We start from the raw sequence: 57671 nt of genomic DNA, 5'->3' as shown, positions 1-57671 counted from the left end.
GCGGTTCGCGGCGGTCGATCGGGTGCTCACCGACCTGGCCGATCACGAGCGGCAGGTCACGCCGGAGCTGGCCTGGGCGTGGCGCACGGTGGTGCGCAGCGGCCCGCCGATCGGGGCGCTGGCCGGGGAGATCGGCTGGAGTAGGCAGCACCTGACCAGGCGATTCACCGGAGAGTTCGGGCTCGGGCCGAAGCTGGCCGGTCGGATCGCCCGGTTCGAGCGGGCGCGGCGGATGATCGAGCGGGTGCCGTCGCACATTTCGCTGGCGCAGGTCGCGGCGGCCTGCGGGTACTACGACCAGGCCCACCTGAATCGGGACTTCGCGGAGCTGGCCGGGTGCGCGCCGACGCTGTGGCGCACCGAGGAGATTCCATCCGTCCAAGACGGGACCACCCCCCTGGCGTGAAGGTGGAGCCATGAGTGAAAACACTGTCGGCCTCTGGCCCTGCCTCTCCTTCCGCGACGCGGAGAAGACCGTCGATTTCCTGGTGCGCGCCTTCGGATTCCGGAAGGTCGCCGAATACACCAGGGAGAACGATCCCTCGATCGTCGAGCACGGCGAACTCCGCTGGCCCGCGGGCGGCGGCATCATGTACGGCACCGCGAACAAGTCGGACGATCCGTTCTGCTCCCGCGCGACCGGCAACGACAACATCTACCTGGTGACCGACGAGCCGGACGCGCTGTTCGAGCGCGCCACCGCGGCAGGCGCCGAGCTGGTGCGCGGGCTGCGCGACGAGGACTACGGCTCGCGCGGGTTCAGCGTCCGCGACCCCGAGGGGAATCTCTGGAGTTTCGGAACCTACCGCGGGGAATGACGCGCGGAGGAACAATATGGAACAAGGCCGGGCCGGTGCTCTCCGATCGGATACGTTGGCTGCTGTTTCGGCAATGGAGCTGGGCGTCGACGGGAGTGTGAGCAGATGGCGACGATCGAATATCTGCGGACGGATCCGGATCTGCCACCGGTCGGTGTGGTGGACAGACGTCCGATCACGCCGGTCAAGAAGGGGATATTCGGCGCCATCGCGGTGCTCGGCGCCGTCGCCTGGGCGATTCTGGCGGTGGTCCGCGGCGAATCGGTGAACGCGGTGTGGATCGTGATCGCGGCGGTCTGCACCTACGTCATCGCGTACCGGTTCTACTCGACGCTGATCCAGCGCAGGATCACCAAGCCGCGCGACGACCTCGCCACCCCGGCCGAGATCCTGGACAACGGCAAGGATTTCGTGCCGATGGACCGGCGGGTGCTGTACGGGCACCACTTCGCCGCCATCGCGGGGGCCGGGCCGCTGGTCGGCCCGGTGCTCGCGGCGCAGATGGGGTACCTGCCCGGCACGATCTGGATCGTGGTCGGCGTGGTGCTGGCCGGCGCGGTGCAGGACTACCTGGTGCTGTGGATCTCGCTGAAGCGCCGCGGGCGGTCGCTGGGGCAGATGGCCCGCGACGAGCTGGGGCTGGTGGGCGGCGTCGCCGCCATCGTCGGCGTGCTGGTGATCATGATGATCCTGCTCGCGGTGCTCGCGCTGGTGGTGGTGAACGCGCTGGCGGAGAGCCCGTGGGGGATCTTCTCCATCGGCATGACCATTCCGATCGCGCTCTTCATGGGGGTCTACCTGCGCTACCTGCGGCCGGGGAAGGTCGGCGAGGTCTCGATCATCGGCTTCGTGCTGCTCATCCTCGCCATCGTCTCGGGCGGCTGGGTCGCCGAGACGAGCTGGGGCGCGGACTGGTTCACGCTCTCCCCGGTGACCATCGCCTGGCTGCTGATCGGCTACGGCTTCGTCGCCTCGGTGCTGCCGGTGTGGCTGCTGCTCGCCCCGCGCGACTACCTCTCCACCTTCATGAAGATCGGCACCATCGGGCTGCTGGCGATCGGCATCCTGGTGACGCTGCCGGTGCTGAAGGCGCCCGCGGTCTCGCAGTTCGCGATCAGCGGCAACGGCCCGGCCTTCGCGGGCAGCCTTTTCCCGTTCCTGTTCATCACGATCGCCTGCGGCGCGCTCTCCGGATTCCACGCGCTGATCGCCTCCGGCACCACGCCGAAGCTGCTGGAGAAGGAGTCGCACGCCCGGATGATCGGGTACGGCGGCATGCTGATGGAGTCGTTCGTCGCGGTGATGGCGCTCATCACCGCCTGCATCATCGACCAGCACCTGTACTTCGCGATGAACGCGCCGGTCGGGCTCACCGGCGGCACCCCGGAGACCGCCGCCGCCTACACCAACTCGCTCGGCCTCTCCGGGCCGCCGACCACGCCGGAGGCGTTCAGCCAGGCGGCGGCCGACGTCGGCGAGGAGAGCATCATCTCGCGCACCGGCGGCGCGCCGACGCTGGCGATCGGCATCTCCGAGGTGTTCTCCCAGTTCCTCGGCGGCGCGGGCATGAAGTCGTTCTGGTACCACTTCGCGATCATGTTCGAGGCGCTCTTCATCCTCACCACGATCGACGCGGGCACCAGGGTGGCGCGGTTCATGCTCTCCGATTCGCTGGGCAACTTCGGCGGGCCCGCGCGCAAGTTCAAGGATCCGTCGTGGCGGGTCGGGGCCTGGTTCTGCTCGGCCGCGGTGGTGCTTGCCTGGGGTTCGATCCTGCTCATGGGCGTCACCGACCCGCTCGGCGGCATCAACGCGCTCTTCCCGCTCTTCGGCATCGCGAACCAGTTGCTGGCGGCGATCGCGCTCACCGTCGTGCTCACCATCCTGATCAAGAAGGGCATGGTGAAGTGGGCCTGGATCGCGGCGGTGCCGCTGGTCTGGGATCTCGTGGTGACCATGACGGCGTCCTGGCAGAAGATCTTCTCCGCCGACCCCAAGCTCGGCTACTGGAAGCAGCACAGCATCTGCCAGCAGGCGCAGGAGGCGGGCACGCTGTGTTTGACCGCCAAGACGCCGGAGAGCGTGGACGCCGTCGTGCGCAACACCTTCATCCAGGGCACGCTCTCGATCGTCTTCGCGGTGCTGGTGATCATCGTGGCGGTGGTCGGCGCGCTCGTCTGCCTGCGGGCGCTGCGCTCCGGCGGGGCGGAGACCACCGAATCGCCGGAGGAGCCGTCGAAGCTCTTCGCGCCGAGCGGGTTCTTCCCGACGGCGGAGGAGAAGGAGGTGCAGCGGCAGTGGGACGAACTGGCGGAGAAGCAGGCGCGGACGCCGGAGCCGGCGAGTTGACCGGGCGGGACGGCCGGACCGCGCTCCCGGCCGTCCTGCGCCGGGCGTTCGGCGGGGTGCTCTGGTGGTTCGACGGGGTGCTCGGGGGGCAGGATTACCAGCGGTACGTGGCTCACCTGCGCCGGGTGCACCCGGATCGGCCGGTGCCGTCGGAGCGGGAGTACTGGCGGGAGCGGCACGCGGAAGCGGAGCGGAATCCCGGCGCGCGCTGTTGCTGAGCGCAGACTGACCTGCGGCCGGATCCGCCGGTCGGCGCCGAGTGGCCGCGTGCGGGCTCGACCGCGCTGCGGCGGCGGGTGGCCCGCGTGGCCGGTGAAATGCACGCCGCACGGCCGTGTCCGATTTCCGCTGGCCCGCGGCGGACGGCGCTGCCAGAGTGGAGGGCGTGAACGACACGGCTCTCGACTTCGAACGCTGCTACCGGGCGGTCTCCACCCGGGACGCCCGCTTCGACGGGCAGTTCTTCACCGCGGTGCGAACCACCGGCATCTACTGCAGGCCGTCGTGCCCGGCGATCACCCCGAAGCGGGCCAATGTCTCCTTCCTCCCGACGGCCGCGGCCGCGCAGCAGGCCGGGTACCGGGCCTGCAGGCGCTGCCTGCCGGACGCCGCACCCGGCTCGCCGCACTGGAACACCAGGGCCGACCTGGCCGCGCGGGCCATGCGGCTGATCGGGGACGGCGTGCTGGAGCGCGGCGGGGTCCAGGGGCTGGCGGCCGGGCTCGGCTACTCGCCGCGGCAGCTGACCCGGGTGCTCACCGCCGAACTCGGCGCCGGCCCGCTGGCGCTGGCAAGGGCGCATCGCGCGCACACCGCGCGGCTGCTGATCCAGACCACGGCCATGCCGATCTCGGACGTGGCGTTCGCGGCGGGGTTCGCGAGCATCCGGCAGTTCAACGACACCGTGCGCGAGGTGTTCGGGGTGAGCCCGACGGTGCTGCGCACCGAGGCGCGCAGGCGCGGCGCCGAACCGGACACCGCGGCCGGAACGCTGACCCTGCGGCTGCCCTTCCGGCCCCCGCTGGACCGGGCCTGGCTCGGCTGGTTCCTCGCCGCGCACACCGTGCCCGGACTGGAGGGCTGGGCGGACGGCGTCTACACCAGGGCGCTGCGCACCCCGCACGGCCACGCGCTGGTCCGGCTGACGCTGCTCGACGACCACGTGCGCGCCGAACTCGCACTGCGCGACATGCGCGACCTGGCGCCCACCGTGGCCCGGGTGCGGCACCTGCTCGATCTCGACGCCGACCCGGTCGGCATCGACGAGGCGCTCACCGCGGTGCGGCCCGGGCTCACCCCCGGCATCCGGGTGCCGGGGAGCGCCGACGGCGCCGAGCTGCTGCTGCGCACCATGATCGGGCAGCAGATCTCGGTCGCCGCCGCGGCCACGCACACCGCGCGGCTGGTGGCGGCGCTCGGCGAGCGGGTCGAGGGGGCGGTGCTCTTCCCCCAGCCCGCGGTGGTGGCGGAGCGCGGGGCCGAGGTGCTCACCGGGCCGGGGCGCCGGGTGGCGGCGGTGCTCGGGGCGGCGGCGGCCGTAGCCAGCGGCGCGCTGGTGCTGCACGCCGGGCGCACCGCCGCCGAGCTGCGGCGCGACCTGCTCGCGCTGCCCGGCGTCGGGCCGTGGACCGCCGACTACGTCACCATGCGGCTGCTCGCCGACCCGGACATCCTGCTCGGCACCGACCTGATCGTGCGGCGCGGCGCGGAGCTGCTCGGCATCGACCTGGCCGAGACGGCGGCGTGGTCGCCGTGGCGGTCGTACCTCTCCATGCATCTGTGGCGGGTGGCGCTCGGCGATCGAGTCGCCGCCTGCTCCGACTCGAAAGCGAAGGTTCAGTGATGAATTCGACTGCCGACTACGCCGTGGTCCGGACGCCGATCGGGCCGTTCACCGCGCTCGTCGACGCGGACGGGGCGGTGCTGGCCAGTGGGTGGACCGGCGATGCGGAGGGGTTGCGCGGGTTGATCCACCCGGCACTGCGGCCCGCCGCGCTGCGCGAACGGGATTCGCTCGGCGCGGTGAGCGAGGCGATCGTCGCGTTCCACGACGGGGAGGTCGGGGTGATCGACGCGGTGCCGGTGCGGCAGCTGTCGGGACCGTTCCTGCTGCATGCCTGGGACGTGCTGCGGACGGTGCCCGCCGGGGAGCCGATCACGTACACCGAGTTCGCCGGGGCCGCGGGGCGTCCGGCGGCCACTCGGGCGGCCGCCAATGCCTGCGCGCGGAATGCGGCGGCGCTCTTCGTTCCGTGCCATCGGATCCTGCGGATCGGCGGGGCGCTCGGCGGGTTCCGGTGGGGGCTGGAGGCGAAGCGGTGGCTGCTCGCGCACGAGGCGCGGGCGGTCGCCAGGTCCGGCGCCCCCGAGCTGGCGGAGGCCGCGCGCCGATAGCCGGTTGCCCTGTCGCCCGTCGGTGCTCCGCGCCCGGGGCACCCGCCTCAGGCGACGGTGGCGCGGAGGGAGGAGCCCTCGCGGCCGCGGACGACGTGCAGGCGGCTGGGAATGCGCTGGCGCATCTCGTCGACGTGGCTGACGATGCCGACCACCCGCCCGCCCGCGCGCAGTTCGTCGAGGACGCCCATGACGGCGTCGAGGGTGTCGGCGTCGAGGCCGCCGAAGCCCTCGTCGATGAAGAGGGTGTCCAGGACGATGCCGCCGGATTCGGCGGCGACGGTGTCGGCGAGGCCGAGCGCGAGGGAGAGCGAGGCCATGAAGGTCTCGCCGCCGGAGAGCGTCTTGGCGGGGCGGACGCGGCCGGTGTAGTCGTCGCGGATGTCGAGGCCGAGGCCGCTGAGCCGGTTGCGGGCGTTCGCCCGGTCCGAATGCACGAGTTCGTAGCGGCCGCCGGACATCCGGCGCAGCCGCGCCGAAGCCGCTGCCGCGACCTCCTCCAGCCGGGCCGCGAGCACATACGACCGCAACGACATCTGCCTGTTGTTCTGGCCGCGCCCGGCTACCAGCTTGGCCAGCCCTTCCAGCTCCTCGAATCGGGCCTGCTGCGGTGCGAATCGCTCGAGCTCGGACCACAGCTGCCCGCTGAGCTGTTCCAGCTTCGCCACCCGCCGCTGCGCGTCGGAGTGGTCGGCGACGGCCTGATCGCGCAGCTCCTGCGCTTCGGCCAGCCCGCTCTCCAGCTCGGTGAGATCCGCGGGCTCGGCGGCGAGCGCGGCGCCGACCTCCGGCTCGTCGAGGACGGTCTGCGCGCGATGCCGCGCGAGCTCGGCCTCCTCCAGCGCCGTCGCGGTCTCCTGCTGCCACCGCGCGGGCCTGGCGGCCGGACCGACCTGTGCCGTGATCGCCGCCCGTCGGCGCTCGGCCGCGTGCAGCCGTTCCGCTGTGGAATTCGAATCCGGTTCGACGGCAGGGCCATTCAGGACAAAGCCCGCATCGTTCGCCAGACGCTCGGCACGGGCCAGCGTCGAGTCGGCCAGCTGCACCGCGGCGGCCACCTGCGCACGGGCGCTGCGCAACTCCTCGGTGTGCTGCACCAGGGCGCGCAGCCGGGTGCGGCGGCGCGCGAGCGACCCGTCCGCCCCGGCTGCGGCACGCACCCGCGCGGTGACCTGCTCGAGCTGGCTCCTGGCCGCGTCCTGCTCGGCGACGGTGGCGCCGAGCTCGGTCTCGCAGCGGCGCAGCCGGTCCTGCAACCGCTCCGACTCGGTGCGCAGCCGGGCCAGCTCACCCGCGGCCTGCTCCCTGCCGTTCGCGAGATCCCGCGCGTCCGCCAATTCGAGCGCGGCCGCGCGCCTGCGCGCCTCCAGCTCTACCCGGTCGGCGTCGCCACCGTGCGCGGCGAGCGTGCTCACCGTCCGCTCCAGCTCGTTGACCAGCGCGTGCGCACTGTCGCTCACCCGCTCCGCGGCCTGCTCCCGTTCGGCAGCGGCGGCCTCAGCGGCCTTCGAGACCTGCTCGGCACCGGCGACCGCGGGCCGCGGGTGCTCGGCCGAACCGCACACCTGGCAGGGCTCGCCATCGCGCAGCCCGGTGGCCAGCTCGGCGGCCATTCCGGCCAGGCGCCGCTCCCGCAGGTGCAGGACGGCGGCACGGGCGTCGTTGTGCGCGGCCTTGGCATCCACCGAAGCCGTCTGGGCGGCGACGAGCTCACCGCGGCACTCGACCAGGCGGATCGCCGCCGCCACCGCGGTGTCGCACCGCTCGGCGGCATCGGTCAGTCCGGGCAGCGCGACCGCGGCGCCCTCGGCTTCGCGCAGCCGCGCCTCGGCCGCCTCCAGCCGGCCGGGCAGGCTCTCCCTGAGACCGGCGAGTTCATCCCGCTCCCGATGCAGGGCGCGCTCGGCGGAGGCCAGTTTCTCCAGCCTGCCGGTGAGTCCGGTCACGGCATCGGCATCGGCGGCGCGCTCGTCGAGTCTGCCGAGCCCACCGAGCCAGGCGTGCAACGCGGGCTCGAGATCGGCCGTCTCGGGAACCGACCCGGCATCGACGGGCACCAGCTCGATGCCATCGATGTCGGCGGCGCCCGGATCGCCGACGGCCGCGCCGAGCCGGGCGGTGATCACGTCGCGGTCGGCCACCCGGGTACCGGCGGTCTCCAGCGCGTCCCGCGCCTCGTGTACCGCCGCCACGACCGGGTCGGCCCGGTACGCCGCCTCCAGCTCGGCGCGCAGGGCGGCCCTGCGCGCCGAATCCGCCGCATGATCGTCCAGCTGCGTGTGCGCGCCTGCGGCGCGCTCGCGCAGGGTGCGCGCCCGTTGCTCCCGGTCCAGCGCACGTCGCGCGGTCTCGTAGGCGGCGCGGCGCGCGGTGGCCCGGTCGCCCGTGCTGCCGACCTCGGCGCGGGTGGCGGCGAGCAGGTCCTGTGCCCAGACCTCGGCTTCGCTCAGCGGCGCCTCGTCCCGCGGCTGCCCGGTGACACCGGCGATCTGATCCATCAGCCCGACGACCTGCTGCCGCTGCGCCGCCAGCGCCTCCCCCGCCTCCCGCCGCCGCTCGGCCAGCCACTGTTCGGCCGCACCGAAACGCTCGGTGTCGAAGAGCTTCTCCAGCAGCTTCTCCCGCTCTTCGTTGTCGGCGCGCAGGAAGCGGGCGAAATCGCCCTGCGGCAGCAGCACCACCTGGAAGAACTGATCGGCGCTCATACCGAGCAGCCGGATCACCTCGTCGCCGATCTCCTGGATGCGGGAGAGGTGCTGCCGCTCACCGTCGAGCCAGGTCAGCGTTGCTTTGGCGGACACGGCGGTCTTCCGGCCCGGCCGGTGGAACTCCGGGCTGCGGGTGATCCGGAGACGCTGCCCGCCCAGCGTCGCCTCCAGCACCACCTTGGGCGCGACGTCCTCCGGGGCGTGGTCGGAGTGCAGCCGCTTTCCCTCGGAGCGCGCGCCGGGCACCTTGCCGTACAGCGCGAAGGCGATGGCATCCAGGACCGTGGTCTTGCCCGCGCCGGTCCGGCCGTGCAGGAGGAAGAGGCCGTCGGCGCCGAGCACGTCGAAGTCGATGACGGTCGGCTGCGCGAACGGGCCGAACGCGAGGATCTCCAGGCGGTGCAGCCTCACTCGAAGAACCCGCTCTCGATCGCGGCGTCCGGCTCGGCAACGGCCGCCGCCAGCGCCTGTTCCAGCAGCCCGACCTCGCGCTGCGACGGCTCGTCGCGCACGTCCGCGACGAAGCCGCTCGCGATCTGCACATCCGACCTGCCGCGCACCCGCTCACGGTAGCGGAACTCCGGATCTCCCTCCGGCCGTTGCCAATCCACGTGCACCGCGTAGGGGAATCGGCTCTGCAGCCTGCGCAGCGGATCCATGGGCCGAACCGGATCGGTCAGCTCCGCGGTGATGTAGTCGTCGACGGCGCGATCGAACACCGGGTCGGTCAGCAGCTCGTCCAGCGTGCCGGAGAGCAGCCGCAGGCCGCGGATCTCCGGCAGCTCGTGCCCGCGGACCGCCGCCAGCCCCGTTTCATCGAGGTCGACGATCCAGACGGCCTTCCGATGCGACCGCTCGCCGAACGAGTACGGCAGCAGCGACCCCGAGTAGCGCACGGACTCCGACAGGGTCTGCGGCGAGTGCAGGTGGCCGAGCGCCACATAGTCCATGCCGTCGAAGGCGGACGCCGAGACCTCCTCCACCCCGCCGACGGCGATCGAGCGCTCGGAGCCGGTGGCCTCGCCGCCGGTCACGAAGGCGTGCGCGAGCACCACCGAGCGCGGGGTGCCGCGGGCGGCCAGGTCGGCCCTGATCCTGGCCATGGCGGCGTCGAGCACCTCGGCGTGCGAACGGGCCTGCGGCACGTCGAGTTCGGCGCGGGTGATCTCCGGCTCCAGGTAGGGGATGCCGTAGCAGGCGACGGTGCCGTGCTCGTCCGCGAGGAGGACCGGGCGGTCGCAGGCGGCGACGGTGGTGCAGAGGTGCAGCCCGCCCGCCGCGGCGAAACCGGCGCCCGCGCCGAGCCGGGCCGGGGAGTCGTGATTGCCCGAGGTCGCCACGATGCGGGCGCCCGCTTCGCGGATCGCCTCGAAGCCGCGGTTGCAGACGGCGATGGCATCGGCGCTGGGGATCGCGCGGTCGTAGACGTCGCCGGCGAGCAGCACGACATCGACCGAATCGGCCGCGACGAGCTCGGCGACGGCGGTGAGCGAACGGGCCTGATCGGCAAGCAGATCGACGCCGTGGAAGGTGCGCCCGATGTGCCAGTCGGAGGTGTGCAGCAGCCGCATGCCGCGAAACCTAGGCCAACCCACCGACACAGTTCAAACTTCCACGCGGTGACCGGGGCCTCCGCGCCAACCGACCCGCCGTTCCGTCCCACCGGCCGACGGCGGGTTAGTGTGCATTCCGTGGCTGCTTCTCAACGTGTGCGACCCCGCGTGCCCGCATCGCAGCGCTCGGTCCTGCCCGCGGTCCGTGGCGTCTCGGCACCGGTGGCGGTGCTGATCGCGGTTGCCTGCACGATCGCGGGATTTCTGGTCGATGCCGCCGGTGGCGGCAGTGAACTGACCCTGGCCTTCTCCGGGGCGTACGTGCTCGGCTGCCTGCTCGCGGTGCTCGCGGTGCGGTACCGGGGGCTCTTCACGACGATGGTGCTTCCGCCGCTGCTGCTCTTCGCCTCGGTGCCGCTGGCGTACCAGTTCCTCACCGCGGGCGGCTCGACCTCGATCAAGGACATTCTGCTCAACCTGGCGATTCCGCTGGTGAACCGGTTTCCGGCCATGCTGCTCGCCACCGTGCTCGCGCTCGCCGTCGGCGGACTCCGGATCTGGCAGCGGCGGCGCGAGGAGGCGAGTGCGCGGGCCGGGGAGGGGCGGCGGGGTACCAGCTGGGGGCGCGGGACGTCGCTGCGCGATACCGCGGAGCGCGGGAAGCGGTCGCGGAGCGAGCCCGAGGACGACGTCCACGATATGAAGACCGAGTTGCTGCCCGGGCCGTCCCGGCGGCAGCCGCCCCCGCCCGCGGAGGCGGCACCGCCGCGGAAACCCCGTGGCTCCGGCCGTGGGCGCACCGCGACGCGCGAGGACGAGGTCCCGCGCCGCCGCGAGGGTGCGGCGCCGGGGCGGCCGACGGTGCGCTACCGCGACCGCGACGACGACCGGCGCAAGCCCAAGCGTTAGCGGCGGGCGGGGCGCAGCTCGCGGGGCAGCGCGAAGACCAGCGTCTCGTTCGCGGTGGTGACCGGCTGGACGTCGGCGAAGCCGTGCTCGGCGAGCAGCTGGATCACCCCGTCGACCAGGATCTCCGGCACCGAGGCGCCGGAGGTGATGCCGACCGTGCGGACCCCGTCCAGCCAGGCCGTGTCCACCTCGCGGGCGTAGTCGACCAGGTAGGCGGCCCGCGCGCCGGCGTTCAGCGCGACCTCGACCAGCCGGACCGAGTTGGACGAGTTGCGCGAGCCGACCACGATCACCAGGTCGCACTCCGGCGCCATCGCCTTGACCGCGGTCTGCCGGTTGGAGGTGGCGTAGCAGATGTCGTCGCTCGGCGGATCCTGCAGCAGCGGGAACTTCGCGCGCAGCAGCCGGACCGTCTCCATGGTCTCGTCCACGCTGAGCGTGGTCTGCGAGAGCCAGATGACCTTGTTCTCGTCGCGCACGGTCACGCCGTCGACCCCGCCTGGTCCGTCGACGAGCTGGACGTGGTCGGGCGCCTCACCGGCGGTGCCCTCCACCTCCTCGTGCCCCTCGTGGCCGATCAGCAGGATGTCGAAGTCGTCGCGGGCGAAGCGCTTGGCCTCCTGGTGCACCTTGGTGACCAGCGGGCAGGTGGCGTCGATGGTGCGCAGGCTGCGTTCGGCCGCCGAGGCGTGCACCGCGGGCGAGACGCCGTGCGCGGAGAAGACCAGCAGGGCGCCCTCCGGCACCTCGTCGGTCTCGTCGACGAAGATCACGCCGCGCTCCCGCAGCGTCTCCACGACGTGCCGGTTGTGCACGATCTCCTTGCGGACGTAGAGCGGCGCACCGTGCTTCTCCAGCGCCTTCTCCACGGTCTCGACGGCGCGGTCGACGCCGGCGCAGTAACCGCGCGGTTCGGCCAGCAGCACCCGCTTCGCGTCGGCGGCGCCGGAGGAACCGGCGGAGCGCGCGATTCCGACGTTCAGGGAAATAGCCGAGGACATGTCCCACAGAATACGGACTCGGGCCGGGTGCCGCCCGCGGCGGTCGCGCACGGAAGAATCACACGCCGTGACACCCGTCCTTTGCATCACACATCGTTTCGGGCAGGCTGGGACCATGTTCCGACCACCGTTCCTGGCCAGGGTCGCGGCCGGCGCCGCCGTGTACGCCCTCGAAGAGAGCCGCAGGTTGCCGAGCGCGGCAATTCATTTCCCGATCACGGCGGTGAGCCAGCTGTTGCAGACGTCGATGCACGTGCAGCAGTTCGTCACCAGTTTGGCGCTGAAAGGCGACGCGGTCTTCGAACGCCTCGGCGGCAATCCGGTGGAACAACCGGAATGGGCGACCTTCGACGAGGACGTCGACGAATACCGCGACGATTTCGCGCCGGGCGGCATCGCCGACCCCAGGGTCAGCCGTTTCGACCGCTACACCGGCGACGACATCGGCAGCGGCAACGGCCATCTCGCGACGGCGCCGAGCTACAGCGCGCCGGAGATCGCGGCCGAGCCGGTCCCGGACGACGCGATCGCCTCGGTGACCGATATCACCCCGGAGCAGCCGCTGGCGACCGGCTCCGCGCCGCAGCCGCTCGACGAGCCGGAGCCGAGCGCGCCCGAGCCGAGCGGCCCTGAGCTGCCCGAGGTCGCCGCCAAGTACGACTACCCCGGCATGACGCTGGCCCAGCTGCGCGCCCGGCTGCGCATGCTCTCGGTGGACGACCTCTCCGCGCTGCTCGCCTACGAGGAGCAGACCCTGGCCCGCGCGCCCTTCCTGACCATGCTCACCAACCGGATCGCCACCGTGCGGGCGCAGTGACCTCCGGCCCCGCGAACTCCGCGGAGCAGCCGTGGCCGGTGCGCACCGTCTCGATGAAGGTCGCGCAGTGGATCGACAAGCTGGGCAGCGTCTGGGTCGAGGGGCAGATCACCCAGATCTCGCTGCGGCCGGGGACGCGGACCGCGTTCCTTGTGCTGCGTGACCCGTCGGCGGACATGTCGCTCGCGGTGACCTGCGATCCGGAGCTGGTGCGCTCGGCGCCGGTGCCGCTGCGCGAGGGCACGCGGGTGGTCGTCTACGGGAAGCTGCAGTTCTATCCGGCACGCGGCAGTCTGTCGCTGCGGGTGCTCGAGATCCGCGCGGTCGGCGTCGGCGAGCTGCTGGCCCGGATCGAGCGGCTGCGCGCGCTGCTGGACGCGGAGGGGCTCTTCGACCAGCGGCTCAAGCGGCCGCTGCCCTTCCTGCCCGGCACCGTCGGGCTGATCACCGGGCGCGGCGGCGCGGCCGAGCACGACGTGCTGACCGTCGCCAGGAATCGCTGGCCCGCGGTGCGGTTCGAGATCCGCAACACCGCGGTGCAGGGCGCGGCGGCGGTGCCGCAGATCCTGAAGGCGCTGGCCGAGCTGGATGCCGACCCCGCGGTCGAGGTGATCGTGCTCGCGCGCGGCGGTGGCAGCGTCGAGGACCTGCTCCCCTTCTCCGACGAGGCGCTGTGCCGGGCCATCGTCGCGGCGACGACGCCGGTGGTGAGCGCGATCGGGCACGAGCCGGACAGCCCGCTCAGCGACTTCGTCGCCGACCTGCGCGCCGCCACCCCGACCGATGCCGCCAAGCGGATCGTGCCGGACGCCGCCGCCGAGCTCGCCGGGGTGCGTGAGCTGCGCGAGCGCGCCGCAGGGGCGCTGCGCGGCTGGGTGCGCCGCGAGGAGCGGGCGCTGGCGCAGCTGCGTTCGCGGCCGGTGCTCGCCGACCCGCTGCGCGAGGTCGAGCGGCGCGCCGAGGAGGTCGAGCGGCTGCGCTCCGCCGCGCGGCGGAGCGCGGAGCATCGGGTGAGTGGCGAGCGGACGACGCTGCGGCACCTGCGGGAGAAGCTGGTCGCGGTGGGTCCGGCTGCCACGATGGCGCGCGGCTACGCTGTCGTGCAGCGCGTCAACGGCCGGGAGCGGCACGTGGTGCGCGCCGTCGACGAGGCGCCCGCGGGCAGCCAGCTGCGCATCCGGGTGGCGGACGGCGCGATCAGCGCGGCCGCGCTGGGAACCGAGCGGACAGGAGGGGCGTGAGCGTGCCGGACGAGACCGAAGAGATCGCCGCATTCGGCTACGAGCGGGCCCGCGACGAGCTCGCCACCGTGGTGAAGATGCTCGAGCAGGGCGGGCTCGACCTGGACGAATCGCTCACGCTCTGGGAGCGCGGGGAGGCCCTGGCGAATCGCTGCGAGGAGCACCTCGCCGGTGCCCGCGAGCGCGTCGAGAACGCGCTTGCCCGCACGGACCTGGAGCACGAGGAGTAGAGCCGCGCAGCGGTCCCGCTCGAGCAGGGCGCGGCAGCTCATCGACGCCCGAGGAGCATGCCGCGCGCCTACCGCGTCAGCGGGACGGCGGCGTCAGCGGCTGCGCCGCGGTGATCGCGCCCGCGAGGGTGCGGAAGGCGGCCTCGTTGCCCGCGCCGGTGACGAGCACCCGGACCGCGCCGAGGTCGGCGACCCAGGCGTTCTCCTCGGTCGGCTCGCTGTAGACCACCCACTTCGTCCCGTCGACGTCGACCGTCCCGGTCGGGTAGCGGGAACCGAGCACGAAGCGGGCCAGCTGCTCCTCGGCGGCGCTGCTCTGCGAGAACCGCAGGTAGGTGCCCTCCCCGGTGATGTAGCCGACGGAGCTGATCGGCCCGCCGCCCGCGCCGGTGATGGTCTCCCTGCTGCCCGAGTTCGGCGTCCAGTCGGCCGGGAGCTCGGGGTTGCGGATGGGGAACGGCAGGGTGCGGGCGTCCGAGCCGAGCGCCGCGTCGACGTCGAAATGCGGGATCCGCCCCTGGGTGGGCCCGGTCGCGGAGAAGCTGCACTGGCTGGCCAGCCCGGCGAAGACCACGGCGATCAGCACCAGCGGGATCAGCGAGAAGAACAGATCCTTGTAGTCGTTCATGATGCGTGGCTTCTGGTTCGGCACGCCTCCAGTATCCCCACCTGCGGCGCAGCTCGCGCACAGGGGTGTACGGCCGTACCGGTCGTAGTGAGACAATCGCGGTGGATTTCCCGAACCAAGGAGGCACCCCGCGATGACGGCAACTTCGCCCGCACCGAGCCGCCGTGAGGCACCCGACCGCAACCTCGCGCTGGAGCTGGTCCGCGTCACCGAGGCCGGTGCCATGGCCGCAGGCCGCTGGGTCGGCCGCGGGGACAAGGAGGGCGGCGACGGCGCGGCCGTGGACGCCATGCGCCAGCTGGTCAGCTCGGTGTCGATGCGCGGCATCGTGGTGATCGGCGAGGGCGAGAAGGACGAGGCGCCCATGCTCTACAACGGCGAGGCGGTCGGCGACGGCACCGGGCCGGACGTGGACTTCGCGGTCGACCCGATCGACGGAACCACGCTGATGTCGAAGGGCTCCCCCGGCGCCATCTCGGTGCTCGCGGTGGCCGAGCGCGGCGCCATGTTCGATCCGTCCGCGGTGTTCTACATGCACAAGATCGCGGTGGGCCCGGAGGCAGCGGGCGTGGTCGACATCTCGGTGCCGATCTCGGAGAACATCCGCCGGGTGGCCAAGTCGAAGGGGCTGCAGAAGTCCGACCTCACCGTCTGCATCCTGGACCGCCCCCGGCACTCGGACCTGATCGAGCAGGTCCGCGACGCGGGCGCCCGGATCCGGCTGATCTCCGACGGCGACGTGGCCGGCGCCATCGCCGCGGCCCGCCCGGACTCCGGCACCGACATCCTGGTCGGCATCGGCGGCACCCCGGAGGGCATCATCGCGGCCGCCGCCATGCGCTGTATGGGCGGCGAGATCCAGGCCAAGCTGGCGCCGAAGGACGACGAGGAGAAGCAGAAGGCGGTCGACGCGGGCCACGACCTGGACCGCGTGCTCGGCACCGAGGATCTGGTCTCCGGCGAGAACGTCTTCTTCTGCGCCACCGGCGTCACCGACGGCGACCTGCTGCGCGGCGTCCGCTACTTCGGCGGCGGCGCCTCGACGCACTCCATCGTGATGCGCTCGAAGTCGGGCACGGTGCGCATGATCGACGCCTACCACCGGCTGACCAAGCTGCGCGAGTACTCCTCGGTCGATTTCGACGGCGACGAGAACGCCAACCCGCCGCAGTTCTGAGCACCGCGGCCCCGGCCGGATAATTCCGCGCCGGGGCTGTGCGATTCCTCTCGACCGTGGCTCCCCCATCCCACCGGGGCGCCGCCTAGGGTCGCAGGTATGACCGAGGACACGCAGTATCGGATCGAACACGACACCATGGGCGAGGTTCGCGTGCCCGTGGACGCGCTCTGGCGGGCGCAGACCCAGCGCGCGGTGGAGAACTTCCCGATCTCCGGCCGCGGCCTGGAGCGGGCGCAGATCCGGGCGCTCGGGCTGCTCAAGGCGGCCTGCGCCACGGTGAACAAGGAGCTCGGGCTGCTCGACCCGGCCAAGGCGGACGCCATCGTGGCCGCCGCAGGCGAGATCGCGGACGGCAACCACGACGACCAGTTCCCGATCGACGTGTTCCAGACCGGCTCCGGCACCAGCTCGAACATGAACGCCAACGAGGTGATCGCCTCGATCGCGGCGAACGCGGGCGTCACGGTGCACCCGAACGACGACGTGAACATGTCGCAGTCCTCCAACGACACCTTCCCGACCGCGGTGCACCTGGCCGCCACCGAGGCGATCGTCACCCAGCTGGTGCCCGCGCTCGACCACCTGCGGCTGGCGCTGCAGGACAAGTCGACCGAGTGGCGCACGGTCGTGAAGTCGGGCCGCACGCACCTGATGGACGCGGTCCCGGTGACGCTCGGGCAGGAGTTCGGCGGCTACACCAGGCAGATCGCGGCCGGGATCGACCGGGTGCTCGGCACGCTGCCCCGGCTCGGCGAGCTGCCGATCGGCGGCACCGCCGTCGGCACCGGGCTGAACGCGCCCGCCGACTTCGGCGCGCGGGTCGTCGCCGAGCTGCGCCGCAGCACCGGTCTGGAGGCGCTGCGCGAGGCCGAGGACCACTTCGAGGCGCAGGCGGCGCGGGACGGGCTGGTCGAGGCGTCGGGTGCGCTGCGCACCGTGGCGGTGAGCCTCACCAAGATCGCGAACGACATCCGCTGGATGGGGTCGGGGCCGCTCACCGGGCTCGGCGAGCTGCAGCTGCCCGACCTGCAGCCGGGCAGCTCGATCATGCCGGGCAAGGTCAACCCGGTGCTGCCGGAGGCGGTTACCCAGGTGGCGGCGCAGGTGATCGGCAACGACGCGACGGTGGCGTTCTCCGGGGCGAGCGGCGCCTTCGAGCTGAACGTCTACATCCCGGTGATGGCGCGGAACCTGCTGGAGTCGATCCGGTTGCTGGCGAATGTCTCGCGGCTCTTCGCGGATCGCTGTGTGCACGGGCTGGTCGCCAATACCGAGCGGCTGCGCACGCTGGCCGAGTCCTCGCCCTCCATCGTGACGCCGCTGAACTCGGCGATCGGGTACGAGGAGGCGGCGGCGGTCGCCAAGGAGGCGCTCAAGGAGGGCAAGACGATCCGGCAGACGGTGATCGACCGGGACCTCATCGGCGACAAACTCAGCATCGAGGAGCTGGACCGTCGGCTGGACGTGCTGTCGATGGCGCGGGTGGACCAGAACCGGTAGCCGTTTCGACCCGTCGGCCGTGCTTCCGGCACCGCGCGAGACCAACGCCCGCGGTGCTGGAATGGCCGGGATTCGCGGGCCGCAGGCCGGGCCGCCCGGGTGGACGGCCCGGCCTGCGGTCTTCGGTCGCTACTTCTGCTGCTTCGTCTCCTGTGCCTTGCGACGCATCTCCGCGTCGAGGGCCTCGCGGCGCTCCTCATCGCGTTTGCGCTGGAGCTTCTGCTGCTCTTCCGCATACCGAACCTCGCTGACCTGCGGGGTGAGCGGCGGCTGATCGATGGGCATCGTTCCTCCTCGACAGTGATGACACTTGTTCGATCAGGGACAGGAACCAGTGTCCGTGGCGGTGGTGAGTGCGCCGAGACCGGTGGCGGGCAGTGGCCGGTGAGCGGCAGGCGGAGCATCCCTGCCTGCACCCACACACGCGCTGGAGGTTCCGCCGGTTCGACACAACTATCTGACCGTAAATGGTCGAACGGCGGTTTCGCTGTCGTGCGATTAGTGGACTCGAGGGTCAGTAGGTAGGCGGTGACGGCCCGAGTCGGCGATCCTCATATGCGTCGCCAACTGCGAGCCGTTGCCGCTCGACCGCCCAGGTCCGGTCGCAAACGATCGGGGCGCCGCATCCAGGCCCGGATATACCGTGGCCGACGACCCGATTCGGGGGTCGCCGCCGCGAGCGATAGCCGGAAGCGCTCCCAGGAGGCGGCCGGGACGGTATCGCAACGTCGTTTTATGTGCGGCCGGTCCTACCGAATTCCGAGTCAGCGCCCCGGCGACAATCAGCCCTTCAGGTGGGCCAGCTCGGCGCGGGCCTTCTCGCCCGCCTCGCCGAGGTCGGTGCGGGTGAAGACCTTCCACCGGTCGAGCAGCGGGGCGAAGACCAGCCTGCCCTCGTCGGCGGCGCGGTAGATCCCGGCCTCGGCCAGCACGTCGTCGCTGTTGCGGCCGTCCGGCAGCGCGACGCTCGGCACCCGGAAGTCGGCGACCCGGTCGGCGACGGCGCGCAGCGTCTGGTCCGGCGCCAGGTCGAAGGCGGCGGAGACCAGTTCGGCGAAGAACTCGGACTGCAGCTCGTCGTCGCGGGCGATGCGCTCGGCGATAGCGGTGACGATCGGGTTCTCGTCGAGCGCGGCGGTGTTGCGGTGCCTGATGGCGGAGGCGGCCTCCTCGAAGGCGCCGTTGGCCAGCACGTCGAGCAGGTGCAGCGGGGCACGCCGGAATCCCGTTGTCATGTGGTCCATGCGCAGCCGCTCCAGCTGCACCGGGTCCACCGAGCGGGTGATCATCAGGTAGTTGCGGATGACGATCTCGTGCCGGTTCTCCTCCGCGGTCCAGCGGCCGACCCAGCGCCACCACGGCCCGCTGCGCAGCGATTTGCCCAGCTCCCGGTGGTACGAGGGGAGGTTGTCGGCGATCAGCACGCTCACCGTGAGCGCCAGCTTGGCCGTCTCGCCGAGCGTGGTCTGGCTCGGATCCCAGTCCTCGCCGCCGAGGAAACCGAAGTTGCGGCCGTCGGACCACGGGACGTAGTCGTGCGGCTGCCAGCCGTCGGCGATCTGGATGTGGCGATGCAGGTTCAGCTCTACCTCGTCGGTGAGCGAATCCAGCAACTCGCGGTCGGTCAACACAGTGTGCACCCGGACAAGGTAGCGGGTCGGCGGCCGGTACGGGGATGCCCGGTCGAGAAACTGGGCAGTACCCCAGCGGATCGACGCTCCGGCGAGGGGTGGTCACCAACCGGCGGCCCCCGGAAGGGGACCGCCGGTCGGCTCAGCGGCTCAGGAGTTCGGCCCGTACTCCTCCAGCATCTCGGTGACCAGCGCCGCGATCGGCGAGCGCTCGCTGCGGGTCAGCGTGATGTGCGCGAAGAGCGGGTGCCCCTTCAGCTTCTCGATCACCGCCGCGACGCCGTCGTGCCTGCCGACCCGCAGGTTGTCGCGCTGCGCCACATCGTGCGTGAGCACCACCCTGGAACCGCTGCCGAGCCTGCTGAGCACCGTGAGCAGGACGTTGCGCTCCAGCGACTGCGCCTCGTCCACGATCACGAAGGAGTCGTGCAGCGAGCGGCCGCGGATGTGCGTGAGCGGGAGGACCTCCAGCATGCCCCGGCTCAGCACCTCCTCCAGCACCTCCCGGCTGGCCAGCCCGTCGAGGGTGTCGAAGACGGCCTGCGCCCACGGCCCCATCTTCTCGCTCTCGCTGCCAGGCAGGTAGCCGAGCTCCTGGCCGCCCACCGCGTACAGCGGCCGGAACACCACCACCTTGCGCTGCGTGCGCCGCTCCATCACGGCCTCCAGCCCGGCGGTCAGCGCGAGCGCCGACTTGCCCGTGCCCGCGCGGCCGCCGAGCGAGACGATGCCCACACTCTCGTCCAGCAGCAGATCCAGCGCGATGCGCTGCTCCGCGGAGCGGCCGTGCAGCCCGAACGCCTCGCGCTCGCGCACCACCTGCACCCGCTTGTCCGGCGTGACCCGGCCCAGCGCGCTGGAGTTCGGCCCGAGCAGCCGGATGCCGGTGTGGCAGGGCAACTCCCGCGCCTCCTCCAGGTCGACCGAGCCCTCCGCGTACAGCGCGTCCACCCGGTCGCCGGAGACGTCCAGCTCGACCATCCCGGACCAGCCCGAGGTCACCACGTCCTGGGCGTGGTACTCCTCCGCCGCCAGCCCCACCGCGGAGGCCTTGACCCGCAGCGGGATGTCCTTGGACACGAGCACCACCCGCGCCCCCTCGGCCGCGAGGTTCAGCGCGCAGGCGAGGATGCGGGCGTCGTTGGTGTCGGTGCGGAAGCCGACGGGGAGCAACGCGGGGTCGGTGTGGTTCAGTTCCACCTGGAGGGTTCCGCCCTCGGTGCCGATCGGCAGCCGCTCGTCCAGCCTGCCGTGCTGCAGCCGGAGATCGTCCAGGTTGCGCAGCGCCTCGCGGGCGAACCAACCCAGCTCGTGGTGGTGCCGCTTGGACTCCAGCTCACCGATCACCACCAGCGGGAGGACCGCGTGGTGCTCGCCGAACCGGGTGAAGGCCCAGGGATCGGAGAGCAGGACGGAGGTGTCGATGACGAAGGTCTTGCAGCCGTCCACGGCTTCCCCTCGCGGGGAATCTGCTTTTGCCGGCGATACGGACGACGCGGGAGCGGAAACGGAGCGTGCAGCAGTCACGGTGGGCTCCTAAAGTGTTCGCACGGCACCCGCACGAACGATCGCGCTGGACCGGTCCGTCCTGATGAAGGCCGACTTGCGTCAACCGTCACGAGGGCCGGGTGCCGGCCCCCTCGTACTGATTGCCTCAGTCACGGTCAGGACCTCCCGTACGAACCACAACGACGCGGTCCGCACCAACGAAGTTACCGCCGACCCCCGACACCGCGCTGCATGTAGCGCGGGACTGGCGGTGAATATGTCGTTAACGAGCAGGCAGCGGCATTCCGGTCAGGCTGCGGTTAAAGTCGCGGACATGGCCGTACCAGAGGATCTCGCCGCACTGTCGTCCAAGGAGCTGCACGACCGGGCCGTCAAACTCGCGGTGCGCCGCGCCGACGTGAAGTACCTGTGGCAACTGCTGAAGCGCATCCCGGCGGCCGAGGCCGCGGCGGGCAAGGTCGGCGAGAGCGAGGCCGACATCACGTACGTGCTTCCGCTGATCGACGACTACCTGCACGCCGGGGAGGGCGAGGTCGCCGAGCAGTTGCGGCCCTTCTACCTGGAGTACCTCGCCGAGCACTCCGGGTAGCGGGTCAGCGGCGGGAGAACACCGCGCGGAAGACGCCGCCGACGGTGCCGCGCAGGAAGTTCTCCCAGCTGAAGTGGTCGTCCCAGAGCACGATCTTCCCCTCGCGGAGCACGAAGGTGCCCATCACCCAGAACCGGATGGCGACCGGGCCGAAGCGAAGCACGTCGGTCCGGTCGGTGAGCACCACCGCGCCGTCCGCGGCGATGTGGTGTACCTCGACCGCGAAGCCGAGGGCCGGGCGCTCCAGCCCGCGCAGCACGCCCGCGACCCGGCGCGCGCCGCGCACATCGGGCAGCGTGGTGTTCTTCCACACCACGTCGGGGTGCAGCAGCTCGACGGCGGCGTCGGTGTCGCCGCGCTCCATCGCCTCCAGGAAGGCGCGGACGGTGCGCACCGACTGCGTGCCGGGGCTGCTGCCGTTCAGCGACTGCGGCACCGAGCCGCCGTTGCGGGTGGTCTCCAGGTTGTCGGCCATGTACCGACGATAGGCCGAACCCCGCGACGGCGACAGCCCTAGCCGAGCAGGCCCCACTCCTCGAGGCCGGAGTACAGCGGGAAGTCCTGGGCGAGTTTGCGCACCCTGGCCCGCAGCGGCTCGAGTTCGCCGCCCGCGAGCGCGCCGGCGATGATGTCGGCGACCTCGGTGAACTCGGTGTCGCCGAAACCGCGGGTGGCCAGCGCGGCGGTGCCGATCCGCAGCCCGGAGGTGACCATCGGCGGGCGCGGGTCGAACGGGACGGCGTTGCGGTTCACCGTGATCCCGATCTCGTGCAGCAGGTCCTCGCCCTGCTGGCCGTCGAGCTCGGAGCTGCGCAGGTCGACCAGGACCAGGTGCACGTCGGTGCCGCCGGTGAGCACGCTGATGCCCTTGCCCGCCACGTCGGCGCCGGTCAGCCGCTCGGCGAGCAGCGCGGCGCCGGAGAGCGTGCGCTCCTGGCGCTCCTTGAACTCCGCGGTGCCCGCGATCTTGAAGGCCACCGCCTTCGCCGCGACCGCGTGCATGAGCGGTCCGCCCTGCTGGCCCGGGAAGACCGCGCTGTTCAGCTTCTTGGCCCACTCCTGCTTGGCCAGGATGATCCCGGAGCGCGGGCCGCCGAGGGTCTTGTGCACGGTCGAGGAGACGACGTCGGCGTGCGGCACCGGCGACGGGTGCAGACCGGCGGCGACCAGCCCGGCGAAGTGCGCCATGTCCACCCACAGGTAGGCGCCGACCTCGTCCGCGATCGAGCGGAAGGCGGCGAAATCCTGCTGCCTGGGGTAGGCCGACCAGCCCGCGACGATCACCTTCGGCCTGGACTCCAGCGCGATGGTGCGCACCTCGTCCATGTCGATCCGGTGGTCTTCCTTGCTCACCCCGTAGGAGTGCACGTCGTAGAGCTTGCCGGAGAAGTTCAGCCGCATGCCGTGCGTGAGGTGCCCGCCGTGCGCCAGGTCGAGGCCGAGCAGCTTGTCGCCCGGCTCGAGCAGCGCGTGCAGCACCGCGGCATTGGCCTGCGCGCCGGAGTGCGGCTGCACATTGGCGAAATCGGCGCCGAACAGTGCCTTGGCCCGCTCGCGGGCGAGGTTCTCGATCACGTCGACGTGCTCGCAGCCGCCGTAGTAGCGGCGGCCCGGGTAGCCCTCCGCGTACTTGTTGGTGAGCACGCTGCCCTGCGCCTGCAGGACCGCGCGCGGCACGAAGTTCTCCGAGGCGATCATCTCGAGGGTGTCGCGCTCGCGGGCGAGTTCGCCCGCCACCGCTGCCGCGACCTCGGGGTCGAGCTCTGCGAGGGACTGGGTATTCACCGAAGCGGTCGTCTGCGTCACCCCGCCGATTCTATGGACCCGCCGCGCGCCGCCCGGCGGCGGGTCTGCCGGGGTCAGGCGGGTGCGAACTCGCGGCGCAGGGCGCCGGGGGTGAGCGGTTCGTCGAGGAGGCGGCGGAAGCGGTCGGCCCGCGCGGCGGGGTCGGCGGCCTCGTCCAGCCAGCCGCCGAGCAGCCGGTAGCCCTCGACGTAGGTGCTGATGTAGGCGCGCCAGAGCGGCGAGGAGAGGAAGCGCAGCGACTGCCGCGCCCGCTCCGGGGTGGTGAGCGCCCAGCGCTCCAGGAACCCGGCCACCTCGTCGGCGTCCCGGTGCCGGTCGTGCAGCAGCAGCGCGGCGTCCTGCCGCACCCCGAGCAGCCCGGCCGATGCCTGCGACAGCTGCTCGGCGCGCTCGCCGTCGAAGCGCAGCCCGAGGTCGGCGTAGATCTCCTGCGCCCACGCGCCCCAGCCGGGGCCGACGATGGCCTGCAGCGCCAGGTCGGCGAGGCCCTCGGCCATCAGGCACTGCGGCGTGTTGACCAGGAAGAGCGTCTGCTCGTCCTGCCCGGCGGCGACCAGCCCGGCCTCCTTGCGGCAGTGCTCGGTGTGGTGCCCCGGGTAGGACTCGTGCGCGATCAGGTGCGGCAGGTTCGCCATCTGCTGGCGCAGGTCGGAATTGATCGCGACGGTGGAGTGATAACCGCCGTTGTAGTAGTTGAAGCCGGACCACGGCTTGTCGCCGACCACCTCGTAGGTGACGTGCTCGCTGTCCGGCAGCGGGAAGCGCTCGCGCACCCGCTCGCGCAGCGCGCCGGAGAAGGCCGCCACGCAGTCGCGCAGCCGCTCCGGCGGGATCTCGTCGGCCTTCCGGTGCGCGGTGATCCGCTCGAGCAGCGGGCCGTCGCCGGGCAGCACCCCGTCCAGCTGCCGGTGCGCCTCGCGGTAGAGCGCCTCGTCGCCGGGAGAGATCTCGACGTCGAAGTAGGCGCGCACCTCGTCCACGAAGCCGATCTCGGCGCCGGCGAACTTGCGCCCGGAGCACTCCAGCGCGCGCAGGTGCACGTCGACGAATTCGGCCCGCTCCGGCGGCAGTCCGGCGCCGGGCAGTTCGGCGCGCAGCGCGGCGGCCCTGCGGGCCAGCGCGGCGGGCTCCGGCGCGGGCGCGTTCCGGACCGCCAGGCGCAGCTCCGGGTCACCGGTGAAGGCATCGACGAAGCCCTCTTCGAGGCGGTCGAAGGCGAGGCCGAGCCGCAGGTACTCGGTGACGAGTGGATGCGCTTCCATTCGGCCGAGACTAGCGCGAAACGCACCGCGATGGCGGTGTCGATCGCGACCCCGCGTGCGGTGCGCCCGCGGCGCGGAGCACAATTCGGCTGTGCGGCGACGGTGGCGGGCGACGTCACCGCGCCGGCGCGCGACGGAGCGTGTTTGCACGGAGGAGGCATCGGGTAAGTGGCACGAATGGGCGAGCCGAGTCCGTATGTGGAATTCGACCGGAAGCAATGGCGAAAACTCCGCAAATCGACTCCGCTGGTACTGACCGAGGAAGAACTGTTCGGGCTGCGCGGGCTCGGTGAACAGATCGATCTGGAAGAAGTGGCCGAGGTCTATCTGCCGCTCGCCCGGCTGATCCACCTCCAGGTGGCGGCCAGGCAAAGGCTTTTCGCGGCGACCGCGACCTTCCTCGGCGAAACGCACCCGGACAGCCAGGTGCCGTTCGTCATCGGGGTGGCGGGCAGCGTCGCGGTCGGCAAGTCGACCACCGCGCGCGTGCTGCAGGCGCTGCTGGCGCGCTGGGACCACCACCCGCGGGTCGACCTGGTCACCACCGACGGGTTCCTCTACCCCACCGCCGAACTGATCCGGCGGAGCATCATGCACCGCAAGGGCTTCCCGGAGAGCTACGACCGCCGCAAGCTGCTGCGCTTCGTCACCGAGGTGAAGTCGGGCGCGGCCGAGGTCTGCGCGCCGGTGTACTCGCACGTCTCCTACGACATCGTGCCGGACGAGAAGCACTGCGTGCACCAGCCGGACATCCTGATCGTCGAGGGGCTGAACGTGCTGCAGACCGGGCCCCGGCTCATGGTCTCCGACCTGTTCGACTTCTCCATCTACGTGGACGCGCGGATCGAGGACATCGAGAATTGGTATGTGCAGCGGTTTCTCACGCTGCGCGACGGCGCCTTCGCGGATCCGCGTGCGCATTTCCACCATTACTCGGCGCTCACCGACGATCAGGCGGTGGTCGCGGCGCGCGACATCTGGAACTCGACCAATCGGCCGAATCTGGTGGAGAACATCCTGCCGACCCGCCCGCGCGCCACCCTGGTGCTGCGCAAGGACGCGGATCACACGATCAATAGGCTGCGTTTGCGTAAATTGTGAGATATCCGACAGGTCAGATGCCGAAACGGCGGTGCCGCGCGGCGAAATCGCGCAGCGCGCGCAGGAAATCGACGCGGCGGAATTCCGGCCAGTACGCCTCGGTGAACCAGATCTCCGAGTAGGCGCTCTGCCAGAGCAGGAATCCGGAGAGCCGCTGCTCGCCGGAGGTGCGGATCACCAGGTCCGGATCGGGCTGGCCGGAGGTGTATAGGTGCTGGCCGATGGCGGGGACGGTGATCGACTGCACCAGGTCCTCGCCGGTCTCGCCCGCGGCGATCTCCTGGCGCACCAGTGAGCGCACCGCGTCGGTGATCTCCTGCCTGCCGCCGTACCCGACCGCGACGTTGACGTGCACGCCCGGCTTGCCGATGGTGCGCTCGGCGGCGGTGTTCAACCGCTTGGCGATCAGCTCGGGAAAGCCGTCGAGCGAGCCGATCAGCCGGACGCTCCAGTCCTGCTCCGGGTCGGCGAGCTCCTCGACCACGTCGGTGATGACCTCGAAGAGCGTCTCCAGCTCCTCCGGGTCGCGCCGCAGGTTCTCGGTGGAGAGCAGGTAGACGGTGACCATCTCGATGCCCTCGTCGGCACACCAGCCGACCAGCTCGGCGATCTTCAGCGCGCCGACGCGGTGCCCGTGCCTGACGTCGGTGAAGCCGTTCTCCCGCGCCCAGCGCCGGTTGCCATCGCACATGACCGCGACGTGCCGGGGGTGCTCCTTGCCCGCGAGCTGCTTCGACAGCCGGGACTCGTAGAGGCGATAGGGCAGCCCCCGCACCTGACTTCCAAGCTCCACCCGGGTCACCCTACGCCTCGAGACCATGAACACAGCATCCGATGATTGCGCGCCGGTAGGGTGACTGCCACCATTAACCTACGGTTCCGTAGGTTACCGAAGAGTTCAGTAGGAGGCATCCCGTGTCCGAAACCGTCGGCGCCGCCGCGTCGCCCGCCGAGGAGCTGGCCGAGGCGATCGGCAAGCCGCGGCTGCGCGGCTGGATCCACACCTGGGCCGTCGGTGTCGCCGCCATCGCGGTGATCGCGCTGGTCGGGGTCGCGACCACGGTCTCGGTGACGGCCGTGCTGTCGACCCTGGTCTACGGCATCACGGTGTGCGCGCTGTTCGGGGTGAGCGCGGTGTACCACCGGGTCACCTGGCGCACGCCGCAGACGCGGATCCGGATGAAGCGCGCGGACCACTCCATGATCTTCGTCTTCATCGCGGGCAGCTACACCCCGTTCGCGCTGCTCGGGCTGCCCGGCTCGACCGGTCGGACGCTGCTCGCCGTGGTCTGGGCGGGCGCGCTGGCCGGGGTCGCGCTCAAGCTGCTCTGGCCGACGGCGCCGCGCTGGGTCGGGGTGCCGCTCTACCTGCTGCTCGGCTGGGCGGTGGTGCCTGTGGCCGGGCAGCTGCACGCCGAGGTCGGGCTTGCTCCGCTCATCCTGCTGGTCATCGGCGGCCTCATCTACAGCGCGGGCGCCGTCCTCTACGCCACCAAATGGCCGAATCCGTGGCCCGAGGTCTTCGGCCACCACGAGTTCTTCCACGCCGCCACCGTGCTGGCCGCGCTCGCCCACTACGCCGCGATCTGGCTGGTCCTGCTGCGCTGACCCGGTAGGTTTCACCCCGTGATCGCTCGCCTCATGCTGTGGGCGCTGCAGGCCCGCTGGGGGCTCGCCGTCGTCGTGATCGCGGCCAACCTCAGCGGCCTCGGCGTGATCGTCACCGCGCTGTGGCTGAACGGCTTCCTCGGCAGGCTCGGCCCGGACTGGCGGGCGGCGGTGCTGCTGGTGGCGATCTACCCGACCATCGGCTTCCTGGCCGGGGTCGTGCTCGCGGTCCGCGACCGGCGCAGGCATTTCGGCTGGCTGGACGAGCTGCGCAAACCGACCCCGGACGAGGCGCGCGACCTGCTCGGGCTGCCGATCTCGATCACCCTGCGCGCGCTCGCGCTGTGGATACCGGGCGTGGCGATCGCGGCGGTGCTCTTCTCGCTCTTCGCCGACAGCACCAACCCGGCGGTCACCGCCGCGATCTTCACGCTCGGCGCCTTCGAATCGTCGGCGCTGACCTTCCTGATCGTGGACCGGCTGATCCGGCCCGCCATCCCGGTGGTGGCGGCGGTGCTCGGCGCGACCATGCACTGGAGTTCGTCGGTGCTGGCGCGGGTGCTCGTCACCTGGGCGGTCGCGGGAGCCATGCCGATGCTGCTGCTCATCACGGTGCTCGCCGACCCGGTCGCGGGGGCACCGGACCGGGTGCGCACCGCCCTCTACCTCGCCATCGTCGGCTTCGCGGTCGGCGCGCTCGCGACCGCCTTCCTGGCGCGGGCGGTGGCCTCGCCGGTGCGCACGCTGCGGCTCGCGCTGGACCGGATCACCCGCGGCGAGCTGGACGTCCGGGTGCCGGTCGGCAGCGTCGGCGAGATCGGCAGGCTGGAGCACTCGGTGAACGAGCTCGCGGCCAGCCTGCGCGACCGGCAGCGGCTGCGGGACGTGTTCGGGCGGCACGTCGGCGCCGAGGTCGCGGAGCGGGCGCTGGTAGCGCGCGGCGTCGACCTGACCGGGGACGTCCGGGTGGTCTCCGCGCTGTTCGTCGACGTCACCGGGTCGGTGGCGCTCTCCACCGGGCTGCCGCCGCAGGAGTTCGTCGCCAAGCTGAACCGGCTGCTCGGCACCGTGATCACCGCGACCGAGGAGAACGGCGGGCTGGTCAATAAGTTCGAGGGGGACGCGGCGCTCTGCATCTTCGGGGCGCCGATCGCGCTGCCCGACAACGCGACGCCCGCGCTGCGCGCCGCCCGGCGGATCCGGGACGAGGTGCGGGCCGCCGGGGAGCTGGATATCGGGATCGGGGTGGCGCGGGGGCTGGTCTTCGCCGGGGACGTCGGAGCCGATACGCGGCTGGAGTTCACCGTGATCGGGGATGCGGTGAATCGGGCGTCGCGGCTCACCAGCGAGGCGAAGCGGGTGCCGCGCCGGGTGCTGGTGAGTGCGGATGTGCTCGAGGCGGCGGCGGCCGGGGAGCGGACGCACTGGGTGCACCACGCGGATATTCAGCTGCGCGGCATGGCCGAGCCGACGCCGTGCTGGACGGATACGGAGCCGTGACTCGTCAGCGGCGGGCGAGTGCCGCCGTCAGGTCGATGACGCCGGTGACGGGGAGGTCGCAGACGGTGCCGCGGCAGACGTAGGCGGCGGGTTCGGCGCCGACCGGCGGGCGGTCCGCGAGCAGCGGAGCCGAGTCCCGTTCGCCCGCGACGATCACCGTGCCGCCTGGCGCGGAGGCGCGCGCGGCGGCGAGCAGCTCGGCGGCGTCACCGCCGGGCGGGACGGCGATCGCGATCTGCAGCGGCCCGTGGAACGCCGCCTCCGCCACCGTCAGCCACTGCCCCGCCGAGCGCGGCGCCCGCGCCAGCACCACCGCGCCGCGCGCCAGCGTGCGATCCGCCAGCTCCCGGTACCGCACCGCGTTCTCCGGCTCGGCCAGCGCGGCGGCGGTGAGCAGCGCCTCGGCCAGCGACGACGCCCCCGCCGGGGTCGCCCCGTCGACCGGGTCGCGGGGCCGCGCGACCAGCGTCTCGGCATCGTCGGCGGTGTCGAACCAGCTACCCGGCTCGTCCGGGTCGGCGAAGTGCGCGATCGCGGCGTCCAGGAGCTGCTCGGCCCGCGCCCGCCACTCCGGCTCGCCGGTCACCTGGTGCAGCGCCAGCAACCCGGTGACCAGCCAGGCGTAATCCTCCAGCACCCCGGGCGAGGCTCCGGCGGCCCCGCCGAGCGAGGCCCGCAGCACCCTGCCGTCCACCACGTGCACCCGCAGCAGGAACTCGGCGCAGCGCCGCGCCGCCGCCACCCACGCCGGAACATCCAGCGCCGCACCGGCTTCGGCGAGCGCGGTGATCGCGATGCCGTTCCACGCGGTGACCACCTTGTCGTCGCGCGCCGGCTGTGGGCGGCGGTCCCTCGCGTCGCGCAGCACCACCCGCGCTCGGTCGAGCCGCTCCGGGTCGTCCGGCTCGGCGAGCCGGGTGAGCACCGAGGTGCCGTGCTCGAAGGTGCCCGCCGTGGTCACGCCCAATTGGGCCGCGGCCCATGCTCCTTCGATGGGGCCGAGCTCGGCGACGAGTTCGGCGGGGGTCCAGACGTAGGTGGCGCCCTCGACGCCGGGCTCGCCGGGGCGCACCGGGGTGTCGGCGTCCAGCGCGGAGGCGAGCCCGCCGTGCTCGGTGCCGAGATCGTCCAGCAAGAAGGCGGCGGTCTCCGCCGTCACCCGCGCGGCGAGCGACTGCCCGCCGCTGCCCGGCTCGGCCGGGAGCTCCCGGCGCGCCAGGTGCGCGTAGGCGCGCAGCAGCTGCGCGTTGTCGTAGAGCATCTTCTCGAAGTGCGGCACCAGCCAGCGCTCGTCCACCGAGTACCGGGCGAAGCCGCCGCGCAGCTGGTCGTAGATGCCGCCGCGCGCCATGGCGGCGGCGGTCCGCTCGACCAGCGCGTAGGTCTCCGGGTCGCCGGTGCGCTCCCAGCTCCGCAGCAACCCGGCGAGCAGCGCCGACGGCGGGAACTTCGGCGCGCCGCCGAACCCGCCGAACGCCGTGTCCTCGTCCTTCCCGACCGCGCTCACCACATGATCGAGCAGGTCGGCGCCGATCGCGCCGCCCGCGTCCGGCAGCCCGGTCGCCTGCGCCCGCAGCGCCTCGGTGACCTGCGCCGCCGCCTGCTCCACCTCGTCGCGCCGGTTCCGCCAGGTGTCGGTGATGGCGGTGAGCACCTGCGTGAACGACGGCGAACCGCCGCGCGGCACCCGCGGGTAGTAGGTGCCGCAGTAGAACGGCGACCCGTCCGGGGCCAGGAAGCAGGTCATCGGCCAGCCGCCGTGCCCGGTCATGGCGACGGTCGCGTTCATGTACACGGCGTCCAGATCCGGCCGCTCCTCGCGATCCACCTTCACGCACACGAACTCCGCGTTCATCTGCGCCGCCGTCGCCTCGTCCTCGAACGACTCGTGCGCCATCACGTGGCACCAGTGGCAGGAGGCGTAGCCGATCGAGAGCAGGATCGGCACGTCCCGCTCCCGCGCCTCCGCCAGCGCCGCGCTGCTCCACTCCCGCCAGTGCACGGGGTTGTCGGCGTGCTGGCGCAGGTATGGCGAGGTCGCGGTTCCGAGCCGGTTCATACGTTCAGCGTTCCACAGAAGTCCGGCTGCACACGTCCGTCACGGTGCCAGGCGCCACAGTGCCTCCATCGGCACCGCCCGGAGCTTCGGGCCGTAGGGCAGGGTCTGCTTGCCGGTGTACAGCACGTAGCCCGCGACGAACCGCTCCCCCACGACCGCCGCCAGATTCCGCAGTCCGACAAGGTCCTCCGACCGCACCGTCGCGCCCGCTTTCACCTCGATCCCGACGATCCGGCCGTCAGGTGTCTCCAACACCACATCGACCTCGACCTTGTCCTTCGTGCGGTAGTGGAACATCCGGACCCGCTCGTCCGACCAGGTGAGCTGCCGCGCGATCTCCATCGCGACGAAGTTCTCCAGCATCGGCCCGGCGGCGCCACCCGGCTCGTCCAGGCGGGCCACGCTCTGGCCGAGCAGGTGGCTCGCGATTCCACTGTCGACGAACGCCAGCTTCGCGGTGCCGACGGCACGATGCGTCGAACCCGACGACCAGGCCGGGATGCTCTTGATCAGGAAGACCGACTGCAAGAGTTCGAGGTACCGCGTCAGCGTGGTCCGGGGAATTCCGGATTGTCCCGCCAGGGTCGTCGGCACCAGCAGACCGCCCGCTCGCGAGGCGAGCAGGCTCAGGAGTTTCAGCATCTCCCCGTGCCGCTCGATACTCGCCAATTGGAGGACATCGCGTTCGATCAGGGTCTGCAGATACGACTCGAAGAACGCCGACCGCCGCCGTGGCGTGCGTCGATGTGCCTCCGGGAAGCCGCCGACCACGACTCGCTCCAGGTAGTCCCTGCGCCGGAGCGTTGTCGAGTGATCGAGGGCAGGGCCGTGTTCGAAGGCGGCGTCGACGAAGCGATCCGGCCCGCCGTCCACCTCGCCCTGCGAGAACGGCCACAGCTCGATCACCTCCATCCGGCCGGGCAGCGCGTCGGGCAGAGTGCGCAGGGCGAGGATGCGCGACGAACCGGTCAGCAGAAATCGGCCCGGCGTCGGATCCAGGTCGACGGTCAATTTGATGGGGCGGAGCAGTTCGGGAGCGAGCTGGATCTCGTCGATGATCATCAGCCCGGCTTCCCGATCGACGAAACCGGCGGGGTCGTCCTGCGCGGCGCGCAAGGTGGCGGGGTCGTCCAGCAGGCGGAATACCACGTCGGCGCTCGCGCCCCCGACCAGCCGGGTGACCGTGCTCTTCCCGGTTTGACGAGCACCGTTGACCAGGACAACCCGGGTATCGGTCAGAGCCTCGGCAATCAGTGACTCGGCTCGCCGGGAAAGCAGATCTCGCACGTTCACTGCTGCAGTATGGCATCGTTCGCTCAGCAACTGTGGACATATGGACGCTGCATGAGTGGACATATAGACGCTACTTCAGTGGGCGTATGGACGCAGCATCAGTGGGCACATGGACGGTTGTTGGCCGGACATTCGTCCTCACCCGATCCGGACGACGCGGGCCCAGGGGGGTGGGTGGTCGGGGACGTGGTCGGAGTGTTCGGAGTAGCTCGGGGGCCGGCCGGGGAAGAGGCCGACGACGGTGCGGCAGGGTGGGCGGGTGCTGGGCCAGGGGGTGTATCCGTCGGTGAGGACGACGATGACGTCGGGACGGAGGCGGAGGGCTCGGGTGAAGCCGGTGCGCAGGTCGGTGCCGCCGCCGCCGATGAGCGGGATGGCGGTGGCGCGGCAGAGGGGGGCGGCGATGTGGGCGGCGGCGTCGCAGGAGAGGACGGTGACGAGGTCGCGGCGGCCGCCCGCGGCGCGGGCGATGGCGGCGGTTTCGAGGAGGGCGCTGCCGAGGTCGGCGTCGGAGACCGAGCCGGAGGTGTCGATGACGACGGCGACGCGGGGCGGGGTGCGGCGCAGGCTGGGCAGGACCAGGCCGGGGAGTGCGGCGGAGCGGCGGGCGGGGCGGCCGTAGGTGTAGTCGTCGCCCGCGCCGGCGGCGGAGGCGGCGGCGCGGATGGCGGCGCCGAGCAGGTCGCGCCACGGCTGCGGCGGGTGCAGCGCCTCCTCGGCCCAGCGGCGCCAGCCGCGCGAGGCGGTGCCGGGGCGGCCCGCGATGCTCTGCGCGACGCGGAAGCGGGCGGCTTCGCGCTCCTGTTCGCCGAGTGCGTCGGCGCCGTCGGGGCCGAGTTCCCAGTCGCGGTCGAGGCCGTCGGCGCCGCTGCCGCAGTCCAGCCAGGCCATGGCCTCGGTGAGCCTGCCGAGACGGAACTGACGCAGGTAGTCCTCCATCAGTTGGCCGCTGTCCAGCCCGAGCAGCGCGGGGAGCACGGCGCCCGATGGCTCGACCAGGCCGTCGCCGAAGGCGTCGTCGTTGATCTCGGCGTCGGCGGCGATGTTCATCCGGAGCCGCTCGGCCGGGCCGGAGAGGTCGTGCACGCGGGCGAAGCGGTCGCTGCGGCCGTGGTGGTCGCGGACCAGGTGCGAGACCTCGTGCACCAGCACCGAGGCCAGCTCGGGGATGGGGGTGCGCTCGACGAAGGCGGGCGAGACGTAGCAGCGCCAGTACCGGTCGACGCCCATGGTCGGCACCCGGCGCGACTCGACGAGGTGCAGTGCGTACAGCACGGTGGCGAGGTAGGGCCGCGCCGCGGCGGCGAGCAGCCGGGCGGAGTAGAGCTTCGCGTCGATCACCGGCCCACCTCCGCCCCCTGCGCGACCGCGACCAGCCCGGCCAGCCGCTCGATGGCCGCCGGCACCACCCAGTCGTCCCGGCGCAGGGTGGCCAGGGTGGTGGCGGGGACGACGACCAGGTCCGGCGGCCCGGTCTCGACGGCGCGCACGAGCAGCGTCCACGCCGCGTCCCAGCGCGCCCGCTCCGGCCGCTTGCGGACGGCGGCGACGACGCCGTCGAGCGCGGCCTGGCGCAGGTCGCCGCGCTCCGGGAGCGCGGCGGCGGCGGGGTCGGCGAGCAGCGTTTCGGGGTCGGGCAGGTCCATGCGGTCCATGCTGCTGAGCAGCTCGAAGCCCGGGCCGTCGCCGACGGCGCCGCGGACGAGCAGGGAGAGCACCTCCCGGCCGACGCCCGACGCGGTGGCGAAGGCGACCAGCCGCACCGTCATCTCCCAGCTGCGCGGCGACGGCCAGGCGCCGCCGCGCTGGGTCTCCCCGCTCGGCAGCCGGTGCACGAGCAGGGGCCGGGCGGCGAGCAGCTCGCACACCGCGCGGCGGGCGAAAGCGACGGCCTCCGCGAACTTTTCGGGGTCGAGCACGGGCAGCGTCGCCCGCGGCCAGGTGCCGCCGAGGCCGCGCACGACCACGTCGTGGTCGTGGGTCCAGTACAGGTGCACGAAGCGGTTGGCCAGCGGCGGGCTGAGTTCCCAGCCGTCGGCGGCGGAGGCGCGCGGGTTGGCGGCGGCGACGATGCGGACACCGTCCGGCAACCGGAGCGCGCCGATCCGGCGCTCCAGCACCAGCCGGAGCAGGGCGGCCTGCACGGCGGGCGGCGCGGTCGAGAGCTCGTCGAGGAAGAGCAGGCCGCGGCCGGCGCGGACCAGCTGGACGGCCCAGTCCGGCGGCGCCATCGGGACGCCGTCGGTGGCGGGGTCGGCGCCGATCACCGGCAGCCCGGAGAAGTCGGACGGCTCGTGCACGCTGGCGATCACCGTGGTCAGCGGGAGGTCGAGGGTCTCGGCGAGCTGGGTGAGGGCGGCGGTCTTGCCGATGCCGGGCTCGCCCCAGAGCAGGACCGGGAGGTCGGCGGCGACGGCGAGGGTGAGGGCGTCGAGCTGGGTGTCGGGGCGGGGTTCGGTGGTGGTGGCGTTGAGCAGGGTCAGGAGGTCGCGGGCAGCGTTCAGCTGGGACATTTCAGGCATGGGGGCATCACCGTGGGGAGAGTAGGGAGGGGGTCAGCGCTGGGTGGCGTGCCGCGGGTGGGCGCGGGTGGCCCGGCGCGGCGTGCGCCGGGGTGGCGGGCCGGCCGGGGTGAGCCCGGCGCGGTAGAGGCCGTGGGTGATTCGCCGCTCGGCGGCGGTCTCCAGTTCGTCGCGGAGCGGGCCGTCGCGCAGCAGGGTGCCGGGGCCGAGCAGCCCGTCGACGACGGCGAGCGCACCGCGAATATCGCCGTGGCGCAGGCGTTCACCGATGCCGGCGATGGCGTCCGGGTTGCGGTGTGCGCGGTCGATCACGCGCAGGCAGGGCAGGGGGGTTCCGGAGAGGGCGACCAGGAGTTCCTCGCGGCGGAGTTCGGCCGGGGTGTGGTCGATGGCGGTCAGTACCCCGTCGACCAGGCCGAGCCGGTGTTGCTCGCCGCGACACTCGACGAGCAGTTGTTCCGGAGGGTTCGGCTCGGAAGCCGGTGTGTGTCCCGGGGCGAGCGCCGCGGCGACGAGCGGGTGCAGGCGACCGGGGGTGATGGCGCCGGCGCGGAGTAGCTCGAGGTCGGGGAGTGTCCAGGTAGCGGCGTTCGGGAGGACCGGGAGCGCGGCGAGTTCACCCGATCCTCCCGGTCGGTGACGCGACGGTGCTCGGTGGACGTGCGATGTCGCCGAGCAGCGGTGCGGCACTTCCGGGCAGAGGTGCGACGTCCACGCGCAGGGGTGCACGATCGCGCGACGTCGAGCGCCGAACCGTACCAGCACGGGTCCGGGCGGACGCCCCTCCGCGCGCAGCAGGAGCGCCGCCTCCACAGGCCATCGGGCGACCACGCACCACGGCGGAAGGCGCGATTCCCCGGCGCCGCCGAGTATCTCGATCCCGGAAGGCTCGAAGTCCGCCGGCGCCACGAGATCGCCGGATGCTCCCGCCCGGCCACGGCATCCGGCTTCCGCGAGATCGCCGGGTGCCGCGTCCGTTGCCCCGCAGCGCAATCCGAGTTCACCGACCCGGCGCACATCCCACAGATGCCGGTGCAGATCGAGCCGGAACCGCCGGTCGGGCCGCGGGTGCGGATGCGCCCCGGCCGCGCCCCCGTCCCACAGCGCGAGACTCACCCGCTGCCCGGCATCGGCCCAGGCGGGCGCGGTGCGCACCACGAGATGCACCGGCCCGTACCGGGCCAACGTCATGGTCAGCCCCGGCCGCAGCAGCCCGTCCGGGGCAATCCGGGGTAGGTGCCAGCGCAGCAGATCGGGCGCCAGACAGCGGAGATCGGCGCGCACCGGCGGGGGCAACGCTCGCGGATCGAGGTCGAGATCGAATCCGGCGGCGGCACACGCCCCGGCCCAGTCGCCGACGAGCCGCCGGGCGGTACAGGTTTCGATCATCGCCGCCGGTACCGCGAATTCGCGGACGCGCAGCCAGAGGGAGATCCGGGCTTCGTTCATCAGCACACCCCGTGTGCGAACGAAACCCCCGTTCCGTACTCGGAAGAGGTAGTCATCGTCTCGACGATAGCACCCACGGCGAGGCGCCGACGGTGGCCCTGCGGTCCGGCAGCGCCAGCGTTACCCCGGCGAGCACCAGCGCGACCAGGGCGATGGCGGTGAGCATGACCATGCTGCCGCCGAGCGTGTGCGCGCGGAAGAAGAGCGCGGCGAGCACGGCGAGCCCGACCGAGTTGCCGATCTGCTCGACGGTCGGCAGCAGCCCGGAGGCCTCGCCCATGTCGCGATCGTCGAGCCCGGCCAGCATGATCGGCTGCAGCGGGATCCCGAACACCCCGACGCCGAATCCGGCGAGGAAGACCGGGCCGGTGACGAGCAGCAGGTTCACCGTGCCGTCGGTGATGTACAGGTAGCAGACGCCGACCACGACCCAGAACCCGAACGAGGCGATCCCGGCGGCCAGCGTGCGGATACCGAAGCGGCGCACCAGGATCGGCGAGACGATGGCGCCCGCGCCCGCGCCGATGGCGAACGGCGTCATGGCGATGCCGGTGCGCAGCGCGGAGAAGTCGAGCACCTCCTGCAGCAGGATGGAGACGGTGAAGACGAAGGCGGTGAAGAGCCCGAAGAACACCGTCACCAGCACCGAGCCGACGGCGAAGCCGCGGTCGCCGAAGAGGTCGAGCCGGACCAGCGCGATCCCGCCGCGCCGCCGGGTGGCGCGCTCGTAGGCGACGAAGCCCGCCCCGAGCGCCAGCGCCGCCACGATGCCGCAGGCGTGCACGATCCGCCACCCGGCCTGCTGGCTGTCCGCCAGCGCGAAGAGCAGCAGGAACAGCGCGGCGGTTGCGAGCACCGAGCCGCGCAGGTCGAGCGGGGGCCGCTCCGGCGCCGGGCCGATCTTCAGGTATTTGAGCGCGAGCCCGATGGCGATGATGCCGAGCGGCAGGTTCATCAGGAAGATGACGGGCCAGCCGAGCCCGAACGGGTCGACGGTGATCAGCACCCCGCCGAGGATCGGGCCGAGCATGCCCGCGAACCCGGCGACCGCGCCGTAGACGGCGAAGGCGTAGGGCTGGTGATCGCGGCGGAAGGTCGCGGTGATCACCGCGATGGTCTGCGCCGCCATCCCGGCCCCGGCCACGCCCTGCACGATTCGGGCGAGCACGAGTTCCAGTGCGCTGCCGGAGATTCCGCACCACACCGAGGCCGCGGTGAAGGTCGCCGCCGACCAGAGGAACATCCGGCGGCGGCCGGTGATCGCGCCGAGCCTGGCCGCGGTGAGCAGCGCGCAGGCGAAGGCCAGCGAATACCCCGCCACCACCCACAGCTGCTGCGCGCGCGAGGCGCCGAGTTCGGTGGTGATCACCGGGAGCGCGGTGTTGACGATGGTGACGTCGATCATCTGCATGAAGACCGAGAGCAGGCAGGCGCTGAACGCCCCGATCGCGACGGTCGCTTCCTGCCGGGTCACCGCGGCGCCTTCTCGAATATCGTTCGCTGCAGATTCTTCGGCATTCCTACTCCCGGACCATATTCGACGTTATTCACGGCCGGCCGCCACCGGTATTCGCGAACTTTTGTGATCGCTACCAATTGCGACGCGCGGCGGTTCGATACGTTTCCCAATTCCCCACCACGACCCATCGCCGAAGATGCGCATGACCGCGGGGACGAGCAGCACCCGCAGAATTGCGGCGTCGATGAAGAGCGCGGTCACCATGCCGACCGCGATGTACTGCATCATCACCAGGTCGGAGAGGGCGAAGGCGCCGCAGACGACGAGCAGGATGAGCGCGGCGGCGGTGATTATCCAGCCGGTGCGGGCGATGCCGTCGCGCACCGCCTCGGTGGTGGAGGCGCCCTCGGCCCGCGCCTCGACGATCCGGGCCAGCAGGAACACCTGGTAGTCGGTGGAGAGGCCGTAGATCACCGAGACGATCAGCACCAGGACCAGCGCCATGATCGGCTGCGGCGTGAAGCCGAGCACCCCCGCGCCGTTGCCGTCGACGAAGATCCAGGTCAGCACGCCGAGCGTGGAGCCGAGGCCGAGCAGGTTCAGGAACCCGGCCTGCAGCGGAAGCACGATCGAGCCGAAGGCGACCATCATGAGCACCGTGGTGATCAGGAAGACCAGCACCACCATGAGCGGCAGCCGGTCGAGCAGCGCGGCCACGCTGTCCCGCTCGCTCGCGGGCTGCCCGCCGACCAGCACGATGGTGCCCGGCGGGGTGGGCATGGAGCGCAGGTAGTCGATGGTGACGTCGGCCTCGTGAGCATCGCTGACCACGGTGTTCGTCGTGAAGACGCCGAGGTCGGACTGTGCCTGCAGCGCGGCCGGGAACGGCGCCTCCAGCCCGGGCGCGCCGTTCGCGCGCTCCACCACCTCGCCGATCACCGAGGTGTCGAAGGTGATCACCACCAGGTCGACCGGGTTGATCTGGCGCAGCGGGAAGAGCTCGTCGAAGTGCTGCTGGGCGGTGCGGGTCGGGTGTTCGGGGGGAAGGAAGCGCTCGGAGATGCCGCCGAAAGCGACGTCTCGCACCGGGGCGATGAGGATCAGCAGCAGCGCCACCACCGGCACCGCGACCAACCAAGGCCGACGCATCACCCGGCCCGCGATCCGGCCCCACGGATTGTTCCGCTGCTCGATATCGGCCCGGCGTGAGTGGAAGCGATTGAAGCCGAGCCGGTCCACCCGGTGCCCGAGGATCGCGAGCATGGCGGGCAGCACGGTCACCGAGACCGCGGCGGCCAGCGCGACCGTGATCATGGCGCCGAGCGCGAAGGAGCGCAGGAAACCGTGCGGGAACAGCAGGATCGCGCCGGAGGCGACCACCACGATGGTGGCGGAGAAGGCCACCGTGCGGCCCGCCGTCGCCACCGAGCGGGCGACGGCGTCCGGCGCCGAGCGGCCCGCGGCCAGCTCCTCGCGGAACCGGCTCACGATGAAGAGCCCGTAGTCGATGGCGAGGCCGAGCCCGATCATCGACACCACCGGCGAGACGAACGAGTTCACCTCCATGACGTGCGTCAGCAGCCGGACGACGCCCCACGCCCCGAGCACGGTGAGCCCGCCGACGATGAGCGGCAGCGCCGCGGCGACCACCCCGCCGAACAGGAAGAACAGCAGCACCGCCACCGCGGGGATGGCGACGAGTTCCATCCGCCGCTGGTCGTGCGCCATGGTGTCGTTGAGCGCGAGCGCGACCGGCTGCGCGCCTGCCACCTCCAGCTCCACCCCCGGCAGCACGAACTCGTCCGCGATCTGCCGGTAGTTGTTCAGCACCTCGGTGTCGTCGCGGCCGCGCACCGCGACCGAGGCGAAGGCGTGCTCGCCGTCCGGCGTGCCGAAGACGTCGGGGACCGCGAGCCCGGTGCTCGTCTCCCAGTAGCTGCCGTTGATCTTCTCGATCCGGTCCGGGAAGCGCTCCGGCAGCCCGTTCAGGAAGCCGGTGACGGTGGCCGCGAACGCCGGGTCGTCCACGGTCTTCCCGGCCGGGGCGTGGAAGACCAGCAGCACGTCGGCGACATGGTTGTGGCCGAACGCCTCGTCCTTCACCCGCAGCGCCCGCGCCGACTCCGAACCGGGGTCGTCCCAGCCGCTCACGCTGAGGTGCGCGTGCAGCCCGATGCCGTACCCGCCGAGCGCGAGCAGCCCGCCGACCACCACCGTGAGCACCAGGAATCGACGCCGGACGATCATCCCGATCCACCGGCCGAATCCACCGGACAAAGCCACCTCCCGACCCTCGAACCGCACACCCCGACACCTGAAACATAGGCACCGGCAATGGCTTCCACAGCCCCCCGAATCGACCGGCTCGAGATTCCACAACCGATTCGGGACCGTGTTGTGACCTGTCCCTGAAACATCGAGCGGTACCTGTGAGCGTGGTTACGCTGACCCCAGTCGCCAGCTGCGTTGGCCATATTCACGAGTCGCCCGGAAATCAGTGGCGCTCGAATCAGTCCGGCTCGGGAGGATATGCATGTCGGATATCGCGATTGTCGGCATCGGTTGCCGTTTCGCAGGAGGAATCGACTCACCGGACACTTTCTGGGATTTCGTCCTCGACAAGCGTGACGGCGTCGTCGAGATGCCCGCGGACCGATGGGACTACCGCCGCTACTACGACCCGGAGCCGCGCACGCCGGGGCGCAGCTACACCAAGCACGGCGCCTTCATGACCACCGATCCGTGGGAGTTCGACCCGGACTTCTTCGGCATCTCGCCGCGCGAGGCCACCGTGCTCGACCCGCAGCAGCGGCTCATGCTCGAGGTCACCTGGGAGGCGCTGGACGACGCCGGGATCGCGCGGCACGCGGCAGGTGGCCCGGTCGGCGTGTACGTGGGCGGCTTCGTGGTGGACCAGTCGGTGATCGGCGTGGTCGGCCCGGCGCTGTTCCACACCGACATGCACACCCCGGCGAGCGCCTCGTACACCATGCTCTCCAACCGAATCGCCTACGCGCTCAACCTGGTCGGGCCCGCGATCACCGTGGACACGGCCTGCTCGTCGTCGCTGGTCGCCTTCCACCTGGCCTGCCAGGCGCTGGCGAACGGCGACTGCGAGGTGGCGCTGGCGGGCGGCGTGAACGTCATGCTGCAGCCGGAGACCTTCGTCCTCATGTGCAAGGGCGGGTTCCTCGCGACCGACGGCCGCTGCAAGTCCTTCGACGCCTCCGCCGACGGCTACGGCCGCGGCGAGGGCGCGGGCATGGTGGCGCTGAAGAAGCTGGACGACGCGGTCCGCGACGGCGACCGGATCTACGCCGTGGTCAAGGCCACCGGCTCGAACCAGGACGGCCGCACCACCGCGATCACCGTGCCGAACGTGGATTCGCAGGAGTCGCTTGCCCGTTCGGTGTGCGTGCGCTCGGGGCTGGCCCCGGACTCGATCACCTACGTGGAGGCGCACGGCACCGGCACCCTGGTCGGCGACCCGGTGGAGCTGCGCGCGCTGGGCCGGGTCTTCGGCTCGCCGTCCGGGCGCACCGAATCGCTCGGCGTCGGCTCGGTGAAGTCGACCATCGGGCACACCGAGGCGGCCGCTGGCGTCGCCAGCGTGATCAAGGCCGCGCTGGCCATCAAGCACCGGACCATCCCGCCGCAGGGCTGGATCGACAAGCCCAACCCGGACATCCCCTTCGACGAGCTCGGGCTGCACGTCCAGACCGAGGCCGAGCCGCTGCCCGCCGACGCCCCGCCGATGTCGGTCGCGGTCAACGGCTTCGGCTACGGCGGCACCAACGCGCACGCCATCCTGCAGGAGTACCGCCCCGCCACCGTGGTCGAGCCCGCCCGCGAGCCGAAGCACTACGGCGTGCTGCCGATCTCGGCCCGCGGCACCGCGGCGGCCCGCGCGCTGGCAGGCCGCTTCGCCGACCTGATCACCGGCGGCGCCGACCCGGCCCGGCTGGCCGAGGCCGCCTGGACCCGGATGGCGCACCACCAGCACCGCACCGGCATGCTGCTCGGCGACACCGACGACCTGGTCCGCGAGCTGCGCGCCTTCGCGGGCGGCGAGGGCAGGGACGCGGTGCGCACCATCGTGGCCCGCACCACCGAGCCGGTCTTCGTCTTCTCCGGCATGGGCCCGCAGTGGTGGGGCATGGCGCGCGAACTGCTCAGCACCGAGGGCGCTTTCGCCGAGGCCGCGAAGGAGATCGACGACGAGTTCCGCGCGCTCGCGGGCTGGTCGATCATCGAGGAGTTGTTGAAGCCGGAGGAGGAGTCGCGGGTCAGCAGCACCGAGGTCGCGCAGCCCGCGAACTTCCTGGTGCAGGTGGCGCTGGTCCGCGAGCTGGAGCGGTACGGCATCGCGCCTGCCGCCATCGTCGGGCACAGCGTGGGCGAGGTCTCCGCGGCCTACGTCAGCGGGGTGCTCTCGCTGCGCGACGCCGTGCTGGTCGCCTACCACCGCGCCCGGCTGCAGGCCACCACCGCGGGCACCGGCGGCATGCTCGCCGTCGGGCTCAGCGCCGACCAGGCCCGCGAACTGGTCGAGAACGATCCGCGGGTCGATATCGCCGCGATCAACAGCGCGACCTCGCTCACCCTCTCCGGCGACATCGACCGGCTGGACGAGATCGCCGAGAAACTCACCGAGGACGGTGTTTTCGCGCGCCGTCTGCGGGTCGAGGTGCCCTACCACAGCCGCCTCATGGACCCGATCCTGGACGAGCTGCGGACCGTGCTGGCCCAGCTCGACCCGCAGCCGCCGACGATCCCGCTGTACTCCTCGGTCACCGGCGACGAGGTGACCGGCCCGGACTGGGGCGCCGAGTACTGGTGCGCCAATGTCCGCGAGCCGGTGCGCTTCGCCGATGCCATCGCGAAGCTGATCGCCGAGCGCCGGGTCTTCCTCGAGGTCGGGCCGCACCCGGTGCTGTCCGGCAATATCCGGGAGATCCTGCTCGGCGCGGACGTGAACGGCACCACGGTGCCGACGCTCGACCGCAAGCAGCCCGACTCGGACAGTCTGCGCCGCACCCTGATCGGGCTGTACGGCGCAGGCGTGCTCGACCTGGACGCCCTGTTCCCGGCCGAGGACGGCGCGGTCCCGCACACGCCGCTGCCGCGCTACCCGTGGCAGCGCACCCGGCTGCACTCCGCGCTCCCGCTCTTCGAGCAGGCCAGGCTGGGCACGCCCGGCGGCTACGCCATGCTCGGCGACCCGGACGTCGAGGGGCGGCCGGACTACCTGCTGCAGGTCGGCACCGAGCTGCTGCCGTGGCTGGCCGACCACGTGGTCAACAACATCAAGATCATGCCGGGCGCGGCCTACCTCGACGCCGCGCTCAGCGCCACCGCGAAGCGGCTCGGCGTGGACCGGGTCGCGCTGGAGCAGGTGCGCTTCGTCGCCCCGCTCATCATGGGCCAGCCGGACACCCCGCTGCTCGCGCTGACCATCGAGGAGGCCAGCGGCCGCTTCGTGATCCGCTCCCGCTCGGCCACCGGCACCGCGTGGACGCTGCACGCCACCGGCCGCACGCTGACCGGCAGCCACCGGCAGACCAAGGTCGAGGTGCCGGAGATCGCGGTCGGCGTCGACGTCGACCCGGCCATGTTCTACACCGGGCTGGCCGCGGCCGGGCTGCAGTACGGCCCCGCCTTCCGGCGAGTACTCACCGCCCGCGTCGGGAAGGACGCGGTGGTCGCCACCGTGGACGGCTCGATCGCGGCGGGCTCCGGCCACCTCGCGCACCCCGCGGTGGTGGACGCCGCCATGCAGACCGCGGCGCTGCTCTTCGCCGAGTCGCGGATCGACGAGGGCACCCTGGTGCCGGTCGGGGTGGCGGCGGCGCGCATGGTCGCGCCGCTGCCGGAGCGGGTCACCGTGGTCGCCAGGCGCGACCCGAAGGCGAAGCTGCGCGCCGACGTCGACCTGCTCGACGACGACCACAACCTGGTCCTGCGGCTGAGCGGGCTGCAGATCGGCGCGCTCACCCCCGGCCAGGACCCCCTGCGCCGGATGTCCGACTTCTTCTACGTCGAGACCATGGAGCAGCGCGACCCGCTCGACCCCACCGCGCTGCCGCAGGACTCGGTCAGCACCGTCGTGGTCGCGCTCGGCGGCAGCAACAGCAGGGCCGAGGCGCTGGCCGAGACGATCCCCGGTGCCAGGCTGCACCTGGCCGGGCTGCCCGGCGAGGAGCCGGCCGCCGGGCTGGCCGACACCCTCACCGCCACCCGCGCGGACGGCACCGAGCGGCTGCACGTTGTCGTCGTCGCGGGCGCCACCGAGGACGACGTCGCCCAGCTCTGGACGCTGGAGCAGGTCGCGGTCGCGATCGACGCCTTCGCGCACCCGGCCGAGGCCGAGCAGCGCGGCATCGGTGACGTCTTCGGCGACGGCGAGTGCCACGTCACCCTGGTCACCGAACGCGCCTTCGCCATCCCGGACAACCCGGCGCTGCCGGATACGAAGCAGGCCGCGCTGGCAGGCGCCCGCCGCGTGCTGCTCAACGAGCAGACCACGCTGCGCTGGCGGCTCATCGACGTCGAGCCCGCCACCGAGACCGCCGATCTCGTCACCGAGCTCGCGGTCCCCGGCGCCTTCTGGAACGACAACCTGGACGAGGTCGCGCTGCGGTCGGGCACCCGCTGGGCCCCGCTGGTGACCAAGCCGCTCCCGGATCGCCTGGAGGCGCTGGACACCGCGGCCCCGCTCACCGACCCGGAGGCCAACTTCGCCCTGGAGATGCCGCGGACCAGGGTGCTCTCCGCGCTGGCCTGGCGCGAGTGCCCCCGCCCCGACCCCGCGGCCGACCAGGTCGAGGTCAGGATGAAGGTCATCGGGCTGAACTACAAGGACCCGCTCAAGGTGATCGGGCTGCTCGGCGAGCGCGAACTGGCCCCCACCTACTTCGGCACCGTGCCCGGCATGGAGGGCGTCGGCGAGGTGGTCCGGGTCGGCTCCGGCATCACCGACATCGCCGTCGGCGACCAGGTCGCCATCGCCACCAAGGGCATGATGCAGCGCTACGTGCTGGTCGACCGGAACCGGGCCATCCCGCTTCCCCCCGACGCCGACCCCGGCTACTGCACCAGCACCATCGCCTTCGGCACCGCCGAGTACGCGCTGCACGACCTGGCCCGGATCGAGCCGGGCGAGTGGGTGCTGATCCACGGCGCGGCGGGCGGCGTCGGCACGGCGGCCATCCAGGTCGCCAAGGACCGCGGGGCGCGGATCATCGGCACCGCGAGCACCGACGAGCGCCGGGCGCACGTGCTCGCGCTCGGCGCCGAGCACGCCATCGACTCCCGCTCGCTGAACTTCGTGGACGACGTGCTGGAGATCACCGGCGGCAAGGGCGTCGAGGTGGTGCTGAGCAGCGCGCCCGGCGAGATCCTGCGGCAGAACTTCAACGCGGTGGCCGAGTTCGGCCGCATCGTCGAGGTGGGCAAGGCCGACATCTACACCGGCGGCCTGCTGGAGCTGGCCAACTTCGACAAGAACGTGGCCTACTTCTCCATGGACCTGGACCGCCTGGTCGCGGTGGACGCGCAGCGGCTCATCTCGCTGCTGCAGCGGGTCTACGAGAAGGTGCTGGCGGGCACCTACACGCCGCTCCCCTACCGGCTCTTCGAGACCGACGAGGTCGCGAGCGCCTTCGAGGAGACCATCCGCTCCACCGGGCTGCGCCGGATCGCGCTGCGCGTCGACTCGCCGCTGCCCGCCGTCCGGCCGTACCTGCCCGAGGTCGAGTTCGATGCCGCCGGAACGTATCTGGTGACCGGTGGCTTCGGCGGCTTCGGCATGGCGATCGGGCGCTGGCTCGCGCTGCGCGGGGTCAAGCGGCTGGTCCTGATCAGCCGCAGCGGCCCGAACACCGACGAGGCGCACCGGCAGCTGGATGCCTGGCACGCGGCCGGTGTCGAGGTGATCGACGAGCGGGCCGACATCACCGACGCCGCCGCGGTCGCGGCCATCGTGGCGCGGGCGCACACCGCCGAGCACCCGCTGCGCGGGGTGTTCCACGCGGCCGGTTCGGTGGCGGACAACCGCCTCGCCGCCATGACCTACCGCGAGCTGGACATCGTCTACCGGCCCAAGGTGCACGGCGCCCGGGTGCTGCACCAGGCGGTCGCGGACGCCGGGATCACCCTCGACATGTTCGTGCTCTGCTCCTCCGGCGGCTCCATGTACGGCATCTACGGCCAGTACAACTACTGCGCCGCGAATGTCGCGGTGGAGACCATGGCGCAGGAGTGGGCGCGGGGCGGCGAGCGGGCGCTCTGCATCGGCTGGGGCCACCTCTCCGGCGCCACCGGCGGCATGGCGGCCGACGAGACCGCGGTCAAGTACCTCGACCTGGTCGGCTTCGACCCGCTCGACATGGCCGACGCCACCGCCTACCTGGAGCAGACGCTGCGCCTCGGCGACCCGCGGGCCGGGATCATCCCGACCGACTGGGGCAAGCTCACCGGCACCTTCCCGCAGCTCACCCGGACCGGCCGGACCATCGCGCTGGCCCAGGTCTCGGCGAAGGACACCTCGGAGCTGGCCCAGCTGCGCGCCGAGGTGGCCGCCATCGAGGAGGGCAAGCGCGGCGCCTTCGTCGCCCGCAAGATGGCCGAGGAGCTCGCGGTCGTCATGGGGGTGCCGGTGGAGTCCATCGACATGACGGTTCCCGTCCCCGAGCTGGGGCTGGACTCGCTGATGGCGGTCGAGCTCGGCGCCAGGGTCACCAAGACCCTCGGCATCGACCTGATGTCGCTGCAGATGGGCCGCTCGTTCAGCCTGGAGCAGGCCGGGCCGAAGGTGGCCGAGCTGATCCTGGCCGCGGAGCAGGCTGGCGGCGGCGGGCTCGACCCGTCCAAGCTGATCGCCGAGGCCGCGGCCGAGCCGGTGCCGGTGGGCGCGCCATCGTGACCGGCACCCGTCGAAACGAGGTTGCAGCATGGTCGAATTCGGCCTGATCGACGACTGGGAACCGGCGCCGGGCCGGCTGACCACCTGGACCGCGGCACCGGAATCGGTGGCGCGGGCCAGGCAGGCGCCGCCCCACCCGGCCCCGCCGTCGCACCAGCAGGAGCAGTACCTGAAGGCGGCCGCCCAGCACGCCGCGGCGGAGTTCCGCTACTCCGGGCTCTGCCTGGTGACCGCGGAGATCCCCACCGGCGAGCTGAACCGGGCGGCCATGACCACCGCGGTCAACGCCTTCCTGCAGCGGCACGACACCTTCCGGACCTGGTTCCGGATCGAGGGCGGCGCCGTCCGGCGGCACCTGGTGCCCGCCGACGACGTCGAGTTCGTCCCGGTCGAGCACGGCCGGGTCGACGACCCGGCCGCCGTCCGGGAGCACGTGCAGAAGACCACACCCGGCCCGTTCGAGTGGGACTGCTTCACCTTCGGCGCGATCGAGCGCGAGGAGTCGACCACCGTCTACCTCGCCGTCGACCACCTGCACACCGACGGCTTCGGGCAGTACCTCTCCGGCTTCGACCTCGCCATGCTCTACACCCGCGAGGTCTGGCCGGATGCCCCCGACATGCTGGAGCCGGCCGCCAGCTACCTGGCCTACTGCACCGCCGAGCGCGCCTACACCGGGCAGATGTCGCTGACCTCGCCCGGCGTGCGCAAGTGGCTGGAGCTGATCCGCGGGAACGAGGGCAGGCTGCCGTCGTTCCCGCTGGATCTCGGGAAGCGGACAGACGGCTACAACCGCAGCGCGCACCGCACGGTCACGCTCTTCGACGAGGACACGGCGTCCCGCTTCGAGGAGCGCTGCCGGGCGAACGGGGCCGAGTTCGTCGGCGGCATCTTCGCCGCCGCGGCGCTGGTCGAGCGGGAGCTGATCGACAGCGACTACTACTTCGGCATGACCCCGGTGAGCACACGCAGCAGCCTCGCCGAGCGCGCCTCGGTGGGCTGGTACGTGACGCTGCTCCCGGTCGCCTTCCCGCTCGGGGCGACCTCCTTCGACCGGGTGGTCAAGCTGGCCCAGCACGCCTACGAGAACGGGCTCCGGCTGGCGCCGACCTCGTTCCAGCGGGTGGTCGAGCTGCTGCCCGCCGACTCCGACCTGGACCTGAAGCCGGGCTGGTCCTGCCCCATGATCTCCTTCGTCGATGCCAGGGAGCTGCTCGGCAACGAGTTCTTCGACGCGGCCTCGGCCGGGCTCTACGCCAATCGGGCCGCCTCCGAACAGGTGCTGATCTGGATCAACCGGCTGGCGGCCGAAACCACGCTGAGCGTCATCTACCCGGACACGCCGGTGGCGCACGAATCGGTCGAGCGCTACGTCGCGGTGCTGCGGCGGGTCTTCGCGGCGGCGGCGGAGGGGAAGTCGTGATCGACACCGTGTTCCGCGATCCCGGCATCCCGGACGGGGAGAAGTCGGTCTACGCCGTGCGGGTGGCGAACCAGCCGTCCGCGCTGGAACTGGTCAGCGCGATCGGGCACGACATAGACGGGTACCGGTCGATCATCCAGGTCGGCTCCGGAGACTTCGCGGTGACCGTCGAGCAGCGCTTCCAGCGGGTCGGCGACCGGCTCAGGGCCGCGAGCTACCGGGCCGAGACCAGGTCCGGCGGGACCGTGGTGAGCCGGGAGGAGGCGAACTTCGTCGGCACCACGCACCTGCAGTTCGGCGGCGGGGTCGCACCCTTCCCGGCCGACCTCATGCCGCTGGCCGGCGGCCTCACCCTGCTCCGCGGGCTCGACTTCGTCGATGGCTTGGAAGAGGACCTGGCGCTCTGGCTGGCCTTCTCGGTGCACATTCCGGTGAGCGCCAGGGTGGAGCAGCGGGCGGTGATCGAGGTGCCAGCCGGGGAGGTGGAGTGCTGGCAGGTGCGGCTGCGGCCGCGGCTCTCCGGGTTGAACGCGCTGCTGGAGAAGATGCTCAGCGGGTTCCTTCCGCCCGCGGTGGCGCACATCGAGGTGGCGGCGCCGCACCGGATGATCCGCTTCGGGTTCCCCACCGGGCCCATGCCGTGGGATCCGCGCGGGACCATGGAGCTGGTCTCGTAGAAGTACGAAACCCCGCACCGGCCGAGCCGGTGCGGGGTTTCGTGCGTCCGCCTCAGACCTGGCGGCCGGTGTAGGCCAGCAACCGCAGGTGGCCGGGGGCGTCGTCGGCGACCGGTACCGCCGCGTCGAACCAGCCCGACTGCCGGTAGGGATCGAGCCCACCGGCACCGACGACGGCCTCCAGCAGCGCGGCACAGAGCGCGTCGTCCGCGAGATCCGGGCGCCCGACGGCCAGCGCGAGATCGGTCCCGTGCACCGTGAGCTCGAGCAGGTGCGCCAGCGCCGCGCTCGGCCCCGGCAGCTCACCGAGCGGCGTCGGCACCGCGCGGTCCAGCGCGTCCGGACGACTCCAGGCCGCGCGGTCCAGCTCGGCGGCGGTGGCGAAGGCGCCGTGCGGGTCGGAGCCGAGCACGTCCTCCGGCAGCTCCGCGTCGCCGGTGATGTCGCTGAGCGCCGCGACCGACCCGTACATGACGGTGACCAGGTGGTCGAGCAGGGTGTGCACGTCCCATTCGGCGCAGAGCGTGGCCGCGCCGAGCGATCCGGGTTCCAGCGCGGCGACCGCGGCACCCGCGGTGTCCAGTGCCCGGTCGATCGCGGCGACCACCGTCTCCGTCTCGATACGGCCGATCGCGGGGTCCTGCACACGGTTCATGGGAATCCTTCTGGTCGATCGAGGCGATGCTGCCCGGAATACACACCGCTCACCAATGGAAACCCGAAATTGTGCGGCGCGCACCGAACAGCCGCCCGGGTTGACAAGGCAGGCCGGGATTGTCGGTCAGCCGGACCCTTCGCGCCGCTTCTCGCCCGGTTCCGGCTCGGTGCGGGCGATACCGTGCTCGGTGCCGTCGTCGGCATCCTGGTCCGGCTCCGGATGCTCCGGCTCGAAGGTCGCGGGCAGCCCCCTGATGTGCCGGTTCATCGACCGGATCAGCAGGAACGTCCCGGCGAGCAGCACGAGCACGATGATCAGCCCGAGCGGCGACGCCTTGCCGAACTCGGGCCCGGTCGGGGTGCCCGGCGTCTGCGCGAGCACCTCGGTGAGCAGCGGTAGCGCGGACATCACCGGTGCTCGTCCCCGATCCCGGCGAACAGGTCGTGCTCCGGGAGCGCGGTCTTGACCCTGGTCTGCGCGAGCTCGAACTCCTCGGTCGGCCAGACCCGCTTCTGCAGGTCGAGCGGGATCGCGAAGAAGGCGCCGTTCGGGTCGATCTGGGTGGCGTGCGCGAGCAGCGCGCCGTCGCGCTGCGGGAAGTACTCGGAGCACTCGATCTGGGTGGTCACCCGTGACATCACGTCGCCGCGCTCCACCGCGTACTTGCGCGAGCGGTCCAGCCACTCCTGCAGCGGGAAGGGCTCGCCGAGCCGGTCGTACTCCTCGGCGAAGCGCTCCAGCCTGCGCAGGCTGAACCCGTGGTTGTAGTACAGCTTGAGCGGGGTCCACGGCTCGCCCGCGTCCGGGAACCGCTCCGGGTCGCCCGCCGCCTCGAACGCGGCCACCGAGACCTCGTAGCAGCGGATGTGGTCCGGGTGCGGGTAGCCGCCGGTCTCGTCGTAGGTCGTCATCACGTGCGGCCGGAACTCCCTGACCACCCGGACCAGCGCCTCGGTCGCCTCCTCGAGCGGGACCAGCGCGAAGCTGCCCTCCGGCAGCGGCGGCAGCGGATCACCTTCCGGCAGACCGGAATCCACGAAGCCGAGCCACGTCTGGCGCACCCCGAGCGCGGCCGCGGCGGCGGCCATCTCCTCGCGCCGGATCTCGTGGATCCGCTCCAGCACACCGGGGGTGTCCATGGCCGGGTTGAGGATGCTGCCCGCCTCGCCGCCGGTCAGCGTGACCACGAGTACCTCGTTGCCCTCGGCGGCGTACTTGGCCGTCGTCGCGGCGCCCTTGGATGACTCGTCGTCGGGGTGCGCGTGCACCGCCATCAGCCGGAGGCCGCTCACGTCCCGTTCACTCCGCTCACCGTCTACCTCGCGCTCTCCGCCGTCTCGCCTCGGTACCGTGAGGCACCCGATCCTCGCTTACCTATAGTTCCATCCAAACCCCGCTGTATTCCGACCACCCCCGGGAGCGTCCGACGATGACCGACTCGAGCTCGCGAGCGGGCGCGGAGCCCGACCCCGCGACGCAGGCGGAGATCGCCGAGGCCGAGCGGCGCCGCGCGACGCGCCGGGCCGAGCGCTACGGCGGATCGGGCCGTATCGAGCCGGGGCGCAGGCGCGCCATCGCGGCCGGGCTCGGGGTGCTCGTCGTCGCCGCCGGGGTCGGCGTCGGCTTCCTCGGCTACCAGAAGTTCGGCCCGAAGGACGTCGAGGCCGAGCAGCTCGGCTACGTCGTCGTCGACGATTCCACGCTCGACCTGCGGATCAAGGTCACCAGGGCGGATCCGGCGCAGCCGGTGGTCTGCATCGTCCGGGTGATGTCGCGCGACGGCGAGGAGACCGGGCGGCGCGAAGTGCTGGTCACTCCGTCGGTGCACGGCACCGTCGAGGTCGCCACCGTGATCCGCTCCTCGGAGCGGCCCGCCTCGGGCAGCGTCTACGCCTGCTCCACCACCGTCCCGGGGTACCTACGCGCGGACTGAACCCGATCCAGCCGGGCAAAATCGACTTGACCTGCATATTTGTGAGTCATGCTAAAATAGCCTGACACACGGTTCCGGAACCCGGAGCCGTGTTTGCTGCATTGGCGGCCAGCGCGAGGCATTCCGGAAGAGCACCACACCCTCCGATCGCGTCCAGCCGTCGGCCGATGCGTGCCCGCCTGCCCCGGTGGGTACAGCAGCGGTGTTCAGGGAATCCCGGCGCGCCGGGAACAACTACTAGGGAGTGATCGAGATGACCGAGAATGTGACCTGGCTGACCCAGGAGTCGCACGACAGGCTCAAGAGCGAACTCGACGCGCTCATCGCCAACCGTCCGGTCATCGCCGCCGAGATCAACGAGCGCCGCGAGGAGGGCGACCTCAAGGAGAACGGCGGCTACCACGCGGCGCGGGACGAGCAGGGCCAGCAGGAGGCCCGCATCCGGCAGCTGCAGGAACTGTTGAACACCGCCAAGGTCGGCGTGGCCCCGACCAAGTCGGGCGTCGCGCTGCCCGGCTCGGTCGTCAAGGTCTACTACGACGGCGACGAGGGCGACACCGAGACCTTCCTGATCGCCACCCGCGAGGAGGGGCTCGGCCACTCCGACCTGGAGACCTACTCGCCGAACTCGCCGCTCGGCGGCGCGCTGATCGACGCCAAGGTCGGCGAGACCAGGGAGTACAACCTGCCCAACGGCAACACCATGAAGGTGACGCTGGTCAGCGCGGAGCCCTACCACAGCTGAGCCGCTCCGCGGGGGCGCGGAGTGCCGCGGCCCCGCGCTACCGCGTCGGCCGCCTGAACAGCAGCGGCCGCACTCGAAGCTCGAGTGCGGCCGCTGGTTCATGTTCGTGATCCCTACTGTGCGAGCGCCTGCTCGACGTCGGCGAGCAGGTCGGCGGCGTCCTCGATGCCGACCGAGATGCGCACCAGATCGGCGGGGACCTCCAGCTGCGAGCCCGCGGTGGAGGCGTGCGTCATGGCGCCGGGGTGCTCGATCAGCGACTCGATCCCGCCGAGCGACTCCGCCAGCGTGAAGACCTTCGTCCCTGCGCAGAAGCGGCGCGCCGCCTCCTCGCCGCCGTGCAACCGCACCGAGAGCATCCCGCCGAAGCGCCGCATCTGCTTGGCCGCGACGCCGTGCCCGGCGTGCTCGGGCAGCCCCGGGTAGATGACGGTCGAGATGGCCGGGTGCCTGGAGAGGAACTCGGCGATCAGCTCGGCGTTGTCGCAGTGCCGCTCCATCCGCAGCGCCAGCGTCTTGGCGCCGCGCAGCGTGAGGTAGGCGTCGAACGGGCCGGGCACCGCGCCCGCGCCGTTCTGCAGGAAGGCGAACTTCTGGTCGATCTCGGCGTCGTCGGTGACCAGCGCGCCGCCGATCACGTCCGAGTGCCCGCCCAGGTACTTGGTGGTGGAGTGCAGCACGATGTCGGCGCCGAGGGTCAGCGGGGTCTGCAGGTACGGGGTGGCGAAGGTGTTGTCGACGACCAGCAGGGCGCCCGCGGTGTGCGCGACGTCGGCCAGCGCCGGAATGTCACCGATGGTGAGCAGCGGGTTGGTCGGGGTCTCGACCCAGATCAGCTTGGTGTTCGGGCGGACGGCGGCCCGGACCGCGTCCAGGTCGGCGATGCGCGCGGGCGAGTGTTCGATGCCCCAGTGGCTGAACACCTTGTCGATCAGCCGGAAGGTGCCGCCGTAGGCGTCGTCGGGGATGACGATGTGATCGCCAGGGCGCAGCAGCGCCCGCAGCGCACAGTCGGTCGCGGCCATCCCGGAGGCGAAGGCGCGGCCGTACCGGCCGAGCTCGAGGGCCGCGAGATTTGCCTCCAGCGCCGTGCGGGTCGGGTTACCGGTGCGGGCGTACTCGTAACCGCCGCGCAACCCTCCCACCCCGTCCTGGGCGAAGGTCGAACTCGCGTAGATGGGTACGTTCACCGCGCCGGTCTGCGGGTCCGGCTCGAACCCGGCGTGCACGGCGCGGGTGGAGAATCCCAGCTCGCTCATGGCCCCAGCCTAGAACCGGGCACCGGCGTCCCATTCTCGGGGGGTGCGTGTGCCCGCCTGGTTACGCTGACCTGCATGGCGCCCGACACACCCCGCACCCTCGACGAATTATTCGCGACCGATGGCCTGCTGCAGCCGGAGGAGCGGGAGATCCGCGACACCGTCGCCGCCTTCGCGGCCAGACGGCTGCGCCCGCACGTCGCCGACTGGTTCGAGGCGGGTACCTTCCCGGCCCGTGAACTCGCCCCCGAGCTGGGCGAACTCGGGCTGCTCGGCATGCACCTGGACGGCTACGGCTGCGCCGGGCTCTCCGCCACCGCGTACGGCCTCGCCTGCCAGGAGCTGGAGGCGGTCGACTCCGGCATCCGCAGCATGGTCTCGGTGCAGGGCTCGCTGGCCATGACCGCCATCCACCGCTACGGCTCCGAGGAGCAGAAGCAGCAGTGGCTCCCCGGGATGGCCGCGGGCGAGCTGCTCGGCTGCTTCGGGCTGACCGAGCCGGACTTCGGCTCCAACCCCGGCGGCATGCGCACCCGCGCGAAGCGGGACGGCGACGACTGGGTGCTGGACGGCGCCAAGATGTGGATCACCAACGGCTCGGTCGCCGACGTCGCGGTGGTCTGGGCCTACACCGACCCCGAGGCGGAGGGCGGGCGCCCGGTGGTGCGCGGCTTCCTCGTCCCGACCGACGCCCCCGGCTTCGTGGCGCGGGAGATGCACCGCAAGCTCTCGCTGCGCGCCTCGATCACCGCCGAGCTGAACTTCGACGGGGTCCGGCTGCCCGCCGACGCGGTGCTGCCCGGCTCGCGCGGGCTCTCCTCGCCGCTGGCCTGCCTCGGCGAGGCGCGCTTCGGCATCGTCTTCGGCGCGCTCGGCGCGGCCCGCGACTGCCTCACCGCGACGATCGAGTACTCGCGCAGCCGCGAGGTCTTCGACAAGCCGCTGGCGGCTTATCAGCTCACCCAGGCGAAGCTCGCCGACCTGGCGCTGGAGTACGGGAAGGGGCAGCTGCTCGCCATCCACCTCGGGCGGCTCAAGGACCGCGGCGAGCTGACCGCGGAGCAGGTGAGCGCGGGCAAGCTGAACAGCACGCGGGAAGCCATCGCGATCGCCCGTGAGTGCCGGACCATCCTCGGCGCCAACGGGATCACGCTGGACTACCCGGTGCTGCGGCACGCCAACAACCTGGAGTCGGTACTCACCTACGAGGGCACCGCCGAGGTGCACCAGCTCACCCTGGGCAAAGCCCTCACCGGGAGCAATGCCTTCCGCTGAGCACCGTGTCACGAAGCGTCATCGGGGGGTCACTCCGCGGTCACCCGATAGCCCGAAATGTCCCGCATCCTGGAACGACCACGCTCCACCGGTCGTTCCAGGAGGTGCACCATGTGCACACTGCCGTTCCCGCTTCCCGCTACGCCGGGAGCCTCCGATGCGCGATGCTGAACTCCCGGACCGCCGAGAGCTGTTGGCCGCCTTCGCTTCTCCCGCCGAAGCTGGCGACGACCCGGTGATCCGATCGGCCGCGCTGCTCGCCGAGCTGCACCGGCAGCGCCACATCGATCCGCTGGCCGCGGCCGGAATCGACTGCCGCCGAGCCGAACTCGTCGCCGCCGTGGACCGCTGGACCAGCGCCGCCCGGCCCGCTCGGGTGCGCGGCGTCTCGCTCGGCGCGCTGCTGGACCGGATGGCCGCGGCGCACGTGCACGCCGGGCACCTCCTGCACAGCTGCGACAAGGTCGCCGAGACCAGGGTGCACGCCGCCTGGTACCGGCTCGCCACCCTCGCCGACGAGTGGAGCGACCTGGTCGCGGGCTACCTGCCCGAGCGCATCACCGCGGCAGGCCGCTGAGCCCGCGGCCGTTATCGCGGATCCGCCGCGCCGCGACCTCGGCCCTACTTGCCGATCGCGCCGACGCTGAGGAAGCCGAGCAGATCGTGCCTGGTGATGACGCCGACCGGCTTGCCCTCCTCGACCACCATGAGCGCGTCGGTCTCGGACAGCGCCTTGGTGGCGGCTGAGATCGGCTCGCCCGCGCCGATCAGCGGGAACGAGGCGCTCATGTGCTTCGCCACCGAGTCGGTGAGGTGCGCCCGCCCCTCGAACACCGCGGAGAGCAGGTCGCGCTCGGAGACGCTGCCCGCCACCTCGCCCGCCATCACCGGCGGTTCGGCGCCGACCACCGGCATCTGCGAGACGCCGTACTCGCGCAGGATCTCGATGGCGTCGCGCAGGGTCTCCGACGGGTGCGTGTGCACCAGGTCGGGCAGCTCACCGGACTTGCCGCGCAGCACGTCGCCGACGAGCGGCTCGGCCGCGCCGTCCAGCCGCTCGCGCAGGAAGCCGTAGGAGCTCATCCACTGGTCGTTGAAGATCTTGGAGAGGTAGCCGCGGCCGCCGTCCGGCAGCAGCACCACCACGACGGCGTCCGGGTCGCGCCGCGCCACCTCGATGGCGGCCACGACGGCCATGCCGCAGGAGCCGCCGACCAGCAGCCCCTCCTCGCGGGCCAGCCGCCGCGTCATGTCGAAGGAGTCGGCGTCGGAGACCGCGATGATCTCGTCCGCGACCTTCGGGTCGTAGGCCGACGGCCAGAAGTCCTCGCCGACGCCCTCGACCAGGTACGGCCTGCCGGTGCCGCCGGAGTACACCGAACCCTCCGGGTCGGCGCCGATCACCCTGACCCGCCCCTCGGAGACCTCTTTGAGATAGCGGCCGGCACCGGTGATGGTGCCGCCGGTGCCGACACCGGCGACGAAGTGCGTGATCTTCCCCTCGGTGTCGGCCCAGATCTCCGGGCCGGTGGTCTCGTAGTGGCTCTGCGGCCCACCGGGATTGGAGTACTGGTCCGGTTTCCAGGCGCCGTCGATCTCGCGGACCAGCCGGTCCGAGACGCTGTAGTAGCTGTCCGGGTGCTCCGGCGCGACGGCGGTCGGGCAGACCACGACCTCGGCGCCGTACGCGCGCAGCACGTTGCGCTTGTCCTCGCTCACCTTGTCCGGGCAGACGAAGACGCACTTGTAGCCGCGCTGCTGCGCCACCAGCGCCAGCCCGACCCCGGTGTTCCCCGACGTCGGCTCCACGATGGTGCCGCCGGGCCGCAACTCGCCGGACTGCTCGGCGGCCTCGATCATCCGGACCGCGATCCGGTCCTTCGAGCTGCCGCCCGGGTTCAGGTACTCGATCTTGGCCGCCACCAGCCCGGCGTTCGGCCCCACCACCGAGTTCAGCCGGACCAGCGGGGTATTGCCGATCAGGTCGACGACGTGCTCCGCGATGCGCATAGCTCCATCGTTGCAGAAGCCGCCGGGCCGTGCCTCTCCGCGTTCCGCTCCACGCCCGCACCGCCCCGAGCCCCTAGGATCGGATGGCATGAGGAAGCTCACCATCGCCCGCGCCGCCACCGTCCTGGCCGGGGCGGCCGTGGCGACGACGCTCGGGGCCGGGGCGCAGGCCGCCGCGGCCACCGTCGAGTTCCCGCAGGTGCCGACGCTGGCGCGCGGCGGGCTGTGCTGGACCAGCGTGCGCACCTGGGCCGACACCAGCCCGCAGTATCCGGGCCGGGCGATCCTGAACATGCGGGCCGAGCCGGTCTCCGGCGTCGGCCCCGGCATTTACCCGTTCGCCCCGCTCTGCGAGGTCCGCACCACGATCGCGTGGCGCAACCTGAACACCGGCGCGACGGGGGTCTACGAGAACCTGGTGGTCACCGGGATCTACGGCAGCATCCAGTACGCCCTGTTCCAGGACACCGGGCCGGGGCGGATCGAGGTCACCGTGACCACCGACAGCGCGAGCGTCCCCGCCCGCGGCACCTTCGACGTCGCGGGCTGACCGTTCCCCGGAACGGCATCGGCGCCGCCGCTCGGGCCGTCCGGTTTGTAGAATGCACAAACGTGGGTGTTCCTCGCATGGGTTGGCGTACCGCCGCCGCGACGGGAGCGGGCGCGGTGCTCGCCGGTTCCGGTGCGGGCACGGCCTGGTGGTTCGGGTACCGCATGCTCATGGAGCAGGCGGGCGCGGCGCGCGGCGTGATCGGCAGGGACAGCTCCAAGCCGCCCGAGGCCGACGGCATCTACGCCCCGGGCGGCGAGCCGCCGCAGCGCTGGCGCGCGGGCCGCGAGTTCGATCTGCACCTGATGATCTTCGGTGACTCCACCGCCGCCGGGCTGGGCGCGCTGAGCGCCGAGGAGGTGCCGGGCGTCCGGCTGGCCCGCGGCCTGGCCGAGGCAAGCGGCAGGCGCATCCGGCTGAGTACCAAGGCCATCTCCGGCGCCACCTCCAAGGGGCTGGCCGGTCAGGTGGACGCCATGTTCGTGGCGGGCCCGCCGCCGGACGCCGCCGTGATTCTCGTCGGCGCGAACGACGTCACCAAGAAGCACTCGATCCGCCTGTCGGCCGCCCGGCTCGGCACCGCGGTGACCCGGCTGCGCGCGGCGGACAGCGTCGTCGTGGTCGGCACCTGCCCGAACCTCGGCATCGTCACCGCGATCGCGCAGCCGCTGCGCGCGGTGGTCGAGAGCTGGAGCGTCCGCCTGGCCAGGGCGCAGACCGCGGCCACCCGCGCCGCGGGCGGCCACCCGGTCCCGATGGGCAATCTGCTGGCGCCGCGGTTCCGCGAGGCTCCCGAGCTGCTCTTCGCCGCCGACGGCTTCCACCCGTCCGCCGCCGGCTACGCGCTGGCCGCCGAGCACCTGCTGCCCGCGCTGCTGACCGCGCTCGGTGTCGAGGCCGGGCTGCTGCACCAGGCCGAGGCGCCGGACGGCGCGCGACGCCTTCCGGACCGAGCCCGTGCCACGTAGATTTCTTACTGGCGAGTAACCGAATTCGCACCACGACAAAGGAGTCCTCATGCCAGAGGCCGTCATCGTTTCGACCGCGCGCTCCCCGATCGGCCGGGCCCGCAAGGGCTCGCTGGCGGAGCTGCGGCCGGACG

General features: G+C 72.0%; 49 protein-coding genes (1 of these 49 running past the window's edge). 26 read left to right on the top strand and 23 right to left on the bottom strand.

The window, feature by feature from the left end:
* From ACFUJ1_RS30680 to ACFUJ1_RS30655, 6 genes are all read left to right on the top strand, one after another.
* Positions 1 to 406: the end of a helix-turn-helix domain-containing protein gene (locus ACFUJ1_RS30680; RefSeq protein ID WP_378650802.1), read on the top strand. 425 nt of this gene lie to the left of the window's left edge; the window shows 406 of its 831 coding nt (coding positions 426-831); its start codon lies beyond the left edge, outside the window; the stop codon is at positions 404 to 406.
* Between the two features lie 10 nt (positions 407 to 416).
* Positions 417 to 818, top strand: a complete 402-nt coding sequence (locus tag ACFUJ1_RS30675) for a VOC family protein (RefSeq protein WP_378650801.1) — start codon at positions 417 to 419, stop codon at positions 816 to 818.
* 105 nt (positions 819 to 923) lie between these two features.
* The gene (locus ACFUJ1_RS30670; protein WP_378650800.1) at positions 924 to 3167 is read left to right on the top strand and encodes a carbon starvation CstA family protein; all 2244 of its coding nucleotides are present in this window, start codon (positions 924 to 926) and stop codon (positions 3165 to 3167) included.
* Positions 3164 to 3385: a YbdD/YjiX family protein gene (locus ACFUJ1_RS30665; protein WP_378650799.1), complete on the top strand. Its 222-nt coding sequence runs from the start codon at positions 3164 to 3166 to the stop codon at positions 3383 to 3385. Before ACFUJ1_RS30670 ends, ACFUJ1_RS30665 begins: the two co-directional genes overlap by 4 nt.
* Positions 3386 to 3552: 167 nt before the next feature.
* The gene (locus ACFUJ1_RS30660; RefSeq protein WP_378650798.1) at positions 3553 to 5010 is read left to right on the top strand and encodes an Ada metal-binding domain-containing protein; all 1458 of its coding nucleotides are present in this window, start codon (positions 3553 to 3555) and stop codon (positions 5008 to 5010) included.
* Positions 5010 to 5561, top strand: coding sequence for a methylated-DNA--[protein]-cysteine S-methyltransferase (locus ACFUJ1_RS30655; protein WP_378650797.1), 552 nt, complete (start codon positions 5010 to 5012; stop codon positions 5559 to 5561). The genes ACFUJ1_RS30660 and ACFUJ1_RS30655 overlap by 1 nt, the downstream gene beginning before the upstream one ends.
* A 47-nt stretch (positions 5562 to 5608) precedes the next feature.
* Here the strand turns inward: ACFUJ1_RS30655 and ACFUJ1_RS30650 are convergent, their stop codons facing one another.
* Entirely contained in the window at positions 5609 to 8680 is a 3072-nt protein-coding gene (locus ACFUJ1_RS30650; RefSeq protein WP_378650796.1) for an AAA family ATPase, read from the bottom strand.
* On the bottom strand, positions 8677 to 9840 hold the full coding sequence (locus tag ACFUJ1_RS30645; protein WP_378650795.1) for an exonuclease SbcCD subunit D: 1164 nt from the start codon (positions 9838 to 9840) through the stop codon (positions 8677 to 8679). The genes ACFUJ1_RS30650 and ACFUJ1_RS30645 overlap by 4 nt, the downstream gene beginning before the upstream one ends.
* 150 nt (positions 9841 to 9990) lie before the next feature.
* Between ACFUJ1_RS30645 and ACFUJ1_RS30640 the strand changes: the two genes are divergently transcribed.
* Entirely contained in the window at positions 9991 to 10731 is a 741-nt protein-coding gene (locus ACFUJ1_RS30640; RefSeq protein ID WP_378650794.1) for a DUF6542 domain-containing protein, read from the top strand.
* Here ACFUJ1_RS30640 and ACFUJ1_RS30635 read toward each other — a convergent pair.
* Complete coding sequence (locus ACFUJ1_RS30635; protein WP_378650793.1) at positions 10728 to 11732, bottom strand: 4-hydroxy-3-methylbut-2-enyl diphosphate reductase; 1005 nt, start codon at positions 11730 to 11732, stop codon at positions 10728 to 10730. The two genes, ACFUJ1_RS30640 and ACFUJ1_RS30635, sit on opposite strands and share 4 nt — an antisense overlap.
* Positions 11733 to 11847: 115 nt before the next feature.
* Here ACFUJ1_RS30635 and ACFUJ1_RS30630 point away from each other — a divergent pair, with 115 nt between their 5' ends.
* Genes ACFUJ1_RS30630 through ACFUJ1_RS30620 form a run of 3 tightly spaced genes read left to right on the top strand, consistent with a single transcriptional unit; the run spans position 11848 to position 14020 of the window.
* The gene (locus ACFUJ1_RS30630) at positions 11848 to 12549 is read left to right on the top strand and encodes a lipid droplet-associated protein (RefSeq protein WP_378650792.1); all 702 of its coding nucleotides are present in this window, start codon (positions 11848 to 11850) and stop codon (positions 12547 to 12549) included.
* Entirely contained in the window at positions 12546 to 13790 is a 1245-nt protein-coding gene (gene xseA, locus ACFUJ1_RS30625) for an exodeoxyribonuclease VII large subunit (protein WP_378650791.1), read from the top strand. Before ACFUJ1_RS30630 ends, xseA begins: the two co-directional genes overlap by 4 nt.
* Positions 13787 to 14020 (top strand): exodeoxyribonuclease VII small subunit, encoded by a 234-nt coding sequence (locus tag ACFUJ1_RS30620; RefSeq protein ID WP_378650790.1) that lies wholly within the window; start codon positions 13787 to 13789, stop codon positions 14018 to 14020. The genes xseA and ACFUJ1_RS30620 overlap by 4 nt, the downstream gene beginning before the upstream one ends.
* Positions 14021 to 14096: 76 nt before the next feature.
* Here ACFUJ1_RS30620 and ACFUJ1_RS30615 read toward each other — a convergent pair whose 3' ends face one another.
* On the bottom strand, positions 14097 to 14672 hold the full coding sequence (locus ACFUJ1_RS30615) for a DUF4245 domain-containing protein (RefSeq protein ID WP_378650789.1): 576 nt from the start codon (positions 14670 to 14672) through the stop codon (positions 14097 to 14099).
* 109 nt (positions 14673 to 14781) lie between these two features.
* Here ACFUJ1_RS30615 and glpX point away from each other — a divergent pair, with 109 nt between their 5' ends.
* Positions 14782 to 15825 (top strand): class II fructose-bisphosphatase, encoded by a 1044-nt coding sequence (gene glpX, locus ACFUJ1_RS30610; RefSeq protein ID WP_233020359.1) that lies wholly within the window; start codon positions 14782 to 14784, stop codon positions 15823 to 15825.
* 99 nt (positions 15826 to 15924) lie between these two features.
* Complete coding sequence (locus ACFUJ1_RS30605; RefSeq protein ID WP_378650788.1) at positions 15925 to 17328, top strand: class II fumarate hydratase; 1404 nt, start codon at positions 15925 to 15927, stop codon at positions 17326 to 17328.
* A gap of 129 nt (positions 17329 to 17457) precedes the next feature.
* Here ACFUJ1_RS30605 and ACFUJ1_RS30600 read toward each other — a convergent pair whose 3' ends face one another.
* The 3 genes from ACFUJ1_RS30600 to ACFUJ1_RS30590 form a co-directional block, all read right to left on the bottom strand.
* A complete protein-coding gene (locus tag ACFUJ1_RS30600) occupies positions 17458 to 17613 on the bottom strand; it encodes a hypothetical protein (RefSeq protein ID WP_378650787.1) in 156 nt (51 codons plus the stop codon).
* A 497-nt stretch (positions 17614 to 18110) separates the two neighbouring features.
* Entirely contained in the window at positions 18111 to 18968 is an 858-nt protein-coding gene (locus ACFUJ1_RS30595; protein WP_378650786.1) for an acyl-ACP desaturase, read from the bottom strand.
* A gap of 141 nt (positions 18969 to 19109) precedes the next feature.
* A complete protein-coding gene (locus tag ACFUJ1_RS30590) occupies positions 19110 to 20486 on the bottom strand; it encodes a PhoH family protein (protein ID WP_378650785.1) in 1377 nt (458 codons plus the stop codon).
* Between the two features lie 295 nt (positions 20487 to 20781).
* Between ACFUJ1_RS30590 and ACFUJ1_RS30585 the strand changes: the two genes are divergently transcribed.
* Positions 20782 to 21057, top strand: coding sequence for a hypothetical protein (locus tag ACFUJ1_RS30585; protein WP_378650784.1), 276 nt, complete (start codon positions 20782 to 20784; stop codon positions 21055 to 21057).
* 4 nt (positions 21058 to 21061) lie between these two features.
* Here ACFUJ1_RS30585 and ACFUJ1_RS30580 read toward each other — a convergent pair whose 3' ends face one another.
* Genes ACFUJ1_RS30580 through ACFUJ1_RS30570 form a run of 3 tightly spaced genes read right to left on the bottom strand, consistent with a single transcriptional unit; the run spans position 21062 to position 24125 of the window.
* Entirely contained in the window at positions 21062 to 21532 is a 471-nt protein-coding gene (locus tag ACFUJ1_RS30580) for a limonene-1,2-epoxide hydrolase family protein (protein ID WP_378650783.1), read from the bottom strand.
* Between the two features lie 38 nt (positions 21533 to 21570).
* The gene (glyA, locus tag ACFUJ1_RS30575) at positions 21571 to 22863 is read right to left on the bottom strand and encodes a serine hydroxymethyltransferase (protein ID WP_378650782.1); all 1293 of its coding nucleotides are present in this window, start codon (positions 22861 to 22863) and stop codon (positions 21571 to 21573) included.
* A gap of 53 nt (positions 22864 to 22916) precedes the next feature.
* Entirely contained in the window at positions 22917 to 24125 is a 1209-nt protein-coding gene (locus ACFUJ1_RS30570; protein ID WP_378650781.1) for a DUF885 domain-containing protein, read from the bottom strand.
* Positions 24126 to 24293: 168 nt separating this feature from the next.
* Here ACFUJ1_RS30570 and coaA point away from each other — a divergent pair, with 168 nt between their 5' ends.
* A complete protein-coding gene (gene coaA, locus ACFUJ1_RS30565; RefSeq protein ID WP_378650780.1) occupies positions 24294 to 25226 on the top strand; it encodes a type I pantothenate kinase in 933 nt (310 codons plus the stop codon).
* 13 nt (positions 25227 to 25239) lie between these two features.
* Here the strand turns inward: coaA and ACFUJ1_RS30560 are convergent, their stop codons facing one another.
* Positions 25240 to 26046 carry an isoprenyl transferase gene (locus tag ACFUJ1_RS30560; protein WP_269821900.1) on the bottom strand — a complete coding sequence of 269 codons (807 nt, stop codon included), beginning with the start codon at positions 26044 to 26046 and terminating at the stop codon, positions 25240 to 25242.
* Positions 26047 to 26141: 95 nt separating this feature from the next.
* Between ACFUJ1_RS30560 and ACFUJ1_RS30555 the strand changes: the two genes are divergently transcribed.
* Complete coding sequence (locus tag ACFUJ1_RS30555) at positions 26142 to 26834, top strand: hemolysin III family protein (RefSeq protein WP_378650779.1); 693 nt, start codon at positions 26142 to 26144, stop codon at positions 26832 to 26834.
* Between the two features lie 18 nt (positions 26835 to 26852).
* Positions 26853 to 28334, top strand: a complete 1482-nt coding sequence (locus ACFUJ1_RS30550) for an adenylate/guanylate cyclase domain-containing protein (RefSeq protein ID WP_378650778.1) — start codon at positions 26853 to 26855, stop codon at positions 28332 to 28334.
* Between the two features lie 4 nt (positions 28335 to 28338).
* Here ACFUJ1_RS30550 and ACFUJ1_RS30545 read toward each other — a convergent pair whose 3' ends face one another.
* The 7 genes from ACFUJ1_RS30545 to ACFUJ1_RS30515 form a co-directional block, all read right to left on the bottom strand.
* Positions 28339 to 30393 carry a thioredoxin domain-containing protein gene (locus ACFUJ1_RS30545; protein ID WP_378650777.1) on the bottom strand — a complete coding sequence of 685 codons (2055 nt, stop codon included), beginning with the start codon at positions 30391 to 30393 and terminating at the stop codon, positions 28339 to 28341.
* A gap of 39 nt (positions 30394 to 30432) precedes the next feature.
* Positions 30433 to 31749 (bottom strand): ATP-binding protein, encoded by a 1317-nt coding sequence (locus ACFUJ1_RS30540; RefSeq protein WP_378650776.1) that lies wholly within the window; start codon positions 31747 to 31749, stop codon positions 30433 to 30435.
* A 75-nt stretch (positions 31750 to 31824) separates the two neighbouring features.
* On the bottom strand, positions 31825 to 33027 hold the full coding sequence (locus tag ACFUJ1_RS30535) for a VWA-like domain-containing protein (RefSeq protein WP_378650775.1): 1203 nt from the start codon (positions 33025 to 33027) through the stop codon (positions 31825 to 31827).
* Positions 33024 to 34208 (bottom strand): AAA family ATPase, encoded by a 1185-nt coding sequence (locus tag ACFUJ1_RS30530; protein ID WP_378650774.1) that lies wholly within the window; start codon positions 34206 to 34208, stop codon positions 33024 to 33026. The genes ACFUJ1_RS30535 and ACFUJ1_RS30530 overlap by 4 nt, the downstream gene beginning before the upstream one ends.
* A gap of 33 nt (positions 34209 to 34241) precedes the next feature.
* Positions 34242 to 35657: a hypothetical protein gene (locus tag ACFUJ1_RS30525; protein ID WP_378650773.1), complete on the bottom strand. Its 1416-nt coding sequence runs from the start codon at positions 35655 to 35657 to the stop codon at positions 34242 to 34244.
* A gap of 52 nt (positions 35658 to 35709) precedes the next feature.
* Entirely contained in the window at positions 35710 to 37131 is a 1422-nt protein-coding gene (locus ACFUJ1_RS30520) for an MFS transporter (RefSeq protein WP_378650772.1), read from the bottom strand.
* A 69-nt stretch (positions 37132 to 37200) separates the two neighbouring features.
* Complete coding sequence (locus tag ACFUJ1_RS30515; RefSeq protein ID WP_378650771.1) at positions 37201 to 39363, bottom strand: MMPL family transporter; 2163 nt, start codon at positions 39361 to 39363, stop codon at positions 37201 to 37203.
* 286 nt (positions 39364 to 39649) lie between these two features.
* Here ACFUJ1_RS30515 and ACFUJ1_RS30510 point away from each other — a divergent pair, with 286 nt between their 5' ends.
* From ACFUJ1_RS30510 to ACFUJ1_RS30500, 3 genes are read left to right on the top strand one after another with little or no spacing between them, the layout of a single operon-like run.
* Positions 39650 to 46039: a type I polyketide synthase gene (locus ACFUJ1_RS30510; RefSeq protein WP_378650770.1), complete on the top strand. Its 6390-nt coding sequence runs from the start codon at positions 39650 to 39652 to the stop codon at positions 46037 to 46039.
* 28 nt (positions 46040 to 46067) lie between these two features.
* Positions 46068 to 47462, top strand: a complete 1395-nt coding sequence (locus ACFUJ1_RS30505) for a condensation domain-containing protein (protein ID WP_378650769.1) — start codon at positions 46068 to 46070, stop codon at positions 47460 to 47462.
* Positions 47459 to 48139, top strand: coding sequence for a hypothetical protein (locus ACFUJ1_RS30500; RefSeq protein WP_378650768.1), 681 nt, complete (start codon positions 47459 to 47461; stop codon positions 48137 to 48139). The genes ACFUJ1_RS30505 and ACFUJ1_RS30500 overlap by 4 nt, the downstream gene beginning before the upstream one ends.
* A 52-nt stretch (positions 48140 to 48191) precedes the next feature.
* Here ACFUJ1_RS30500 and ACFUJ1_RS30495 read toward each other — a convergent pair whose 3' ends face one another.
* From ACFUJ1_RS30495 to mca, 3 genes are all read right to left on the bottom strand, one after another.
* Entirely contained in the window at positions 48192 to 48794 is a 603-nt protein-coding gene (locus ACFUJ1_RS30495) for a TIGR03086 family metal-binding protein (protein WP_378650767.1), read from the bottom strand.
* A gap of 126 nt (positions 48795 to 48920) precedes the next feature.
* Positions 48921 to 49205, bottom strand: coding sequence for a hypothetical protein (locus ACFUJ1_RS30490; RefSeq protein ID WP_378650766.1), 285 nt, complete (start codon positions 49203 to 49205; stop codon positions 48921 to 48923).
* Entirely contained in the window at positions 49205 to 50089 is an 885-nt protein-coding gene (mca, locus tag ACFUJ1_RS30485) for a mycothiol conjugate amidase Mca (RefSeq protein ID WP_233020384.1), read from the bottom strand. The genes ACFUJ1_RS30490 and mca overlap by 1 nt, the downstream gene beginning before the upstream one ends.
* A 137-nt stretch (positions 50090 to 50226) precedes the next feature.
* Here mca and ACFUJ1_RS30480 point away from each other — a divergent pair, with 137 nt between their 5' ends.
* Entirely contained in the window at positions 50227 to 50730 is a 504-nt protein-coding gene (locus ACFUJ1_RS30480) for a DUF4307 domain-containing protein (protein ID WP_378650765.1), read from the top strand.
* Between the two features lie 253 nt (positions 50731 to 50983).
* Entirely contained in the window at positions 50984 to 51475 is a 492-nt protein-coding gene (gene greA / locus ACFUJ1_RS30475; protein ID WP_233020386.1) for a transcription elongation factor GreA, read from the top strand.
* A gap of 113 nt (positions 51476 to 51588) precedes the next feature.
* Here the strand turns inward: greA and ACFUJ1_RS30470 are convergent, their stop codons facing one another.
* Positions 51589 to 52734 carry a cystathionine gamma-synthase gene (locus ACFUJ1_RS30470; protein ID WP_378650764.1) on the bottom strand — a complete coding sequence of 382 codons (1146 nt, stop codon included), beginning with the start codon at positions 52732 to 52734 and terminating at the stop codon, positions 51589 to 51591.
* A 75-nt stretch (positions 52735 to 52809) separates the two neighbouring features.
* Between ACFUJ1_RS30470 and ACFUJ1_RS30465 the strand changes: the two genes are divergently transcribed.
* Both ACFUJ1_RS30465 and ACFUJ1_RS30460 read left to right on the top strand, forming a co-directional pair.
* Positions 52810 to 54009, top strand: a complete 1200-nt coding sequence (locus tag ACFUJ1_RS30465; RefSeq protein WP_378650763.1) for an acyl-CoA dehydrogenase family protein — start codon at positions 52810 to 52812, stop codon at positions 54007 to 54009.
* A 157-nt stretch (positions 54010 to 54166) separates the two neighbouring features.
* On the top strand, positions 54167 to 54586 hold the full coding sequence (locus tag ACFUJ1_RS30460; RefSeq protein WP_378650762.1) for a DUF4254 domain-containing protein: 420 nt from the start codon (positions 54167 to 54169) through the stop codon (positions 54584 to 54586).
* Positions 54587 to 54630: 44 nt separating this feature from the next.
* Here ACFUJ1_RS30460 and ACFUJ1_RS30455 read toward each other — a convergent pair whose 3' ends face one another.
* A complete protein-coding gene (locus tag ACFUJ1_RS30455) occupies positions 54631 to 56019 on the bottom strand; it encodes a cystathionine beta-synthase (protein ID WP_378650761.1) in 1389 nt (462 codons plus the stop codon).
* An 88-nt stretch (positions 56020 to 56107) separates the two neighbouring features.
* Here ACFUJ1_RS30455 and ACFUJ1_RS30450 point away from each other — a divergent pair, with 88 nt between their 5' ends.
* The 3 genes from ACFUJ1_RS30450 to ACFUJ1_RS30440 all read left to right on the top strand — a co-directional run.
* Positions 56108 to 56569 carry a hypothetical protein gene (locus ACFUJ1_RS30450; protein WP_378650760.1) on the top strand — a complete coding sequence of 154 codons (462 nt, stop codon included), beginning with the start codon at positions 56108 to 56110 and terminating at the stop codon, positions 56567 to 56569.
* 77 nt (positions 56570 to 56646) lie between these two features.
* A complete protein-coding gene (locus ACFUJ1_RS30445) occupies positions 56647 to 57537 on the top strand; it encodes an SGNH/GDSL hydrolase family protein (RefSeq protein ID WP_378650759.1) in 891 nt (296 codons plus the stop codon).
* Between the two features lie 49 nt (positions 57538 to 57586).
* The coding region (locus ACFUJ1_RS30440; RefSeq protein WP_378650822.1) for a hypothetical protein at positions 57587 to 57671 on the top strand (85 nt) is incomplete at its 3' end.

The sequence above is a fragment of the Nocardia sp. NPDC057227 genome (assembly GCF_042669725.1).
Taxonomy (GTDB): Bacteria; Actinomycetota; Actinomycetes; order Mycobacteriales; family Mycobacteriaceae; genus Nocardia; species Nocardia asteroides_A.
This window is presented reverse-complemented; position numbering and strand designations above follow the sequence as displayed.

Coding starts and splice junctions, on each gene's coding strand:
- ACFUJ1_RS30675 (WP_378650801.1), top strand. CDS start 417: ATGAGTGAAAACACTGTCGGCCTCTGGCCCTGCCTCTCCTTCCGCGAC.
- ACFUJ1_RS30670 (WP_378650800.1), top strand. CDS start 924: ATGGCGACGATCGAATATCTGCGGACGGATCCGGATCTGCCACCGGTC.
- ACFUJ1_RS30655 (WP_378650797.1), top strand. CDS start 5,010: ATGAATTCGACTGCCGACTACGCCGTGGTCCGGACGCCGATCGGGCCG.
- ACFUJ1_RS30645 (WP_378650795.1), bottom strand. CDS start 9,840: ATGCGGCTGCTGCACACCTCCGACTGGCACATCGGGCGCACCTTCCAC.
- ACFUJ1_RS30635 (WP_378650793.1), bottom strand. CDS start 11,732: ATGTCCTCGGCTATTTCCCTGAACGTCGGAATCGCGCGCTCCGCCGGT.
- ACFUJ1_RS30630 (WP_378650792.1), top strand. CDS start 11,848: ATGTTCCGACCACCGTTCCTGGCCAGGGTCGCGGCCGGCGCCGCCGTG.
- glpX (WP_233020359.1), top strand. CDS start 14,782: ATGACGGCAACTTCGCCCGCACCGAGCCGCCGTGAGGCACCCGACCGC.
- ACFUJ1_RS30605 (WP_378650788.1), top strand. CDS start 15,925: ATGACCGAGGACACGCAGTATCGGATCGAACACGACACCATGGGCGAG.
- ACFUJ1_RS30600 (WP_378650787.1), bottom strand. CDS start 17,613: ATGCCCATCGATCAGCCGCCGCTCACCCCGCAGGTCAGCGAGGTTCGG.
- ACFUJ1_RS30585 (WP_378650784.1), top strand. CDS start 20,782: ATGGCCGTACCAGAGGATCTCGCCGCACTGTCGTCCAAGGAGCTGCAC.
- ACFUJ1_RS30580 (WP_378650783.1), bottom strand. CDS start 21,532: ATGGCCGACAACCTGGAGACCACCCGCAACGGCGGCTCGGTGCCGCAG.
- ACFUJ1_RS30570 (WP_378650781.1), bottom strand. CDS start 24,125: ATGGAAGCGCATCCACTCGTCACCGAGTACCTGCGGCTCGGCCTCGCC.
- ACFUJ1_RS30560 (WP_269821900.1), bottom strand. CDS start 26,046: ATGGTCTCGAGGCGTAGGGTGACCCGGGTGGAGCTTGGAAGTCAGGTG.
- ACFUJ1_RS30545 (WP_378650777.1), bottom strand. CDS start 30,393: ATGAACCGGCTCGGAACCGCGACCTCGCCATACCTGCGCCAGCACGCC.
- ACFUJ1_RS30540 (WP_378650776.1), bottom strand. CDS start 31,749: ATGTCCACTCATGCAGCGTCCATATGTCCACAGTTGCTGAGCGAACGA.
- ACFUJ1_RS30530 (WP_378650774.1), bottom strand. CDS start 34,208: ATGCCTGAAATGTCCCAGCTGAACGCTGCCCGCGACCTCCTGACCCTG.
- ACFUJ1_RS30525 (WP_378650773.1), bottom strand. CDS start 35,657: ATGAACGAAGCCCGGATCTCCCTCTGGCTGCGCGTCCGCGAATTCGCG.
- ACFUJ1_RS30515 (WP_378650771.1), bottom strand. CDS start 39,363: ATGATCGTCCGGCGTCGATTCCTGGTGCTCACGGTGGTGGTCGGCGGG.
- ACFUJ1_RS30510 (WP_378650770.1), top strand. CDS start 39,650: ATGTCGGATATCGCGATTGTCGGCATCGGTTGCCGTTTCGCAGGAGGA.
- ACFUJ1_RS30505 (WP_378650769.1), top strand. CDS start 46,068: ATGGTCGAATTCGGCCTGATCGACGACTGGGAACCGGCGCCGGGCCGG.
- ACFUJ1_RS30495 (WP_378650767.1), bottom strand. CDS start 48,794: ATGAACCGTGTGCAGGACCCCGCGATCGGCCGTATCGAGACGGAGACG.
- ACFUJ1_RS30490 (WP_378650766.1), bottom strand. CDS start 49,205: ATGTCCGCGCTACCGCTGCTCACCGAGGTGCTCGCGCAGACGCCGGGC.
- ACFUJ1_RS30480 (WP_378650765.1), top strand. CDS start 50,227: ATGACCGACTCGAGCTCGCGAGCGGGCGCGGAGCCCGACCCCGCGACG.
- greA (WP_233020386.1), top strand. CDS start 50,984: ATGACCGAGAATGTGACCTGGCTGACCCAGGAGTCGCACGACAGGCTC.
- ACFUJ1_RS30470 (WP_378650764.1), bottom strand. CDS start 52,734: ATGAGCGAGCTGGGATTCTCCACCCGCGCCGTGCACGCCGGGTTCGAG.
- ACFUJ1_RS30465 (WP_378650763.1), top strand. CDS start 52,810: ATGGCGCCCGACACACCCCGCACCCTCGACGAATTATTCGCGACCGAT.
- ACFUJ1_RS30460 (WP_378650762.1), top strand. CDS start 54,167: ATGCGCGATGCTGAACTCCCGGACCGCCGAGAGCTGTTGGCCGCCTTC.
- ACFUJ1_RS30455 (WP_378650761.1), bottom strand. CDS start 56,019: ATGCGCATCGCGGAGCACGTCGTCGACCTGATCGGCAATACCCCGCTG.
- ACFUJ1_RS30450 (WP_378650760.1), top strand. CDS start 56,108: ATGAGGAAGCTCACCATCGCCCGCGCCGCCACCGTCCTGGCCGGGGCG.
- ACFUJ1_RS30445 (WP_378650759.1), top strand. CDS start 56,647: ATGGGTTGGCGTACCGCCGCCGCGACGGGAGCGGGCGCGGTGCTCGCC.